Source organism: Mycobacterium sp. Soil_C_30 (assembly GCF_057656995.1).
In genome coordinates, this window is record NZ_JBDGJH010000004.1 from 115,344 (window position 1) to 170,383 (window position 55,040).

Genomic DNA, 55,040 nt, shown 5'->3' on the forward strand with positions numbered 1-55,040 from the left:
GGCATCGCGGTGGGCCGCAACAACGGCCAGCCGGTGACCAGCGCGTACAAGGCGCCGTTCACGTTCAGCGGCGGCAGCATCGCCAAAGTGGTCGTCGACATCTCGGGTAGTCCTTATGTCGACACCGAGCGTGCGCTGGCGGCAGCGTTCGCCAAGGACTGAGCCGTCCTACCCTGAAGGGATGCTCAGCCCACTGATCGAGGTGCCCGGCGGCACGTTCCGGATGGGATCGACGAACTTCTATCCCGAGGAGGCGCCGATCCACACCGTGACGGTCGGCCCGTTCGCGATCGAGCAACACCCCGTGACCAACGCCCAGTTCGCCGAGTTCGTCGATGCCACCGGATACGTCACCGTCGCTGAACGCCCCCTGGATCCCGCGTTGTACCCCGGGGCGTCGCCGTCGGACCTGGTGCCCGGCGGGTTGGTGTTCCGGCCGACGCCGGGGCCGGTCGACCTGCGGGACTGGCAGCAGTGGTGGGCCTGGTCGCCGGGGGCCTCCTGGCGTCACCCGCACGGGCCGGACAGTTCGATCGAGGACCGGATGGATCACCCGGTGGTGCAGGTGGCCTATCCCGACGCCGGGGCATACGCCGGGTGGGCCGGCCGTCGGCTGCCCTCGGAAGCCGAATGGGAGTACGCGGCCCGCGCCGGGGCGACCACCACCTACGCATGGGGTGACGACGCGCGCCTCGACGGCCGGCTGATGGCCAACACCTGGCAGGGCCGCTTCCCGTACCGCAACGACGGCGCCGCCGGCTGGGTGGGCACCTCACCGGTGGGTACGTTCCCTTCCAACGGTTTCGGGCTGGCGGACATGATCGGCAATGTCTGGGAATGGACCACCACCCGCTTCACCGGCCACCACCGGATCGACGCAAGCGGGGGATGCTGCCCGCCGCCGAAGGACCCGGATCCGGCGGTCAATCAGGCCCTCAAGGGCGGGTCGCATCTGTGCGCGCCGGAGTACTGCCATCGGTACCGTCCGGCCGCACGTTCGCCGCAATCCCAGGACAGCGCCACCACCCACATCGGATTCCGCTGCGTGGTCTGAGCCTCACGCAGCGGCGGTGTCCAGCGCCCTGGGAGAGAGCCGCCGATGCCCCAGCCATGCCACCGTGGCGGTCAGGACCGTCGCGAGCCCGAAGGGCACCGCAAGATGGACTTTCAGGAGCAGGGCGCCCGCCAGCGCGCCGGCGAAGATCACCACGATGGCCCCCAACCTGCGATTGAACAGCACTCCGCGACCCCCGCGGGTCCACGTCTCGCCGGCCAGCGAGGCCAGTGTCGAGGTCACCACCACGGTGGTCATGTCCGCCACCGCCACCGCACGGGCCACGACCGCTTGCGACCCCATCACCGCGGCGGTGGCGGCCGCCATGCCGATCTCCACGGCGGTGGCGGGCTCGTCGCCCGCCCAGATCGCCACCATGGTCAGCACCGCCAGGGCCAGGGCGCCCAGGGCGAGCAGCAGTGTCACCCGGTCATGCCAGCCGGGTGGGTGGGTGGCGCGTGGTTTGCGCAGCGCGAGCCCGGCGAACCAGGCCGCCACCGTGAACGCGGCCAGGGCGATCGCCGGCCCCAGCACCGGCAGATCGTCGGCCCCGGCGACACCCATCCCCAGGATCACGATGTTGCCCGTCATGTTGCCCGTGAACACCCGGTCGAGGGCGAGGAAGCCGACCGCATCGACGATTCCGGTGACGAAGGTCAGGGCGATCGTGAGCGTCAGCGCGGTCTGCGCGCGGTTGGTGTCCGTCATCGGCAGCTCAGAAGACCAGGATGGCGAACACGGTGGACAGCACCAACCCCGCCATCACCGGCAGAAAACACTTGCGCGCCAACGTCAGAACGGGAACCCGGGCGAAACCGGCCACCGCCACCAGCGACGACCACGCCACCAGAGTGCCGCCGCCGGACCAGATGTTGCCCATCTGACCGATGGCAGCCAGCGTCGACGGATCCATGCCGGCTGCGGTGCCCAGCGCACCGGACAGCGAACCGGTCAGCGGCAGGCCGCTGAACCCGGAACCTTCCAGGCCGGCGATGAGACCGACGAACAGCACGGTGAACCCGACCACGAACGGGTGGGGGGCCACGTGGGACAGACCGGCGTTGATCAGGTCGAACAGCAGCGCGGGACCGGTGGCATCCTCGCCCAGGCTCAGGATGCGCGCGGAGAAGTCGCCGTTGCCGATGAAGAAGAAACCGGCGATGGGCAACACGATTCCCATGGCCTTGAAGGCGAACACCAGCCCGTCGATGATGTGCCGTGACGAGCTCTCCAGGAAGTCGCGTTTGTCGTTGGTCAGACACGCGGCGAAGAGCAGCATCGCCGCGATGCCACCGACGATTCCCGCGGCGTCCCCACCCTGCAGCGGCGGCACCAGGGAAGTGAACTTGCCCAGCAGCAGGTAGACGATGAACACCAGGTAGGCGGTCGGGACCAACGCCGCAAAGAGCCTGGCGGACAGGGTTTTCGGTGGATCGGCCACGGGCGCGGTCCGCACCATCGTGGCGGTCGCGACCGGGCCGTCGGAGCCGGCCGGAACGGGGGTACCGGAAGGCACGTCATCGTGTTGGGGTGCCGGGCCGCCGGCGGACGGGCCTTCGGCAGAGGCGCCACCGTCGGTGAGACCCAATTTGTCCGCGCGGTTCTCCCACGCGGTGAGCAGATCCGGCGAGGGGGTCTTCCAGGTGCGGCGCTGTGTGAGGTAGGTGATCACCAGCGCCGTGGCGCCCACGATCAACGACAGGACCAACGCCTTGTCCGCCACGCTGTCGGCGTCGACGCCCGCTGCCTTGGCCGAGATGCCCGGTGCCACCTTGATGATGTAGTCGGACGACAGCGCCATACCCTGCCCGGCGATCGCGATGACCATGCCCACCGACAGCGGGCTCAGCCCCGCCCGGATGGCGACGGGAATCAGTACCGCCCCGACCAGGGGAACGGCGGGAGTGGGCCAGAAGAACAGCGAGATCACATACGTCACCACCGCCAGGACGAGGAAACTGCTTGTCCCAGCGCGCATCACCCGCCGAAACGGCGTGACCATCAAGCGGTCGGCACCCATTTCCCGCAGCGCGCCCAGCATCGCGGTGACCAGGGCGATGATCAGGAAGATGTTGAACAACTCCTGGGCGGCCACCAGGCTGGCGTTGAAGATCGACGACAGTCCGGTGATGATGCTGCCCGAGAACACCCACGCCGTGAGCAGCGTGGCGGTCACGGCCGGTACCACGATGTTCTTGCGCAGCGCCATCGTGATCAGGATGACGACGATGCCTGCGAGATAGATCCAATGTGCGGCGCTGAGCTGAGTGTCCATCGTCCACGTCTTTCGTCTCAACTGCTCGTGGGCTGTGCAGTTTGATGGTGGAATGCTCGGCTCGTTGACTCCCATGGTCAACGAACACAGTGCACACCGTTGTGATGTCCCTCATGTGCAATATGCGCTGGGCTTGTCGGTCATGTGTCGGGGCGTTTCATGCAGGTAAATATGCCGATCTCACAGCGGGTTCACCCGCGAATCGATCGTTGTGACAATCCCGGGGACCGGTCATCGTGACCCGGATCGTGGTGGTGCACTGGGCATGTTGTCCCACTCGGGCGCTGCCATCGACCAATAGTGGATGAGACAGTTGCTAGGACATGACTGACACCGACAACCGCTCCCGTGATGCGGGCACCACCGGCGACGGCACTCCGCTGGGGCTGGCTGCGCTGCTGTCCGGGACGCTGGTCGGAACGTTGAGCAACAACATCGTCAATGTGCCGATGCCGGCGATGCTCGCCGATTTCGACGCCCCGCTCAGCAGCGGTGTGTTCGTCGTCGTCGGATTCCTGCTCACCTTCACCGCCACCATGCCGTTGGTCGGTTGGATCGGTGACCGCTTCGGCCGCCGCCGGGTGTACTGCGTGGCCCTGGTGGGCACGGCGATCTGCGCCATCGGTGCTGCCACCGCGCCGACGCTGCCGGTGCTGATCGCCTGGCGGTGTCTCGGCGGTGCCGTGGCCGCGGCGTTCGGGCCCGCCGTGATGGGACTGTTGACGTGGATGTTCTCCGGTGACCGCCGCGGCCGTGCGGTGGGACTGTGGGCATCGGTCAACGGCATCGGCCAGGCCGTCGGTCCGGCGACGGGTGGGTTCATCGCCGACGCCTGGGGCTGGCGGTGGGTGTTCGTCCCCCTGGTGCCCGTGGCGCTGGCCGGCCTGATCGGCACGCTTCGGCACGTTCCCGCCTATCCGGGCACCCGGATGCGGTTCGACCTGCCGGGGGCGGCCGGGCTGACCATCGGCTCGGGCCTGCTGATCCTGGGCATCGCGTCCATTCCGTGGCCGGGCGCGTGGGCGGTGCTGATCGCCGCGGTGGTGGTGCTGGCGGTGTTCGTCTGGCACAGCCTGCGCACCGAGGAACCGTTCGTCGAGGTGCGTCTGGTGCTCGAAGCCCGGTTCGTGCGCAGTTCGCTGGCGGCGTTCGCGATGATGTTCAGCCTCGGCGCGATACTGCTGGCGGTGCCGCTGTACCTGGTGGGCGACGGAAGCCGGTCCGCGTCCGTCGCCGGGCTGGTGCTGCTGGTGGTGCCGGCCACCATGGTGGTGCTCGGACCGCTGGTCGGGCGCTATATGGACCCCCTGGGACCGCGGCACGTACTGCGCACCGGGCTGGTGTTGCTGGCGGCGGGTCAAGTGGGGTTGGCGCTGGTGGTGGGCGACGGACGTCCACTGGCGCTGCTGGTGGCAGTCCTGGTGCTCGCCGGTGTCGGGATCGCCTTCGTCCAGACCCCGGCCGCCACCGGCGCCACCCGATCGCCCGCCGGCGCGCAGGGCACCGGTCTGGGGCTCTACAACCTGATCCGGTTCAGCGGGTCCGCGATGGGCGCGGCCTGGGTGGCGATCGCACTCGGTGCCGCGGGGTATCCGCTGGTGTTCGGCGCGGCAGCGGTGGTGGTGGCATTCGGCCTGCTCGGATCGTTCTTCGGTCCGGATCCGGCGCCGGTGCAGCAGGGGTGACGCCGCCACTGCTGCGGTTCCGACGGGTCAGCGGAAACTGGCTTCCCGGTCGACGGCCGCGCGCACGTCCGACAGCATGTCCAGCCGGATGGCCAGCCAGACGGTGAACTGGTGCTCCGGCTGCCGGATGTCGAGACCGATCGACCGCGACACCCGGTCCAGTTTGGTGAGCATGGTGTTGCGGTGGACGTTGAGTACGCGTGCGGTCGCATTCACGTTGCCGCCGTTAGCCAGGTAGCCGGTCAGCGTCTCCAGCAGGTCCGGCGACTTCCGCAGTGGCCCCAGGACGTCGCGCACCAGCGCCCGGCTCTGTTCGGTGTCCGCCGCCTCGGCCAGCACGGTGAAACTGCGCAGTTGTTGATACGAGGTGGCGCCGGTCTGGCCGAGGCGGCGGGCGATGCCCAGTGCCACCCGCGACTCCCGGTAGCTGTCGGAGACCTCACTGGCGCCGTGGGCCGGCCGGCCGTAGGCCACGGCCACCGGGGATCCCCGCCGTTTCCGTAGCTCGGCGGACATCGCCTCCGCGTAATCGGTCATCTCGGCCCGCATGCGGGTGTCGTCGTCGTTGCGCAGGGAGCGGACCACCACCAGCACGTCACCGATCACCGTCACATACGACTGCACCAAGGGGTCGGGAGCCACCCCGGCCGCATACCGGGCCAGCCGCACCATGCTGGCCGCGGGATCGTCGACGCCCTGCGGTAGTGCACCCGGTGCCACGTAGACGCCGAACCGGGTGTCGATGTCGATCTCGTGGTACTCGGCCCGCGCCCGCATATCGTGCTCGCTGGAGAAGCTGCCGTGCACCAGGGCCTGCACGAAATCGCCCCGGGCCCGCTCCTCGGCCTCGTCGACGCTGTGTTGTCGCAGCATCTCCGAACCGATGATCGCCGTCGCCTGTTCGGTGACCACGACGTGGCGCGCCATATCGTGGGTGCCCGGGGCTGCCCCAGGCACCAGCACGATCACCCAGCCTTCGAAGGCCTTGCCCAGCCTGATCGCGCTGGCGATCGCCGTCCACGGGCAGTTGTTCGGTCCCGCAACACTTTCCACGCGGGTGTCGTGCCCGATGCTGCGCCGCGCTGCGGGCAGCGGCGCAGCCAGCATGGGGCCGATCTCCTCGCTGAGTGACACCGCGGCGTCATCGCCGAGCCCGCAGTGGGCGACCACGTTGCCGCGCGCGTCGAGGGCCATCGCCGGGTTGCGCGCCAGGTTGGACACCTCCCGGATCAGCATCTCCAGTCCTGCCCCCCGATGGAAGAGCCCGGCCAGCGACGCGTGCACGTGCGTGGAGTACCGCATCACGTGCACTTCCTGATTGAGCGCACGCTCGGCCAGCAGCCGGTTGAGCGCGGCGAAGCCGACCGGGAAGCTCATTTCGACGACCACGAGACCGGCCGGTAACGACGGCTGCAGCAGCTCCGCCGGGACCGCGCCGTCCACCAGCAAAGTGGTGGCGCCGCGGGCCGCCAGCGCGGTCAGGGCCCCGTGATTGCCCAGGAGCGCCTCCGGCCTTGTGTAGACGGCGATGCCGTCGAGCGGATCGGTCCGCGACAGCACCTCGGCCAACGGCAGCACCCAGTGCAACTCCGCCTGCACGCGGTCGGCTCCCACGATGACGCGGGCGCCGGCCATCAGTGACTCGTCGAGCAGTCCGGCGACCGTCAATCGACCGTTGTCGGTTTCCTGTTCGGACATTCTCTTCATCACCTGCGCTGTTCGTCGCACTGCGGGGGACATGAACACCGACGTTCACTGGTCCTTAACGGAATATCGTGAAACCCAGCACTCAGCCTATGTGCACTTTGACCTTCTCCGCCGCACAAATCAGGACATCTTGGCCCTGCCGTCGCGACTTCGGGGTTGATAGAAATCTCGGCAAGGCACCTAGCCGAGCCGAACGCCCCCACAGTCCCCGACACCGAGAACGAGGCACGAGGTATGCACCAGATTCACCGGATCACTCTCGACGACGCACTGCCGCTGCTGGCCGCCGGCCGCGCCAAAGCTGAGGAGATCGGCGTCAAGCAGACGCTGTGCATCTGCGACGACGGCGGCAATGTGCTTGCGCTGCACCGCCTTCCGGGCGCCAGGTTGACCGGTGTGGACATCGCGATCGCCAAAGCCTTCACCGCGGCGGGCCACGAGCGCGCCACTCACCTGTTCAACGAGGCGCCTGACGGGCCCGCCCTGCCCGGCAACGAAGCCTTCGGCATCAGCCACATGCTGCCGGGCAAGTTCGCCATCTTCGTCGGCGGATTCCCGCTCGTCTTCGACGGCCAGATCGTCGGTGGCGTGGGCATCAGCGGGGGCAACGGAGCTCAGGACAAGGCCGTCGGCGCGGCGGTGCTCGCCGAGTTCGAGGCGCTGACCGCTTCCGTCGCACGCCGCTGACCCCTGTGCAATATCACCGATCAAGCCGGTTCCGGCGGGTGATTGTGTACGTGGTCGACGCGACAACCCGACACTAACGTCGCTGGTGCAGGTTCTCCGCAGTGACGCGGAATGCAGCTCAGTACACCAGTTTTCGCCAGAACGATATAACCCGGAAGGACACAACGATGACCGAACTGCTGGGGCGTGACGAGTTCCGCGCCGAACTGGAGAACGCCATCAAGGGCCGCGAGGCCAAGAACGCCTCGTTCTCCAAGGCCTGGGCCGAGGGTCGGCTCGAGCGCCACCACTTCGCCCGGTGGGCCGAGAACCACTACCACTACGTCGGCCCGTTCGCCGACTACCTGGCCAACATCTACGCCAACACTCCCGATGAGTTCACCGGTGCCAAGGACTTCACGCTGCAGAACATGTACGAGGAGGAACTGGCCGACATCCGCCACACCGATCTGCTGATCAAGTTCGGCGAGGCATGCGGTACCACCAAGGAGCGCATCGAAGACCCGAACAACATGAACGCGATCACCCGGGGGCTCCAGTCCTGGTGCTACGCGGTCTCACAGCGTGAGCACTTCGTGGTCGCCACCGCCGCCCTGGTGGTGGGTCTGGAGTCGCAGGTGCCCAGCATCTACATGAAGCAGATCGTGCCGCTGCGTGAGGTGTACAAGTTCACCGAGGACGAGATCGAATTCTTCGATCTGCACATCACTTCCGATGTGGTGCACGGTGAGCGTGGTTACCAGATCGTGCTCGACCACGCCGACACCCCGGCACTGCAGCAGCGTTGCCTGCAGATGGTGCGCTGGGGCGCCGAGATGCGCTTCTCCTACACCAAGGGCCTCTACGACACCTACGTGGCCTCCGAGCTCGAACCCGTCGCCGTTTAGGGATTTCGGCGCGCTCGTAACCGCGTAGCGGTTACGAGCGCGCCGAAATCGCAGGAAGGGGAACCTCATGTCTGAGGGTTGGGTGGCGGTGGCCACCACCAAGGAGCTCGGCCGTCGACGCAAGCTCCGGGTCGAGGTCGACGGCTCCGCCATCGCGTTGTTCCAGGCCGAGGGCAAGGTGTACGCATTCGCCGATCTCTGTGTGCACCAAGACCGTTCACTGTTCAAAGGCACGCTGCTGCACGGCAAGGTGATCTGCCCCGGCCATCAGTGGCAGTTCGAACTGGAAACGGGCTACGAGGCCGACCAGGACCTCTGCCAGCCCACCTACCCGGTGCGCGTCGACGACGACGGCACCGTCTACATCTGCATGACCGCCAATCAGGAGGCGCGCGCATGACCCGCCCTACCTACGTCACCATCGGTGCCGGCCAGACCGCCGCGGTCGCCGCGCGCAACCTGCGCCGCCGCGGGTTCGACGGGCGGATCGTGCTGGTGGGCGACGAGCCGTATGCGCCGTATCAGCGTCCGCCGCTGTCCAAGGAGTTTCTCGCCGGGGCCGAAACCGACGACTCGTTGCAGATCCTGCGGCCCAGCTGGATTGCCGACAATGACGTCGAGATCATCACCGGCACCACCGTCACGCGAGTCGATACCGCCTCCGGCGCAGTGGAATTCGACTCCGGCGCGTCGCTGACGGCGGATGCCGTGCTGTTCGCCACCGGCGGCAGCCCCCGCACCCTCCCGGTACCGGGTCCACGCCCGGACCTGGTGCACTACCTGCGCACACTCGACGACGCCAAGCGGCTGGCGCCGCTGCTGACGCCGGGTCGCCGGCTGGCGATCATCGGCGCCGGTTTCATCGGCCTGGAGATCGCGGCGACCGCCACGACCGCCGGCGTCACGGTGACGGTGCTGGAAACCGCACAGGTGCCGCTGGCCCGGGTGATCGGCGCCGACATGGGCGCCTTGATGACCCAGCTGCACCGCGACAACGGCGTCGACATGCGCACCGGCACCGCGGTGGCCTCGGTGCGCACCACCGCCGACGCCGTACTGATCGGCGCCGAGGAGTTCGACGCCGTGGTCATCGGTATCGGGATCACACCCAATGTGGCCGCAGCCGTGGCGTCGGGCCTCGCGGTCGACGACGGCATCGTCGTCGACGCGGTGGGCCGCACCGCCGTCCCGAACATCTACGCCGCCGGCGACGCCGCCCGGCGCTACTCGCCACGGGCGGGCCGCCACATCCGCGTCGAGCACTTCGACAACGCCAGCCGCCAAGGCGTCGCGGTGGCCAACGCCATGCTCGGCTTCGATGCGATCTCCGATGATCCCCATTGGTTCTGGTCGGATCAGTTCGACCGGAACCTGCAGTTCGTCGGCACCGCAACGGGGGAGCCGACGATTCGGGGCGACCGCGACGGGATGGATTTCACCGGGTTCTACTTCGACGGTGGCGTGCTGTGCGGAGCCTTCACCGTCGACAGGGGCGAGGACATCTCGGCGGCCAGGGAGCTGCTGGGCCGCGAACTCGACGCCCTCGCACTGTGCGACGAGGACACCGACCTGTTCGATCTCGTATACGCCGACGACGACGAAGTGGAAGCGCAGGTACACGCATGATCGACGGTTCGAACTTCCTCGAGGGCAACTGGGTGCCCGCGCAGTCGGGTGCGACGTTCACCCGGCGCAATCCGGCCGACCCGACCGATGTCATCGGCACTTTCCCGGCGTCGGGGCCCGACGATGTGCGTACCGCCGTGGACATGCTGGAGAAGGCTGCCCCCGAATGGGCGGCGACCTCACCGGAACGCCGCGCCGCCATTCTGGAAGCGGCTGCCGCACAGCTGGAGTCGCGCAGCGAGCAGCTGATCGGGGAACTGGTCCGCGAAGAGGGCAAGACCGTCGCCGAGGCCACCATGGAGGTCAGCCGGACACCGATGAACCTGCGGTACTACGCCGCAGAAGCAACCCGGGCCGTCGGCGCCACCTACCCGGTGGCGGGAGAGACGCTGCTGTACACGATGCGCGAACCGGTGGGTATCGTCGGTGCGATCACCCCGTGGAACTTCCCGCTGAACATCCCGTCACGCAAGCTCGGTCCTGCTCTGGCGGTGGGAAACACGGTGCTGTTCAAGCCTTCTGAGCTCACCCCGCTGATGGGGCAGCGGCTCGTCGAGGCACTGTTGGCCGGCGGGCTGCCACCGAATGTGATCGCGTTGGTACAGGGTGGCGGCGAGGCCGGGGCAGCGGTGGCCGCCGACGACCGGGTGGCGGCGGTGACCTTCACCGGATCCACCCGGGTCGGGCGCCTGATCCACAGTCAGGTGGGCCCGCACCGGCGCGTCCAGCTGGAAATGGGCGGCAAGAACCCCGTGGTGGTGGCCCCGGACGCCGACCCCGGCAGGGCGGCGGCCCTGATCGTCAAGGGCGCGTTCGGGTTGTCCGGGCAGGCGTGCACCGGGACCAGCCGGGTGATCGTCACCGACGAGAATCACGACGCGCTTGTCGAGGCCATCGTGGCCCGCGCCGAGGCGCTGACAGTGGGCCCGGGTGACAGGTCCGGCGTCGACATGGGTGCCCTGGCCAGTGCCGACCAGTTCGACAAGTTCACCAGCTACGTGCAGGCCGGTGTCGATGACGGGGCCACCCTGCGCTGCGGCGGTACGGCGGTGCAGCTCGCCGACGGACCCAACGGATTCTTCGTGCGTCCCGCCGTGTTCACCGACGCACAGCCCGGCATGCGGATCGTCGACGAAGAGGTGTTCGGGCCGCTGATCGCCGTTCAGCGCGCCGCCTCGCTCGACGATGCCGTCGACCTCGCGAACAACACCGAATTCGGACTGTCGGCCGCGATCGTCACCAATGACCTCGCCGTCGCGCAGATGTTCTCGCGCCGCTCCAAGACCGGCCTGGTCAAGATCAACCAGCCCACCACGGGCATGGCGATGAACGCCCCGTTCGGCGGCTACAAGGCGTCGTCCACCGCGACCTTCAAAGAGCAGGCAGGCGCGTCGATGATCGAGTTCTACCTCAATGAGAAAACCGTCTACCTCAACCCCACCGGCTAGGAACCACCGACATGACTGAGCAGATCCAGAAGGCCACAACAGAATTCGTTCGGGTCGCCAGATCCGGGCAGGTCCCGGAGGGGATCGTGCGCCGGTTCCACGCCGGTGAACACGAGTTCGCGGTGGCCAGATTGCGTGGCAAGGCGTACGCGACGTCCAACTACTGCACCCATCTCGATTGCCTGCTGTCGTCGGGCAAGCTCCGCGACGACGGAATCGGATGTTCTTGTCATGGAAGTGCTTTCGACCTGGAAACCGGGGAGCCCATCAGCCCGCCGGCCACCGAGCCGATCAAGACCTTCCCCGTGGAGGAACGCGACGGTGAGATATTCGTGGGGTTGGAGCCCGGGGAAGCGCCCGCCGGGCCCACCCGACGCCTGCGCCGCCAAGCATGACCGCCGCAGCAGTGCGACCCCCGGCTCTCTCGGCAGCCGGCATGGTCAGCAGCAGCCACCCCGCTGCCAGCTTCGCCGGCGCACGGGTGCTGGCCGAGGGCGGTAACGCCATCGACGCCACCCTGGCGATGGCGGCCATGACATGGCTGACGTTACCCGGCCAGTGCGGTATCGGCGGCGACGCGTTCGCCGTCGTCCGTGAGCCCGACGGCCGGGTGTGGACCATCAACGGCTCGGGGTTCGGGCCGGACGGCGGTACCACCGATTTCTATCGCGCACAGGGGTTTTCGGTCATTCCGATGGACGGCCCGCTGGCGGTCTCGGTGCCCGGTGCGCCGGCCGCCTTGGCCGCGCTGCACGCCCACGGTGCATCACGTGCGCTGGGGGAACTCTGGGAACCGGCGGCCCGCGTCGCCGAGGGCGGACTGCCCTGTTCGGCGCGCACCGCAGGCGACGTGGCCCTGGCACTGAGCGCGGTGTGCGCCGACGCGGGCCTGGCCTCGGTCTACACCCGCGGCGGGGCACCCTTGCACACCGGGGCCAGGACCCCTCAGCCCGAGCTGGCCGCCACGATCCGCCGGCTGGCCGCCGACCCCCGCTGGTTCTTCCACGGTGAGTTCGCCGAACGCGCGGTGTCAGCGCTGCACAACGGCGGCGCGCCGTTCACCGGTGACGAGTGGGCCGCCACCGCGGCAATCGCCCCGGAACCCGCGTTGGCGGGGAACTACGCCGGGGCCGTCATCCACCAGACCCCGCTGCCGACACCGGGCTGGATGGTGTTGCAGCAGGCGGGGTTGTGCGATGGGGTGATCGGATTCGACGGGTGGCTGTCCGCGCCGGCAGTCGACCGGATGGCCCGCGCCGCGCGCCTGACCTTCGCCGACCGGTTCGAACTGTGCGGCAGCCAGAACGACGGAGCGCGCTACGTACTGGAACCGGGCCGGCTCGACGCCCAGCGCCGCGATCTCGACGAACGCACCGAACTGCGCGGCCCCGTCGACGTCCGTGCCGGTGACACCACCTCGACGGTCGCCGTCGACGCCGACGGCCGCGCGGTCAGCTTCATCCATTCACTGGCCTTCACCTTCGGCGCGAAGTTCACCGTCCCCGGCACCGGGGTGGTGCTCAACAACCGCCTGGCGCGTGGCGCGTACCTGATACCAGGCCACCCGAATGAGGTTGCGCCACGGCGTAAACCGCTGCACACGCTCAATGCGTGGATCGTCACCGACCACAGTGGTGCCCTGCTGCACGTCGGCAACACCCCCGGGGGTGACGGGCAGGTGCAGTGGAACATGCAGCTGCTGTCCCACCTCCTCGATCACGGTCTGGACCCGGCAGAGGCGGTATCCGCGCCGCGGTTCACCGTGTTCCCCGGATCCGACGCCGACGTCCTCGGTGCCGATCCCGAGCTGCGTGTCGAGGAGCCCCTGGCCGCACCGGTCCGGGACGAGTTGGCCGCCACCGGTCACCACGTCGTGGTCCAGCCGGCGTTCAGCGGCGGGGGGAGTGCCCAGATCATTTCGCGCGACGACCGCGGCATCCTCAGCGGTGCGGCCGATCCACGGCAGGAAGGAATCGCCCTAGGTGTCGACTGAGCCCGCCGAACCGCCTGCGCCGCAGGGTGATTACGTGCCCGCGGTGCTTCACGCGGGGTTGGTCTTCAGCGCCGGTATGACACCGCGCCGCAACGGGGTGCTCACGGTGACCGGTGCCGTCGGGGCCGGGGTTGACGTGCCCACCGCAAGAGCCGCCGCCGCCCTGGCGGCCACCAACGCGTTGGCGGCGGTGCGCTCGGTGCTGCCCGCCGATTCGCCGGGGATCCGGTGCCTGCAGATGACCGTCTACGTGGCCTGCACTCCGGATTTCACCGCCGCATCGGCGGTCGCCGACGGTGCCTCCGAGGCCATCACCGCCACCCTCGGCGCCGGTGCGCTGCCGGCGCGCAGTGCCATCGGCGTCGCGGCGCTACCGTCCGGCGCGCCGGTCGAGGTGCAGTTGATCGCCGCGGCGCTGTGACCGTCACGGTGTTGGGCAGGATGCACAGTCGGCAACCGCGGCACCTGTGCGCTGTGAGCATTGCCGAACGTTCGCCGGTTGGAAAGACTTTCGACACCGGCGTGTCATGTCGGCCAGCTCACACCCGAACCGCTGCACTGCTCATGTGAATCTCCCGTGCCGGTCGCACCCCATCTCGACGGCAGCACCCGGCGACCGCAGTCTTTCGAATGGATGGTGATGTCGTGTCGATTGCCCACTGGACATACCTGCTCGGCCTGGCGGTGCTCATCGCCACGGTGATCGCGAAGAAGAACGTCATCGCGCCGGCAATCGTCGCCACCTTCCTGACCGGGCTGGCGTTCTCGGGCAGCGTCACCGCCGGATTGGGGGCCGTGTTCAACGCGGCCATCATCGGCACCCGCGAGCTCTTGCCCATCTTCATCATCATCGCGCTGGTGACAGCGATGTTGGGGGCGGTGCGCCAGGCCGGCGCGGACACCGTGATGATCCGGCCGCTGCGGGGTCTGTTCCGCAACGGCCACATCTCCTACGTGGTGCTGGCGGTGGTGACGTTCCTGCTGTCGCTGTCGTTCTGGCCCACTCCGGTACTGCCCTTGATCGCCGCGATCCTGCTCCCGGCGGCCATCCGCGTCGGACTTCCGCCGTTCGGTGCCGCGCTGGCGATCGCCATCGCCGGCCAGGGGATGGCGCTCAGCTCCGATCTCGTCATGGGCGTCGCGCCGTCGTTGTCCGCCGAGGGTGCAGACGTGTCCGCCGGCCTGATCGCCGGGCGCGCCACGATCATCGCGCTGATCGCCGGCGTGGTGGCCCTGACCCTTGCCTACTTCCGCGACGTGCGCACCAAGATGCTCGACCCGGTGGCCGCGGCCGCCGTCGCCCTCCCTGTCGCCGATGCGTCCGCCGATTCGCCGCGGCCCACCGCCACCGCCCAGGCAGGCGGTGGCGATCCCGTCCCCACGCGGGCACACTCCACCATCGTGCGCACCACCGGCGCCGGGGGAGAGGCCGCGAACTCGGCAGAAGAGCAGCCACCGTCGACCAAGGCGCGAATCATCGCGGTCGGGGTGCCCACCTTGTTCGCGGCCCTGTTGGCCTTCATGCTGCTGGGTCGCTTCACCACGCTGGTCCCCGATATCGACGAAGGGCTGGGGGCGCCGCTGGTCGGGGGCGCCGCCGCTCTGGCGTTGGTGGTCATCGCCGTGCTCGTGAGCCGCAAGAACTGGCTGGGCGACGTCGGTCAGCATTTCACCGACGGAATCACCTTCTCGTTCCGCTCGATGGGGATGGTGATACCGGTCGCGGGCTTCGTCTACATCGGGTTGTCGGACTACTCCGGCGCCATCCTGGGCCTCGCACCGGACGCACCCGCACCGGCGTTCCTGCTGGATGCTGTCGCCACGGTCGAGCCCTACATTCCGCAGGTGCCGATGTTCGCCGCGTTCGCCATGCTGCTGATCGGCATGGTGATCGGACTGGACGGCAGCGGCTGGCCGGGTTTGCCGTTCACCGGGTCGCTGGCTGCCTCGCTGGGCGAGGGCTCGGGCGCCGACGTCGCCACCCTGGCGGCGATCGCGCAGAACGGGGCCAGCTGGACCGGCGGCGGCACGCTGGTGATCTGGTCCTCACTCATCGTGGTCGCCGGTCTCACCGGTGTCTCGGTGATGGACCTGGCCCGGCGGTTGTTCATCCCTGTGGTGTGCGGTCTCCTGGTGGCCACCACGGTGGCATCGGTGCTGCTGCTGTGAACGGCGCGGTGGGCCTGGGCAGCGCCGCGACCCTGATCGAGACCGCGGAACGAGTCCGCTCGGGCGAGACGAGTGCGCACGAGACGGTCGAACACGCCCTGGCGCTCGTCGAGGCGGGCAATCCCGAGCTCAACGCATTCGTACACGTCGACGGTGACCGGGCACTCGAATGGGCCGCCGAGGTGGACCGCGCCGTGGCCCGCGGGGACGACCCCGGTCCGTTGGCCGGGGTGCCCATGGGGGTCAAGGAACTGCAGCCAGTCACGGGCTGGCCGTTCGCGATGGGCAGCACGCTGTACGCCGAGAGGATCGCCGATCACACATGCACCCTGGTGTCGCGCGCGATCGCGGCCGGCGCGGTGCCGATCGGAGTCACCGCCTCCCCGGAGTTCGGCCGAGCCTCCTACACCGCCTCGACGCTGCACGGCGTCACCCGCAATCCGTGGAACACCGACCTCACCCCCGGCGGCTCCAGCGGCGGATCGGCGGCCGCCGTGGCCGCCGGCATGGTGCCGGTGGCCACCGGCACCGACGGTGCCGGGTCGCTGCGCATCCCGGCGTCCTACTGCGGGCTGGTGGGTTTCAAGGCCACCTACGGCCTGGTTCCACGCGGACCGCAGCACCGCGGCACCGGCGACAACGACCACTACGGTGTGCTGACCCGCACCGTCGCCGACACCGCCCGGTTCCTGGACTGTGTGTGCGGGGTCGACGATCATGACCGGGCATCTCTGCCCGCGCCGCCGCACGGTTTCGAAAAGCGGTTGCTGACAACGGATCTCACTTCCCTGCGGGTGGCCTTCACGTCGACGCTCGGGCCGTGCGATCCGGAGGTGGCGAGGGTCGCCGAATCGGCCGCGGAGAGGTTCTTCGACGCCACGGGAGCCGTCCGCGTCGACGCCGACGTCCCCATCGATCCGGCCTGCGGCGGCGCGTTCCGCACCTTGACGGCACCGGACGCCTACGTGCAGGTCGGTTCGCAGGCCGACGATCGCGACGTCCATCCGGCCGTGCGGCGTTACGTCGAGGCCGCGGCGGCGTTGGACATCGAAGCGCTGGTGCAGGCGCATGAGGCGCGTGCCCGGCTCGTCGCCGACCTGGCCGCGGCGTTCGAGACCGTCGATCTCCTGCTCACTCCCGCGACGACGGTGCCGGCGTTCGCGGCCGACGGGCCCATGCCCACCGAGATCGCCGGCCGAGTGGTGGACCACTGGGGTGCGCTGGCGGCCACCTTCCCGTTCAATCTGACCGGTCAGCCGGCCGTCTCCGTTCCGGCCGGTATGGCGGGTGGGGCGCCGGTGGGCCTGCAGATCGTCGGGCGGCGTCACGCAGATGTGACAGTGTTGGCGGCGGCCGCGGCCCTGGAGGCGCACGGTATGAGGGAGTTCGAGCGCCGCTGAGGCTCCGCAGATCCCTCGAAAAGGCCGGGATTTGGTGCAAAGCTGCCTGTCACCTAGACTCTAGGGGTTGCCGTGGGCAGACCTCGGCTGTCTCCTGTGCTCTGGGAGGTGGCCCTGCGTGCCTTTCGACAGCTCAAGAAGTAGAAGACCGCGCACGACAGGTTATTCGCCTGCCCGGAAACGGGCGGGTCGGTGTTCTGGCGTGCACACGCAAAAATCAGGTCTGAGGAGATCTAGTGATTCAGCAGGAATCGCGGCTCAAGGTCGCCGACAACACGGGCGCCAAGGAGATCTTGTGCATCCGTGTGCTCGGTGGCTCGTCGCGGCGCTACGCCGGCATCGGTGATGTCATCGTGGCGACCGTCAAGGACGCCATCCCCGGCGGCAACGTCAAGCGTGGCGATGTCGTCAAGGCCGTCGTGGTGCGCACCGTGAAGGAACGTCGCCGCGCCGACGGCAGCTACATCAAGTTCGACGAGAACGCCGCCGTCATCATCAAGGCCGACAACGATCCGCGCGGCACCCGCATCTTCGGCCCGGTCGGGCGCGAGCTGCGTGAGAAGCGCTTCATGAAGATCGTCTCGCTGGCTCCGGAGGTTTTGTAAATGAAGGTCCGTAAAGGCGACACCGTGCTCGTCATCTCGGGCAAGGACAAGGGCGCCAAGGGCAAGGTCCTGGTGGCGTACCCCGAGCGTGAACGCGTCCTCGTCGAGGGCGTCAACCGCATCAAGAAGCACACGGCGGTCTCGGCCAACGAGCGGGGAGCGTCCTCGGGCGGCATCGTCACCCAGGAAGCCCCGATCCACGTGTCGAACGTGATGGTCATCGACTCCGACGGCAAGCCGACCCGCGTCGGTGTCCGTCGCGACGACGAGACCGGCAAGAACGTCCGCATCGCCAAGAGCAACGGCAAGGACCTCTGAGAGATATGACCACGGTAGAGAACACCGAGAAGGTGCAGCCTCGGCTGAAGCAGCGTTACCGCGAGGAAATCAAGGACGCGCTGAACAACGAGTTCAAGTACGCCAACGTCATGCAGATCCCCGGCGTGGTGAAGGTCGTCGTCAACATGGGTGTCGGTGACGCCGCGCGCGACGCCAAGCTGATCAACGGCGCGGTCAACGACCTGGCTCTGATCACCGGCCAGAAGCCCGAGATCCGCAAGGCCCGCAAGTCCATCGCCCAGTTCAAGCTGCGCGAGGGCATGCCGATCGGCGCGCGCGTCACGCTGCGTGGCGACCGGATGTGGGAGTTCCTGGACCGGCTCATCTCGATCGCGCTGCCGCGTATCCGCGACTTCCGCGGCCTGAGCGCCAAGCAGTTCGACGGCACCGGCAACTACACGTTCGGGCTCAACGAGCAGTCGATGTTCCACGAGATCGACGTGGACTCCATCGACCGCCCCCGCGGTATGGACATCACCGTCGTCACCTCGGCGACCAACGACGACGAGGGGCGTGCTCTGCTGCGGGCCCTCGGTTTCCCGTTCAAGGAGAACTGAGCAGATGGCAAAGAAAGCTCTGGTCAACAAGGCCAACAAGAAGCCCAAGTTCGCGGTGCGCGCCTACACGCGGTGCAACAGGTGCGGTCGCCCGCACGCGGTTTTCCGCAAGTTCGGACTGTGCCGGATCTGCCTGCGTGAGATGGCTCATGCGGGCGAACTGCCCGGCGTGCAGAAGTCCAGCTGGTAACCGAAGAGACATTCAAACTCCTAACACAGGTGCGCGGCAGGCCTCCAAGGGATTTCCGCCCAGGGGAACCGCCGCGAGGAAGGTGACACCGCTGTCATGACAATGACGGATCCGATCGCAGACTTCTTGACGCGTCTGCGCAACGCCAACTCGGCGTATCACGACGAAGTGACTCTGCCCCACTCGAAGATCAAGGCCAACATCGCCGAGATCCTCAAGTCCGAGGGCTACATCAGCGACTACCGCACCGAGGATGCCCGTGTGGGCAAGTCTCTGGTGGTCCAGCTCAAGTACGGCCCCAGCCGTGAGCGCAGCATCGCCGGCCTGCGACGGGTGTCCAAGCCCGGTCTGCGGGTCTACGCGAAATCGACCAACCTGCCGAAGGTGCTCGGCGGCCTGGGCGTGGCGATCATCTCCACGTCCTCGGGCCTGCTGACCGATCGTCAGGCATCACGACAGGGCGTGGGCGGCGAAGTCCTCGCGTACGTCTGGTAGCGGGACAGGAGTTCAGAACCATGTCGCGTATTGGAAAGCAACCGGTCGTCATCCCCAGCGGTGTCGACGTGACCATCAACGGGCAGAACGTTGCGGTCAAGGGCCCCAAGGGCACCCTGACGCTCGACGTCAAGGAGCCGATCAACGTCTCCCGTAACGATGACGGCGCTGTCGTCGTCACCCGTCCGAACGACGAGCGGGAGAACCGCTCGCTGCACGGGCTGTCCCGCACGCTGATCGCCAACCTGGTGACCGGTGTGACCGAGGGCTACACCACCAAGATGGAGATCTTCGGCGTCGGCTACCGCGTCGTGCTCAAGGGCACCAACCTGGAGTTCGCGCTCGGCTACAGCCACCCCGTCGTGATCACCGCCCCCGAGGGCGTCACGTTCGCGGTGGAGACCCCCACCAAGTTCTCGATCACCGGCATCGACAAGCAGAAGGTCGGCCAGATCGCGGCGAACATCCGCCGGCTGCGGAAGAGCGACCCCTACAAGGGCAAGGGCATCCGCTACGAGGGTGAGCAGATCCGCCGCAAGGTCGGAAAGACAGGTAAGTAACCATGGCTCAGACAGCTACACAGGCCGCCGCCCGTAAGCCGGTGGGCCAGAACATCTCCGCTACCCGTCGCGTGGCCCGCATCCGTCGCCACGCCCGGCTGCGCAAGAAGGTGCACGGTACCGCCGAGCGGCCGCGCCTGGTGGTCAACCGCTCCTCGCGGCACATCCACGTGCAGCTGGTGGACGACCTGACCGGCACCACCGTGGCCGCCGCGTCGTCCATCGAGGCCGACGTCCGTGCCGTCGAAGGTGACAAGAAGGCCCAGAGCGTGCGCGTCGGTCAGCTGATCGCCGAGCGCGCCAAGGCCGCAGGTGTCGACGCCATCGTGTTCGACCGTGGTGGCTACAGCTACGGCGGCCGCATCGCGGCACTGGCCGACGCCGCCCGCGAGAACGGACTCGAGTTCTAAATGACTGACAACGGAAGGACCGCATGATGGCGGAGCAGACTTCAGGTGCCGAGGCGAGTGCCTCGAACACCGGCGCCCCCACCGCCGGCACCCGTACCGATTTCCAGCGTGGCGGACGCGATGACCGCGGCGGCCGCGGGCGTGGCAACCGCGATGACCGTGGTGGCCGTGGCGGCCGCGACGATCGCGAGAAGAGCAACTACATCGAGCGCGTCGTCACCATCAACCGCGTCTCCAAGGTCGTCAAGGGTGGTCGGCGCTTCAGCTTCACCGCCCTGGTGATCGTCGGTGACGGCAAGGGCATGGTCGGCGTCGGCTACGGCAAGGCCAAGGAAGTTCCCGCGGCCATCGCCAAGGGTGTCGAGGAAGCTCGCAAGAACTTCTTCCGCGTCCCGCTGATCGGCAGCACCATCACCCACCCGGTGCAGGGCGAAGCCGCTGCCGGTGTCGTGATGCTGCGTCCGGCCAGCGCCGGTACCGGTGTCATCGCCGGTGGCGCCGCGCGCGCCGTGCTGGAGTGCGCGGGCGTGCACGACATCCTGGCCAAGTCGCTGGGCAGCGACAACGCGATCAACGTGGTTCATGCCACCGTTGCCGCACTCAAGCTGCTGCAGCGTCCCGAAGAGGTGGCGGCCCGTCGTGGCCTGCCCATCGAGGACGTCGCGCCGGCAGGCATGCTGCGCGCCCGTCGCGAGAGCGAAGCGCTGGCCGCTGCGGCTGCGCGTGAAGGAAGCGCATAACCATGGCTGAACTCAAGATCACCCAGGTGCGGGGCATCATCGGTGCCCGCTGGAAGCAGCGCGAGAGCCTGCGGACCCTGGGTCTGCGCAAGATTCGTCAGTCGGTCGTACGTGAGGACAACGCTCAGACGCGTGGCCTCATCAAGGCCGTTCATCACCTGGTAGAGGTGGAGGAGGTCAAGTGAGTGTCATCAAGCTGCACGATCTGAAGCCGGCTCCGGGCTCGAAGACCGCCAAGACCCGCGTCGGTCGCGGTGAAGGCTCCAAGGGCAAGACTGCGGGCCGCGGAACCAAGGGCACCAAGGCACGTAAGAACGTGCCCGTGACCTTCGAGGGTGGGCAGATGCCCATCCACATGCGGCTGCCGAAGCTCAAGGGCTTCCGTAACCGGTTCCGTACCGAGTACGCCGTGGTCAACGTCGGTGACATCGCCAAGGCGTTCCCCGAGGGCGGCACCGTCGGTGTCAACGAGCTCGTGGCCAAGGGCCTGGTCCGCAAGAACGTGCTGGTGAAGGTTCTGGGCGACGGCAAGCTGTCCGCCAAGGTCGACGTCACCGCCAACAAGTTCTCCGGCAGCGCCCGCGAGGCGATCACCGCCGCCGGTGGTTCCGCCACCGAGCTGTAAGAGCTGCACACAAGAGCCCCGCACGCTTCGGCGTGCGGGGCTTTTTGCTCTCCGGCGTCAGGGTTGGTCGCGACGGCCCACGTCGTCGAGTGCCTCGCGAAGTTCGCTGGCGCGCTCGTCGCTGATCTGGCAGGCCGTCTGGATCTGCGTCGGAACCGCCCAGATGTCGTCACGCAGCGCCTCACCGGCGGGCGCCAACTCCACCAGGACGCGCCGTTCGTCCCGGGTGTCGCGTCGCCGGGTGATCAGACCGGCCTGCTCCAGCCGTTTCACCAGTGGGGTGATGGTCCCGGTGTCCATACCGAGAGTGGTGCCCAATTCGCCGACCGACGGCCTCGTGCCGCCGAGCAGTTCGAGCATCACCAGATACTGCGGGAAGGTGAGACCGAGTGGCTCGAGGAACTGTTTGTGCATCCGGATGAGCCGGTTGGCCGCACCGTAGAGCGCGAACGACAGCTGCTTGTTCACCGAATGGCGTGAATCAGGGGACGTCATCACCACGTTCTCTCGTACGCTAGAGTCTAGTGCGCTAGATAATTCCGTGACGCAAAGGGGAGGCCATCGTGCCGGTAACCAAGACGTTCCACGACGTCGTCCGTGATCGCCGGTCCATCCGAAGCTTCCTTCCGACCCCGGTGCCCGACACCGTGATTCACAGTGTTGTCGACGACGCGCGGCACGCTCCCTCGAACGCCAACATACAACCGTGGGACGTGCACATCGTCTCCGGCGCAACGCGCGACGCGCTGAGCACAGCCCTGTTGGCGGCCGCGGGGCAGGAGAGGATGACCCCGGACTTCCCCTGGGCCTATGACGAGTTGTACGGCGTCTACCGCGACCGGCAGGTGGCGCAGGCGTCCGCCTACTACCAGGCGCTCGGCATCACGCGCGATGCCGAGGATGACCGCAGGGTGGCGCTGCTGCGCAACCTCGAGTTCTTCGGCGCGCCACACGCCTGCCTGCTGTTCATGCCGGATCTCTACGACGGGGTGCGGGTCGCCGGTGACGTCGGTATGTACGCCCAGACTTTCCTGCTCTCGCTCACCGCCCACGGGCTCAGCGGCGTGCCCCAGACCCTGCTGGGTTTCTTCGCCGACACCGTGCGCGAGGTGCTGGGCATCGACGGGTCGATGAAGATGCTGTTCGGGATCTCTTTCGGGCATCCCGACCTGGCCTCACCGGCCGGCGGTCATCGCATGGGCAAGGCGCCGGCCGGGGAGACGGTCACGTTCCACTGCTGAGGGTCAGCCGGCCGAGGGGACAACGATGACGGGACGGCACGAGCCGTGCAGCACCGAACTGGCCACGCTACCCAGCAGCACCCGCTTGAGCGCCGATCGACCCCGTGAACCGACGACGATGGCAGCGGCGTTGTGTTCGTCGGCCGCGGCGATGAGTGTGTCGGCGGTGGCGCCCGAACCGCGGCCGCGACGCGGTGCAGCACTGAGCACCTTCACCCCCTGCGGCGGGGCGGCCGAGGCTTGAGCGGTGTCATCGGAGGCCACCGAGACGGCCAGCACGTCGCGGGTGGGGAACAGGCTCTGCGCGGTGGCCACTGCCGCGGCGGCACCGGCGGACTGGTCGAAGCCGACGACGACGGGGCCACCGGCCAGCGCCTCGTACTCAGCGGCGAGCAGCGTCTGCCTGACGACCAGGACCGGCACCGGCGAATGCGCCACCAGCAGCTCGGAGACACTGCCCAGCACGGCCTCCGAGCCGGTCAGCCCACGCGAGCCGACCACCACCGCCGCCGGCGAATGGCTCTCGGCGAGTTGCGCCAGGCCGATCCCCTCACCGCCCCAGGCCTGCTTCACCAGCGGCTCGGCCTGCCAGCCTCCGTTGCGAGCCAGCGCGACCCCGGTCTCGACCAGCAACTCGGCCTCGAACTTGCCCTCGCGTTCCACCGATTCGGAGAGCTCGGCGACATTGTGGGCGCTCAGCCGCAGCCGACGGCGCAGCTCGCGCCCGGCGAACGGCGGAGTCTGGACATAGGCGATGAGGGCCTGCGCGGAGGGGAACAACCTCGTTCCGACTCTGATCGCGGTATTGGCAGCCGGTGATCCGTCGTAGCCGACCAGCAGATCCATCAGGTTCGGTGTCCCTTCTACTCGTGGGGCAATCAGGTGAGCGCCCGCTTCCAGCCTAGTTCCGCACCTGCGCGCGGTCGGTACGCTCGAAGAATGTTCGCTCTCTCCGGCATCCCCGGACGCATTCCCGGTCTCGACGAAGTGCGCGCAGTCGCCCGCAAGGTCGACACGGCACGTCACCACGGTGTGCCGGGTGGTGTGATCCTCGAACTCAATCTCGACGTCGTGCCCCCGGAGACCGTCGGCTTCGATCCACTGGTGGTGCTGACCCGTGGCGGCCGTCCCATGACACTGCGGCAAGCCGTGGCGGCCATCCATCGAGCCGCCGAGGATTCCCGTGTGGCGGGACTCATTGCCCGCGTTCAGATTCCGGCCGCTCCCGCCGGACCGGTGCAGGAACTGCGGGAGGCGATCGCCGCCTTCACCGCCGAGAAACCGTCGCTGGCGTGGGCGGAGACCTATCCCGGCACGCTGTCCTACTACCTGGCTTCGGCGTTCGGTGAGGTGTGGATGCAGCCGTCGGGCACCGTCGGCCTGGTGGGCTTCGCCACCAACGCGCTGTTCCTGCGCGACGCGCTCGACAAGGCCGGCATCGAGGCGCAGTTCGTGGCCCGGGGCGAATACAAGTCCGCGGCAAATCTTTTCACCCAGGACCGCTACACCGACGCTCATCGTGAGGCGGACACGCGGATGGTGGAGAGCCTGCATGCCCAGGTGTGGAAGGCTGTCGCCGAGTCCCGCCGCATTGCCCTAGCCGAGGTGGACGCGCTGGCTGACCGGGCCCCGTTGCTGCGCGACGACGCGGTGGCCGGCGGCCTGGTGGACCGGATCGGGTTCCGGGACGAAGCCTACGCCCGGATCGCGGAACTCGTTGGTGCCGAGGGTATTTCACCCGAGACCGGTGACGCCGACGGTGCCGGTGCGCCGCCGCGGCTGTTCCTGTCCCGTTATGCCAGGGCCGTCGCGCAGAACAATGCCCCCAAGGGCCTGCCGGCGCTGAGCCGCAAGAAAACGCCCAAGGTGGCCGTGGTGACCCTGGCCGGCCCGATCGTCAGCGGACGTGGTGGTCCGGGGCTGTCGCCCTTCGGTAACTCCAGCGCGGGTGGGGACACCATTGCCGCCGCACTGCGCGAGGCCGCCGCCGACAAGGACGTCGACGCCATCGTGTTGCGGGTGGAAAGCCCCGGCGGCTCGGTCACCGGGTCGGAGACCATCTGGCGTGAGGTGGTCCGCGCCAGAAAGGCCGGTACCCCGGTGGTCGCGTCCATGGGTGCCGTCGCCGCCTCGGGCGGCTACTACGTCTCGATGGCGGCCGACAAGATCGTCGCCAACCCCGGCACCATCACCGGATCGATCGGCGTGGTCACCGGCAAGCTCATCGCCCGGGATCTGAAGAACCGGCTCGGTGTCGGCTCGGACGGTGTGCGCACCAACGCCAATGCCGACGCGTGGTCGGTCAACGCTCCCTTCACCGAGGCGCAGCAACAGCAGGTCGAAGCCGAGGCCGACCTGTTCTACACCGACTTCATCCAGCGGGTGGCCGCCGGCCGCAACCTCGAGGTCGATGCCGTGGACGCGGTGGCCCGCGGCCGCGTGTGGACCGGTGCCGACGCACTCGAGCACGGCCTGGTCGACGAACTCGGCGGCCTGCGCACCGCCGTCCGCCGAGCCGCTGTGCTCGCCGGCTTCGACGCCGACGCCAAGGTCACCATCGCCAGCTACCCGGGCTCGTCGCTGCTGGACGCACTGCGACCCAAGCCGTCGTCGCAGCCGGCCGCCGCGTCACTGCCGCAGGCGGTGGCCTCGGTGCTCGGCCAGTCGGTACTGAGTGCGGTCAGCCAGGCCGAGCAGTCGCTCACCGGGGCGAACGTGTTGTGGTGGGGCAGCACCCGGCTCTAGAGCGGGGCTCACCGGGTATCGCCGGTGTCGGACTTCGTGCTCAGGTAACGCGAGACCGCCCGGATTCTCAACGAAAAAACTTGTCCGGCAAGAGCTTGGCGTGACGCGGCTGCGGTCCGGGGTGCTACACGGCCGATCCAACGGCATCCATTGGTCCGAGCATGGCCGAAAGATGATGCGCCCGAGGTGAATCCGACTGCTTCCCATGTGGTCGTCGGGGTTTCTGGACCAGCTTTCGGCGATCCGCTGCGGTTCGGCCCGTGTGGGCGCCGGCGGTCGTACGCGGGGCTCGGAAGGTGAGCTCCTGCGGTAGGACACGCCGCGATCACGCGGGTCGAGCGAGTGGACGAACGCGGCGCCGGCTGCGGACCCGTGCTCCCACCGGCGGGGTCCGTAGCGCTCGTGCACCTTCTTGAACCAACGACTTCACCGATCTCGATGCAACGTGCTCGCGGCGTGCAGCGAGAAGTTCCGATTGACCACCTGTCAGACATATGGAACGCTGTTTCAAAATCTGAATGGCGAATGGTGGATGCGATGATCGCGACGTACGGGGAGCCCCTGCTGCGACTGAGCTCGGGTGCCGGGCGGCAGATCAAGAACGGTGCCGCGCTCGGTGTCGCAGTTGGCGGGGCCGAGCTCAACGTGGCCGTCGCACTGGCGGCTCTGGGCAGGACGACCCGCTTCATCAGCGCGATCCCGGATTCCTTTGTCGGAGACAAGGTTCTCACCGAGCTGCGGGCCCACGGTGTGCTCACCGACAGCATCAGCCGCGTGTCCGGCGCGCGCATCGGGTTGTACTTCGTCGAGCAGGCCTGCGCGCCTCGCGGGCACCGCGTGGTTTATGACCGCGCGGGCAGCGCCTTCGCCGTCTCGGATACAGCGCCCGGCGCCTTGGCCGGTGCTGACACTCTGGTTGTCAGTGGGATCACCGCCGCTCTCGGCGAGGGCCCCGCTACGCGCCTCGGGCACCTAGTTGCCGAGGCGCGTCAGCGGGGAATTCGAATTGCCGTTGATGTCAACTACCGAGCCCTTCTGTGGTCACCCGCTGCGGCTGCGGCAGCGCTGCCGCCTTTGCTGAGAGCGGCTGACGTCCTGGTTTGCGCTGCGAGGGACGCCCGCACTCTGTTCGGCCTCGCCGGTCCTGCGCAGCAGTGTGCCGGGGCCCTGCGTGAGCGCTATGCGCCGGACGCGGAGCTGGTGGTGGTCACCGACTCGTCGGACGGCGCTGCCGCGGCGTCCGGCCACGGCCAGTGGCGGGTGCCGGCGTTGAGAACCGACGTGGTGGACCGATTCGGGGCAGGGGATGCGTTCATGGCGGGACTGCTGTGGAGCATCACCGCGGGAGAGAGCCCCGATGACGCGTTGTCCGCCGGAGTGGCGCTGGCCGCAATGGCCTGCACCGTCGACGGTGACACCGCGGCGTTCTCGGAGCCTGAGCTGCGCGCCGTCCTCGACGATCCGCGGGCGGTGATGGTGCGATGAGCGCCGCTGAGACGCTGGGCCGCATCCGAGCCGAGCGGGCGCTGGTGCTGCTGCGCGCCGAGCGCATTGCCGACGCGGTACTGGACGCCTTCGTCTCCGGGGGGCTGCGCGTCATCGAAGTGAGCCTGGTGGCAACCGATGCCTATGCGACGATCGCGCGACTGCGGGCGCGGCACCCCGAACTCCTGGTGGGCGCCGGCACGGTTCGTCGTGCCTCCCAGGCCGAAGATGCCGTCGCAGCGGGCGCGCAGTACCTCATCTCGCCGAGCGCATCGCCCGAGGTCGCCGATTCGGCCCGGCGACAAGGGATTCTGCATGTACCTGCGGTGCTGACGCCCTCGGAGGTGGATGCCGCGCTCGGCAGCGGCGCGCCGCTGCTCAAGCTGTTCCCGGCTGCCCGGATGGGGCCGTCCTACATTCGCGACCTCCGGGCGCCTTATCCCGAAGCGGACTTCCTCGTCTCCGGTGGCGTGTCGATCGCCACGGCGCCCGACTATCTACGCGCGGGAGCCAGCGTCGTCGGCATGGGAGGGGAGCTCGCGGCCTCGCGTGACCCCGACCGGGTGCGGGTCCTGACCGAAGCTCTGATGAAGGCGGTAAGGCTGTGAATCTGTCTCTGGCAGTTCTGGATACGTCCTATGGCGACATCCACGTCGAGCGCGACGCGGCGGCCGAGTCCGGGGTCTCGGTATTCGATGTGCGTGCCGGCGACCGAGACGCCGGAGACGCCGATGGAGTCCTGGTGCAATTTGCGACCATCGGTCCCGACGAGATGGACCGACACCCCAGCTGGCGGGTGATCGGGCGGTACGGGGTCGGCATCGACACCATTGATGTGGAGGCAGCCACCGGGCGTGGCATCCGGGTGGTCAATGTTCCCGACTACTGCGAAGAAGAGGTGGCAACGCATGCGGCCGCCCTGGCTCTGGCGTCCGTTCGTCGGGTTCCGCAAGCGGATCGGCTCATCCGCCAGGGCGGGTGGGCGCGTTGGCGCGATCTCACCCCGATCCCCGCGCTGTCGGAGTCGACGCTCGGAGTGGTGGGTCTCGGGCGCATCGGACGCGAGACCATTCGTTTGCTGAAACCCTTCTTCGGGCGCGTGGTGGCGTATGACCCGTTTGTCGATACATCCGATGCGGCGGAGTTGCTTCCCCTCGAGGGCGTGCTCGCCCAAGCGGATGTCGTGACCCTGCACCTGCCGCTCAGCGCCGTCACTCACCACCTCATCGACGCCGCGGCGCTGGCATTGATGAAGCCCACGGCCCACCTGGTCAACGTCTCACGCGGTGGCCTGATCGATACGCGCGCGCTGGCGGAGGCGCTGGCGGCGGGCGCTCTGAGCGGCGCGGCCCTCGACGTGCTCGAAGCCGAACCGCCTGCGCCGGACGATCCGGCGCTGTCCGCGCCGAACCTCGTGGTGACCAGCCATGTCGCCTGGTACTCGGAGCGCTCGGAACCCCGCCTTCGCGGACTGCTGGCATCCCGCTGCGCCGCCGTCCTCACCGGCGGTGTGGTGCCGTCGGTGGTGAATGCCGCCGCTCTTGCCGAACACTCCCGAAAGGCATTGTGATGACTGCTGATAACTCCTTGTGCTCCTCGCTCGACGTCGCGGAGGTGGCCCTCGCGCCGTCGGATCCGCCGTCGCGGATCGTCGCCGGAGCGCCACGGTGCTCGGAGCGTGTGCTCGTCGACACCGCCGGTATGGAGATCGGCGTCTGGGAGGTCACCCCGGGCCGCTTCCTGTCGGTGAAGCCCACCAGCGGGGAAGTCATGCACTTCGTCTCCGGCCGCGGCACACTGACGCACCCCGACGGTTCGACCACCGATATCCGTGCCGGGGTGACGGTCTCGCTGAAGCCGGGTTGGAGCGGCGAGTGGGACGTCACCGAGACCGTTCGCAAGGTCTACGTCATCTACTCGACGGCGGCGACGAGTTAACCCGGTTCTTCCAAAGGACACATCTCCGAAACAAAGAATTGGTACGTTGTTTCAAAATTCAGGAGATGAAGTCATGTCTGGACAAACTACTATGTTGGAGGCGCCGGTGCCGACGCAGACGGAGACGCAGGCGCCACCGGCGTCCGCGCGGCGCTCCCGTCGCGGGTCGCGCGGTGTTCGTGTCGCCCTCATGCTTCCCGTCGCGGTGATCTACGGCCTGTTCTTCCTCTGGCCGATCCTGACGGTGTTCTTGCGCAGTGTCAGCGAGCAGGGCCGGTTCGACGCGGCGGCGCCGAAGTGGACCCTGGACGCCTACCTCCAGTTGTTCCAGGACGATTTCCTACTGCTCGTCGAGTGGCGCACCGTCGTCCTCGCGGTCAACTCGACCGTGCTCACCATCTTGTTGGCATTTCCGACCGCGTACTTCATCTCGCGCCTCAAGAGGCGCACCGCCACGCTGGTGCTCCTGCTGGTGCTGGTGCCGTTCTGGATCTCGATCGTGGTGCGGCTCTTCTCCGTCACCTCGATCCTCAGCCCCAACGGGCCTCTCGGTTCGCTCGAGCTGCTGTACACGCCCGCGGGAACGCTGGTGGGCACGGTCATGTACCTGCTGCCGTACATGATCCTGGTGCTCTACGCCGGCATGGTCGCCGTGGACACCAACGTCCTGCTGGCCGCCCGCACCATGGGCGCCTCCGCCGCTCGCACCTTCTTCACGGTGTATGTCCCGTTGATCCGGTCGTCTCTCATCAGCGGCGGGCTGCTGATCTTCATCCTGGCCTTGGGGTTCTTCCTCGTCCCCGCAATCCTCGGCGGTCCGTCCGAGCAGACCATCTCGGTCTACATCCAGCAGCAGATCGACGTCTACCGCTGGGCTGTCGCCAGCGCGATGGGCATCCTGCTGCTGGTGGCCACCGTGATCTGTTACATCGGGGTGGTTCGCCTCACCGGCGAGTTCAAGGTGGGCGTCGGCTCGGTCCAGGTCAAGGGAGTCAGCGCCGAACAACCCTTCCGCTGGTCGGCACCCATGGTGGTGTCCGCCGTGGTATCAGCCCTGACCATCGCGATGCTGGTTGTCCCGGTGCTGTTCGTCTTTCCTCTGTCGGTCGGAGAAACCGGGACCGTGGTCTTCCCGCCGCGTGGCTTCACCCTGCAGTGGTACGCCGAGGTGTTCACCACGTCGACGTGGATGGGACCCATCGGGCAGAGTCTGGTGGTCGGCATCGGCACCGGGGTGCTGTCCATCGCCATCGGTTTGATCCTGGCCCGTCAGATGCGGGCGATGAAATCCACAGCAGGAAAGGCGATTCTGTCCGGGTTGGCGTTCGCGCCCATCATCACCCCGGCGATCCTGCTCGCCATCGGCATGTACGACGTCCAGCTGCAACTGGGGCTGACGGGCACGATATGGGGTCTCATCCTGGCGCACACCGTCATCGCCGCGCCGCTGTCCTTCGCCTTGATCGCGGCCGCCATGAGCGGCGCAGATCAGGGACTGGAGGAAGCGGCCTGGACGCTGGGAGCCTCACGCACCCGCGCCTTCTGGGCGGTGGTGGTCAAGGCGATCCTGCCCAGCGTCGCAGGCGCGTTCGTCATCGCCTTCGTGACCTCCTGGGACGAGGTGGTTCTCGCGCTCTTCCTCCAGACCGGACCCACCAAGACGCTCCCTGTGACCATCTACAAGTACCTCGAAAGTGGGATCGTCCCCACCGTTCCTGCCGTGGCCTCGCTGTTGGTCACCTCCGTCCTGGTCGTCCTCGCGATTCGCGGCATCGTGACGGCGCTGAAGAACAACCGTGCACTCAAGGTTCAGGAGTCATAGATGAGCAATTCAGCACACTCCCGGGGCTCGCGCGGTGAGGTCACCGCGACGGCGGTCGGGCTGGACTACGACGGCAAGCCCGCACTCGATGACGCGAACCTCCACGTCGACGCAGGTGAGTTCTTCACCCTTCTCGGCCCGAGCGGCTCGGGCAAGACCACCCTTCTGAGGATCATCGCCGGACTCCTCGACGCCACCCGGGGGCGCGTCGACATCGACGGCGACGACGTCACCCACATCCCCACCCAGCGGCGCGACATCGGATTCGTCTTCCAGAACTACGCGTTGTTCCCGCATCTCACCGTCGCCCAGAACATCGAATTCGGGCTCAAGGTACGACGTTTGGATGCTGCCGCGAGACATCGGCGGGTGCAGGAGATGCTGGAACTCGTCGCCCTGGAGGGGCTCGGCGACCGCTCGCCGGGCCAACTCAGCGGCGGACAGCAACAGCGTGTCGCACTGGCCCGCGCGCTCGCCCAGGCCCCCCGTGTGCTCCTGCTCGATGAGCCGCTCGGGGCGCTGGACCGGGCCCTGCGACAAGACCTCGGTGCCGAGGTGCGCCGTATCCAGCGGCAATCGAACACCACGGCGATCTACGTAACCCATGATCAGGACGAAGCGTTCATCCTGTCCGACCGGATGGGAGTCATGCGGGACGGCAAGATCTGTCAGATAGGCCGACCGGAAGACATCTACCGTTCTCCCGCAGACCTTTTTGTTGCCCGGTTCCTGGGTCAGGCGAACCTGCTCGACGTCGCCATACTGGACCGGTCCCACGACGTCTTCACTGTCTCGCGGGGCGAATTCCGGGTTCGCGCACGAGCATCCGAACGGATCACCGATGGTGCGGCCACGTGTGTGGTCCGCCCGGAGCAGATCGCCTTGTGCGCGGAGGTTCCGCACGAGGGATATGACCTGATCGGCCGCGGGGAAGTGACGGTGTCGCGCTTCCTGGGTCAGCGTCACAGCGTGCACATCTCCATGGGCGACACCGAGATCACCGCCGATCTCGACCCCTACGGCCCCGTTCCCAAGCCCGGCGACATGGTCGGTGCCTGCGTACGCGCCGGCCACGCCGCCCTGATCCCCGCTGCGGTGAACCCCTCAGCCGCGGCGCTCTGACCACTCAACTCCTCTCACGACACCTCAACCACGAAGGCAGGCATCGACATGAAGTCCACCACACGTCGCCTCGGAGCGGCCCTCGCAGTCACCGCGCTGGCGGTCAGCGCCTGCGGATCGAGTGAATCCCCTGAAACATCCTCCACTCCTGGCGAATTGAGCGGGGACATCCTCTTCTACGACACCAGCGGTGGGGATGTCTGGACGGAGCTCAGTCAGACACTGTTCGCCGATTTCACGGCAGACACCGGGGTGACGGTGACCGACGATTACAACGAGGCCGCGACAAAATTCTTCGGTGCCGCGGAGGCCGGCCAGGTGCCGTGGAGTCTGGTGTTCTTCCCGACGGTCAACGATGCGCGGACCGCCGCCGAGGCCGGCTTCCTGGCCGATATCGACACCTCGATCGTCCCACTGGACAAGCTGACCGAGGGTACCTATGACCAGCACGGCATCGAAGTGGGCACCTTCGGTATGGTGCTGGCCTGGGACGGTGACGCCTACGAGACCGCGCCGTCCTCGATGAGCGATCTGTGGGATGTGCAGCGCTTCCCAGGTAAGCGCTGCTTCTTCAACAACCCCCAGTACGGGTGGACACTCGAAGCCGCTCTGCTCGCCGACGGCGTGGCTCCCGATGCGCTCTACCCCCTCGATGTCGACCGTGCCCTGGGCAAACTCGACGAGATCAAATCCGACATCACCTGGTGGACCAGCGGCGCGCAGTCCATCGAATCGTTCGAGAACGGCTCCTGCGACATCGGCATCCTGTGGGCCAACCGTGCCACAACTGCCAAGACCGAGAACGGTTTTCCGATGGAGATCACCTGGAATCAGGCCGGCTACTCCAACAGTGTGTGGGCAATTCCCGCTGACGCGCCCAACCCAGCGGCGGCCCAAGAGTTGCTTGCCAATGTCATCAACAACACCGCAGGGCAGGTCGCGTTCGCCTCGAAGATCCCGACCCCGATTCCGGCCTCGGTGATCGGGGTGGGACCTCAGGACTTCCCCGCCGAAGTGCAGCCGTTCCTGCCCCTGGGCGACAACGTCAAGAACTCCATCCGGCAGGACGCCGACTACTACGCCGACAATCTCGATCCGGTGATGGACGCCTTCAACCGCTGGGTCGGCCAGTAGTGAGCGCCGCTTCGACAACGACACATGAAGGAACACAACAGTGAAAACCGTCTGCATCGACGGCGAGGCCCAGTACCGCGACATCGTCCTGCGGGATGTCGCCGCACCGCTCGAGGCTGCAGGGCATGAATTCGATTGGTTCGAAGAATCATTCGCAGATGTCGAGGCCACCATCGCGCGGGCGGCCGGGTATGACGCGCTGTACGTCGTAGGGGACCAGGGACCTGTCCCGCCCGGGCTCCTGCGGGCCAATCCCACACTGAAGCTGGTCAGCTTCGTGGGTACGGGGGCTCGGCGCTTCGTGGCGATGGACGAGGCCGACGAGTGCGGTGTCACCGTCACCAACGTTCCAGACTTTGCCAGCCAGAGTGTTGCCGAACACGCCGTGGCGCTCATGTTCGCAGTCGCGCGCCGGATTCCCGAGGGTGACAACCTGGTTCGCGAAGGGCGGTGGGAGAAGAACCAGGGCCTCAAGCTCGCCGGCCGTCGACTCGGTGTCGTGGGCGCCGGGGCGATCGGCGCCAGGATGATCAGCCTGGGACAAGGCATCGGCATGGATGTCGCCTATTGGTCGCGCACCGCTGATGCAGCGCGTGATCAGCGGCTGGGTGCGCGACGGCTCGAGCTCGACGAGCTGTTCGCCACCTCGGACGTGGTGTCGCTGCACTTGACGCACAACACCGACACCGACGGCATCATCTCGCGTCCGCTGTTGGAGAGCATGCGGGACAAGGCGATACTGGTGAACACGGCGCGGGCCGAAATCGTCGACCAGGCCGCTCTGGCGGAGATCCTGCAGAAGGGCACGATCTTCGGCGCGGGCCTCGATGTCTTCGTCGACGAACCGCCGCGCACCGATGCGCTTCCGCCCGCCGGTGCGAACGTCGTGCTGTCAGCCCATGTGGGCTTCCACACCGACGAAGCTGACGACGTCTTCCGTCTGGCCGGCGAGAACATCCTGGCCTTCGCCGCCGGCACGCCCACCAACGTCATCGAATAACGAACAGAGAGAAGATCCGTGAAGATCCGACATGCCACCCACCCGGACGACCTCGCCGCGCTCAGCGGTCAGGAACTGCGACAGCGTTTCCTCGACAAGGATCTGTTCGCCGCCGGTGAAGTGCGACTGTCCTACACCCACCACGACCGGATGGTGCTCGGCGGGGTGATTCCCCAGGTGGGACAGTGGCTGGCTCTCACCGCACCGGATGAGCTTCGATCTGACTACTTCTGCGAGCGAAGGGAACTCGCGGTCGTCGCCGTCGCAGGATCGGCGCGGGTCCGCGCCGACGACCAGGAATGGGAGCTCACCAAAGGCGACGTCCTCTATCTCGGCCGCGGTGCACGAGATGTCGCGTTCTCGTCCGACCAAGAGGACAGTGCGCTGTTCCTCGCGTCAGCGTTGGCGCACGTGGCGCACCCGCACACCTTGGTGACCCTCGCCGACGCGGATGCCACTGCGGCAGGAGAGACCGAGACGGCGAATCGCCGCACCATCTACAAGCATCTGCAGCCGGGGGGCGTACCCACGGCGCAACTGGTCCTGGGCATCACCGCACTCGAACCGGGCAGCGTGTGGAACAGCATGCCGCCCCACGTGCACGACCGGCGCACGGAGGCGTACCTGTACTTCGACCTGCCGGACGCGCACCGGATCCAGCACTTCATGGGGCGCCCCGACGATCTGCGCACGCTGACGATGAGCAATCTGGACCTGGTGGTTTCACCCAGCTGGTCGGTGCATTTCGGTGCCGGTACATCGAATTACGCGTTCGTGTGGGTCATGGCCGGGGAGAATCAGGCGTTCACCGATATGGATCAGGTCGCGATCACCGACCTGGGTTGTTGCTGACACCGCTATCGTGACGGAAATCGAGCGGACCTGTTCGGGTCAACGGAGTCTCACGACAGGGTTGGAGGTGGCATGACTCGAAACGACGCAGAACCCATCGCGGGCACCCAAAGCCTGGATCGGGCGCTTCAGGTCCTGCTCAAGATCGCAGACGAGCCCCCGCCGGGGCTGAGTCTGGCGGCGTGCAGCAGCATCCTCGGTTACAGCAAAGCCACAACCCAGCGGATGTTGCGGACATTGGTGGCACGTAATTTCCTCAGCTACAACGAGGAACTCGGCGTGTACGCCCTGGGGGTTGCCAACGCCCAGCTCGGATCGGAGTACCTGCACCGGCTCGACCTGCGTCGGGTGGCGCTTCCCGAAATGCGGGCGCTGGTGGACGATACCGGCGAAACGGCGCATCTGGGCATCGTCACCGGAGAGGACGTCGTCTACATCGAACTCGTCGACTCGCCCCACCCGGTACGCATCTTCAGCCGGGTCGGAGCGGCGGTCCCCGCGTACGCCACGGCGATCGGCAAGGCGATCCTGGCGTGGATGGGGCCCGACGTGGCAGCGCGCCACCTACCCGCCGTGCTCACACCGCGTACCGCGAACACCTTGACGGAGCGGGCAGCGCTCGACGACGACCTCGCCCTGACCCGCGAGCGGGGGTACGCGATCGACGACCAGGAGAACCGAACCGGCATCCGCGGTTACGCGGCCCCGATCTTCGACCACACCGGATCCATCGTTGCCGCAGTGAGTATCGGCGGCCCGGCCGACCGCGTGAACGCCAGCATGGACGTCGAACTGGGGACGGCGGTGATCGGGTGCGCACGCACCATCTCGCATCTACTCGGCTCGCGCGTACACGGCCGGGATGGCCGACCATGAGCGTGCGCGGCCGCACCGCGGTGGTCACGGGGGCGAGCCGGGGGATAGGCCTGGCCATCGCGGAGCGCCTCGCCCGTGAGGGCGCCGACGTCATCGGTGTCGCGAGATCTGTTGCGGCCATGGGTGAATGCGCGGACCGCGTGGCCGCACACGGCCGGCGGTTTCTGCCCGTCGCGGCCGCTCTCGAGAAGCGGGCGGAGGTCTACGCGGCCATCGAGCAGATCCGCCCGTGGCAGCCAGGCATCCTCGTTCACGCCGCCGGGATCAACCGCCGGGCGCCGGCGCAGACCCACGGCGACGAGCTGTGGGACGAGGTCATCGCGGTGAACCTGACGGCACCGTTCATCCTGACCCGCGAGCTGGGCGGCGACATGGTCACCGCGGGGTCGGGGAAGATCGTCTTCATGGCGTCACTGCTCAGTTATCAAGGGGGCGTGACGGTGCCGGGCTACGCCGCGAGCAAGGGCGGGTTGGCGCAGCTCACCAAGGCCTTCGCCAACGAGTGGGCCGGTCGAGGTGTGAACGTCAACGCGATCGCGCCCGGGTACGTCATCACCGACATGAATGACGCGCTGATCGCCGATCCAGAGCGCAATGAACAGATCTCGGCGCGTATTCCGGCCGGACGGTGGGGATCAGCGGAGGAAATCGCCGACGCAGCAGCGTTCCTCGTTTCCCACGATGCGCGTTACATGCACGGCGCAGTGATGAATGTCGACGGCGGATGGCTCGGGCGCTGACCCGTCGGCAGTTTGGGGTTCGCCGGAGGCGCCTACGCCGCTACCGTAACGTCGCGCTGACGTACACGATCTCGCCCAGCGGATCTTGTTCGTTCGGCTCAGGTGCACGAAGTCCGTTGCGGGAGAACAACTCCGAGGTGGTCACCGCAGTGACCTGCCAGCCGCGCTCGCCGAGGTAATCCATCGCGCTGTGCCGCTGGCCGGTGTACACCAGCGACGCCATGTCCAGTTCGAGACCCTGGGTGGCGAACGTGGCCGACGCCGCTTGCGCGCGCTCGGCATCCAGGTCGACGATGCCGGGAGCGTACTCGGTGGCCAGAGTGCTGCCGGGTGCGCTCAAGCCGATGATGGTGTCGAACAGGCGATCCTGTGCCTCCGGAGGCAGATAGACCAGCAATCCCTCGGCGCACCACGCCGTCGGCTGGTCGGTCGTCCAGCCGGCCTCGCGCAAGGCGGCCGGCCAGTCGTCACGCAGGTCGACGCCGATGGCACGCCGTTGTGCGGTCGGCTGCGCGCCGAGGCGGCTCAGGGTGTCGGTCTTGAACTCGATCACCTGCGGCTGGTCGAGTTCGTACACGACAGTGCCGCCGGGCCAGGGCAGCCGGTAGGCGCGGGAGTCCAACCCCGAGGCCAGGATCACGGCCTGCCGGATTCCGGTGTCGCCGGCCGCGATGAAGTAGTCGTCGAAGAACTTGGTGCGCAACGCCATCCCGTCGACCATCGCCTCCACGCGCTCCGGTGTGAAATCCGGAAACTGCGTGATGTCGAGGTCACCGTCGACCATCCTGGTGAAGAAGTCGAGGCCGACAGCGCGGACCAGGGGAGCGGCGAACGGGTCGTCGATGATCCCGCGCCCGCTGGCGGTGGCCACCGCGCGGGCAGCGGCCACCATGGTGGCGGTGGTGCCGACGCTCGACGCCGGATCCCAGGAGTCGCCTTCGCTGCGCGCCATGCCCCTACTGTAGGACCGCGGTCAGGTAACCGGAATCCCCACCGATGAATGCCGTCAGCTCGTCATTCGGCAGCGCGAACCCGTTGGCCGCGAACGCTTCTGCGGCCGGCAGGGTCGTCACCTGCCAGCCCTTGCCGTGCAGGTAGGCCCCCGCGGAGTTGCGCTCCCCGGTGTAGAACAGCTCAGCGAGCTTGATGTCCGAGCCGGTTCGGCGCGTCCGCTCGTCGAGTTTCTCGGCCCAGTCGGCCGGCAGGGAATGCACATCCATGTGCTCGGTGGCCAGTCGGCTGCCCGGTGCCGACAGCGCGGTGATGTGGTCGAAGAGCCGGTCCTGGGCGTCCGGTGGCAGATACACCAGCAGCCCCTCGGCGATCCACGCGGTCGGTTGCCGGCTGTCGAAGCCGACCTCGCGCAGCGCGGTGGGCCAGTCGTCGCGCAGGTCGATCCCCACGGTGCGGCGCTGCGCTTCCGGTTCGGCACCGAGACCGGCCAGTGTCCGGCTCTTGAACTCGATGACCTCGGGTTGGTCCACCTCGTAGACCACGGTTCCGGCCGGCCAGTTCAACCGGTATGCCCGGGTGTCCAGACCGGCGGCCAGAATGACCGCCTGGGTGAGGCCCGACTCCAGGAAGAAGTCGTCGAAGAACCGGGTACGCACGGCCATCTGCTCATTGAGGGCGCGACGGTTCAGCACGGGGTCGTCGTCGAGGGCGAGCTCACCGTCGACCATCTTGATGAAGTGCTCGACCCCGACCGCGCGCACCAGCGGCTCCGCCAGGGGGTCGTCGAGCAGCGCGTCCGGGCCCTGCGACGCCAGCGCGCGCCCGGCGGCGACGGCGGTCGCGGTGGCTCCGACGCTGGACGCCAGATCCCAGGTGTCGGCTTCAGAACGTGGCATGTGAATGTCCTTTCAGACGCGGGTGGCCAGCACCGACAGCGAATTGCGCAGAGGTGCGAGCGTTTCGGAGGTGGGGAAGGTGCGGCCCACGTCGGCGAACACCTCCGGGCGCGGCCGTGCGCTCACCTCCCAGCCGCGTGCACCCAGGTAGTCGACGACGGGGTTGCGCTGACCGCTGTAGGAGAGGTCGGCGAAGTCGAGGTCGAAAGGCCGGGAACCCCGGCCGTTTTGATCAAAGAGCCGGCGAATCTCCGCGGCGCGCTGCCCGATGGCCGCTCCCGCGTCGGGGTGGTACTCGGTGGCCAACCGGGAGCCGGGAGCACTGAGTGCGGTGATGTTGTCGAACAGCCGGTCCTGCGCTTCCGGCGGCAGGTAGATCAGCAGCCCCTCGGCGCTCCAGGCCGTCGGCGCGTGGGCATCGAACCCGGCGGCGCGCAGTGCCGCGGGCCAATCCTCGCGCAGATCGATCGGCACCGTCCGGAGCTCAGCGGTGGGCACGGCACCGAGATCAGTCAGTGTCCGGGTCTTGAACTCGATGACCTCGGGCTGATCGAGCTCGTAGACCACGGTGCCGGTGGGCCAGGGCAGGCGGTACGAACGGGAGTCCAGGCCGGAGGCCAGGATGACCGCCTGGGTGAGGCCCGTCTGCAGGAAGAAGTCGTCGAAGAACCGGGTGCGTACCTCCATGACCGTCGTCATGGCCGCCGCCGCCTCCTGGGCCTCGGCCGGTACCTCGAGCTCACCGTCGACCATCTTGGTGAAGAACTCCACGCCGACCGCACGCACCAGCGGCGCGGCGAACGGATCGTCGATCAACGCGCCGGGCTCGGTGCTCGCCAGCGCGCGTGCGGCGGCGACCATGGTGGCCGTCGCGCCGACGCTGGAGGCCAGATCCCAGCTGTCGGAGTCGGTGCGTCCGGCAGGCGAGCTCATCGGACGGCGGTGATGTAGAGGACGTCTGCGAAACCGACCTCGTCCTTCTCGATGGGTGCCAGGCCGGCCCGGGTCAGCAGCTCGTTGGTGGTGAGCGTGGTGGTGCCCCAGGCGCGCTCCTGCAGATAGGTCGGCACGTCGGCGCGGTCACCGAGATAGGTCAACTCGGAGAAGTCGAGATCGAATCCGTGGTCCTGCCACCGGTCGGTCACCGACTGCATCCGCTCGCGGGCGGCTTCCTGATCCTCGGCGCTGATGCTGGGAACGCCTTCGACGGCCAGCCGGCTCCCGACAGGGCTCAGTTCGGTGATGGTGTCGAGCAGCCGGTCCTGCGCTTCGGGTGGCAGGTAACCCAGCAGACCTTCGGCGATCCACGCGACGGGCTCGGCGGTGTTGAGCCCGGCTTCGCGGAGTGCGGCCGGCCAGTCGTCACGAAGGTCGATGGCCACCGCACGGCGCTCGGCGGTGGGTTCGGCGCCGAGGTCGGCCAGCGCCTGGGTCTTGAACGCGATCACCTCGGGCTGGTCGATCTCGTACACGACGGTGCCGGGCTGCCAGTCCAGCCGGTAGGCGCGGGCGTCCAGGCCGGCGGCCAGGATGACGGCCTGTTTGATGCCGGCCTTACCCGCCTGGAGGAAGAAGTCGTCGAAGAACCGGGTGCGCGCGGCCATCCCGTCGGCGAACCGCATGGCACCTCGCGCCGACGATTCGGCCGGACTCTCGTCGAGGTCCTCGGGCTTGAGCTCGCCGCTGGCCAGCTTGGTGAAGAAATCCACACCCACCGCGCGGACCAACGGCTCGGCGAAAGGATCGTTGATCACCGGGTTGGGCGCCTTGGTGGCCATGGCGCGGGCGGCGGCCACCATGGTCGCGGTCGCCCCCACGCTCGAGGCCAGATCCCACGTGTCATTGTCGGTGCGCGCCATCGGTGTACAGGTCCTCTCCGGAGTTGCTTAGCTGACTTAACGAGATGTAATCCACGGTACGCCGGAAATACTGACAGCCGCCTGAGAGGAAACTGCGGCTGCGCTGATGCGGGCGGTGAGGGCCCCAGCTGTTACTCTCGTACACTGATTTGACGCGCAAGACCGCTGGCTGTGGTTACCCACTCTGGCCTGCCGGTTCTCGGCGTATGACACAGGATTACCCGACGCTGGTTCGGCCAGCCCCATCGGCACGCCGCGATAGAGCCCGGCTGCCCAGGAGGAAGAGTGCTCTCGGCTTTCATCTCATCGCTGCGGACAGCCGACCTGAGGCGGAAGATCCTGTTCACGCTGGCGATGGTGATCCTCTATCGCGTCGGTGCAACACTGCCGTCGCCCGGGGTCAACTACGGCAACGTGCAGCAGTGCATCGAGCAGGTCAGCGGTGGCGAATCAGGTCAGATCTATTCGCTGATCAACCTGTTCTCCGGCGGCGCGCTGCTACAGCTGTCGGTGTTCGCCGTCGGCGTGATGCCCTACATCACCGCCAGCATCATCGTGCAGCTGCTGACCGTCGTGATCCCACGCTTCGAACAGCTCCGTAAAGAAGGCCAGTCCGGCCAGGCCAAGATGACGCAGTACACGCGGTATCTGGCCATCGCGCTGGCGGTTCTGCAGGCCACCTCGATCGTGGCGCTGGCGGCCAACGGCGGCCTGCTGCAGGGCTGCGCGCTCGACATCATCAACGACCAGAGCATCTTCACCCTGGTGGTCATCGTCATCGTGATGACCGCAGGCGCGGCGCTGGTGATGTGGATGGGCGAGCTGGTCACCGAGCGCGGTATCGGCAACGGCATGTCGCTGCTGATCTTCGCCGGCATCGCCGCCGCCATCCCGGGCGAGGGCAAGGCCATCCTGGACAGCCGCGGCAACATGGTCTTCGCGCTGGTGTGCGTCGCGGCGCTGATCATCATCATCGGCGTGGTGTTCGTCGAGCAGGGCCAGCGCCGCATCCCGGTGCAGTACGCCAAGCGCATGGTGGGCCGCAAGATGTATGGCGGCACCTCGACCTACCTGCCGCTGAAGGTCAACCAGGCGGGCGTCATCCCGGTCATCTTCGCCTCGTCGTTGATCTACATCCCGCAGCTGATCACGCAGTTGATCCAGAGCGGCAGCTCCAACCCCGGCACCGGCTGGTGGGACAAGTTCGTCGCCGACTACCTGTCCAACCCGTCCGACCCCATCTACATCGCCGTGTACTTCGGCCTGATCGTGTTCTTCACCTACTTCTACGTGTCGATCACCTTCAACCCCGACGAACGCGCTGATGAGATGAAGAAATTCGGTGGCTTCATCCCCGGCATCCGCCCGGGTAAGCCCACCGCGGACTATCTGCGTTACGTACTGAGCAGGATCACGCTGCCCGGCTCGGTCTACCTCGGCATCATCGCAGTGCTGCCCAACGTGTTCCTCGACATCGGGAACAGCGGCGGCGGTGTGCAGAACCTGCCCTTCGGCGGCACCGCGGTGCTGATCATGATCGGCGTCGGCCTGGACACCGTGAAGCAGATCGAGAGCCAGCTCATGCAGCGCAACTACGAGGGCTTCCTCAAGTGACAGAAGGGTTCGGCAAGTTGAGAATCGTTTTGCTCGGACCGCCGGGCGCCGGCAAGGGCACACAAGCCGTGAAGCTGGCCGAGAAGCTCGGAGTCCCGCAGATCTCCACGGGTGACCTGTTCCGCCACAACATCAGCACCGGCACCGAACTCGGGGTCGAGGCCAAGAAATACCTCGACGCCGGCGACCTGGTACCCGCGACGCTCACCAATGCGCTGGTCGACGACCGGCTCGACGACGAGGACGCCGCCGCAGGCTTCATTCTCGACGGCTTCCCCCGCTCGGTCGAGCAGGCCGAGGCACTCGAAGAGATGCTCGCCAAGCGCGGGCTGAAGCTCGACGCCGTGGTGGAGTTCCGCGTTCCCGAGGAGGAACTGGTGCAGCGCCTCAAGGGCCGCGGCCGCGCCGACGACACCGAAGACGTCATCCGCAACCGGTTCAAGGTCTACCGCGACGAGACCGCCCCGCTGCTGGACCACTACAGCGCCGAACTCAAGACCGTCGACGCCGTCGGCTCGCTCGACGAGGTGTTCGCCCGGGCGCTGCAGGCACTCGGCAAGTAATGGTCTCCATCCCCGGACTGCGCGGCCGCAAAGTGGTGCCGCAGCGCAGCCCTGGCGAGCTCGACGCCATGGCGCTGGCCGGAGGGCTGGTCGCCAAGGCGCTACGAGCGGTCCGCGACGCCGCCGCACCCGGGGTTTCGACACTGGATCTGGACCGCATCGCCGAGGCCGTCATCCGTGACGGCGGCGGGGTGCCCTCCTTCCTGGGTTACCACGGCTACCCGGCGAGCATCTGCTCCTCGGTCAACGACCGGGTGGTGCACGGCATCCCGTCGTCCGCTGATGTACTGGCCTCCGGTGACCTGGTCTCGATCGATTGCGGTGCCATCGTCGACGGCTGGCACGGCGACTCCGCCGTCACCTTCGGTGTCGGCCCGCTGATCCCGGCGGACGAGAACCTCTCGGCGGCGACGCGGGAATCCATGGAGGCCGGTATCGCGGCGATGGTCCCGGGAAACAAGCTGGGCGACATCTCGCACGCCATCGAGAGCGGTACGAAGGCCGCCGAGGCCAAATACGGTCGCAAGTTCGGCATCGTGGCCGGGTACGGCGGCCACGGCATCGGACGGCAGATGCACATGGACCCGTTCCTGCCCAACGAAGGGCCGCCCGGGCGGGGCCCGTTCCTGGCACCCGGATCGGTGCTGGCCATCGAACCGATGCTGACCCTCGGTTCCACCCGCACGAAAGTCCTGGAAGACGAGTGGACGGTCATCACCGCCGACGGCTCGCGCGCCGCCCACTGGGAGCACACCGTCGCGGTCACCGATGACGGCCCCCGCATCCTGACGCTCTGACCCCCGCCGCCCACTCTCACGATTGGGCGTTCTCGGTGTGTTCGCCCGCGGCTGCGCGCACACTTGAACCAGTTGGCCACCCGTTTCGTGGAACGATCGGGAGGTTGCCTGATGGACGACCCGGAGACCGTACTGCTGCGCTCGCTGTACGACGAGCACGCCGCTGCGTTGTGGCGATATGCCATGCGCCTGACCGGGGACCGCACCCGCGCCGAAGACGTGGTGCAGGAAACCCTGCTGCGGGCCTGGGAGCACCCCGAGGCCGTCGGCCACACCGAACGACCCGCGCGGGCCTGGCTGTTCACCGTCGCCCGGAACATGATCATCGACGAGCGCCGCAGCGCACGCTTTCGGCACGAATCACCCGATGCCGGCGCCGAGCACGAAGACCCAGGGCCCGACGAGGTGAACGCCGCCCTGGACCGGCTGCTGATCGGTGACGCGATGGCCCAACTGTCCGCCGATCACCGCGCGGTGATCCGGCGGTCCTACTACCTCGGCTGGACGACCGCGCAAATCGCTGTGGACCTGCAGATCGCCGAAGGCACGGTGAAATCGCGCCTGCACTACGCGGTACGCGCGCTGCGGCTGACCCTGCAGGAAATGGGAGTGACGAGATGACGCCGGGGGATCCGTACGCACTGTGGGACGCCGCGTACGTGTTGGGTTCGTTGGCCAGTGACGAGCGCCGCGAGTACGAAGCGCATCTGCACCGGTGTATGGCATGCCGGTCGGCGGTGACCGACCTCAGCGGCATGCCGGCGCTGCTCGCGCTGCTGGACCGTGACTCGGTGGCCGATGAGCCGCCGGCGCCCGAGATGCCGCCGGAGATGCTCGGCGCTGTGCTGGCCAAGGTGGCCCAGCGGCGGCGCCGGTCGAGGTGGGCCGTGTCGATGGTCTCGGCGGCCGCAGTGCTCCTGGCCATCGCTCTGGTGGTCGCGGTGTGGCCGAGTTCGCCTGCGCCCGCCTCGAACGCCGCATCCGTGGAACTCGTGGCGGTCGAGCCGTCGGAGTTCACCGCGACGATGACGCTCACCGACCACGATTGGGGTACGCATATCGCCATGGCGTGCACGTACACCCACACGCCCGGCGAACCCGAAGAAGAGGACGACGGCGACCGGTTGGCGATGGTGACCGTGGGTCGGGACGGCAGGGAGACCCGGTTGGCGACGTGGACGGCGGTGACAGGCGCGACGGCCCTGCCGCAGGCCAGCACTTCGCTGAGCAGAAACGAGATCGCTGCCGTGCAGGTGGTGTCGGCGGATTCCGGCGAGGTCCTCTTGGAGAAGACGTTTGACTGAGCACCGTGCCCGAGGGTGACACCGTCTACGTGCTGGCCCGCCGGCTCGATACCGCGCTGGGTGGGCGCACCCTGACCCACGGCGAGTTGCGGGTGCCCGCGCATGCGACCGCCGACCTCGCGGGGCGGACGGTGCTGGCCCAGGTGACACATGGCAAGCACCTGTTGACCCGGCTCTCGGGCGATCTGACGCTGCACACCCATCTGCGCATGTCGGGTTCCTGGACCGTGTCGTCGGCCGGGCGGTGGCTGCCCCGTGCGGTGATGCCCGACGTGCGTGTGATCCTGCGGACCGACGGCCCGGCCGCCTACGGCGTGCGGCTGCCCGTCGTGGACCTGTTGCGCACCCGCGACGAGGCCGACGTCATCGGTCATCTGGGCCCGGATCCGTTGCGCGAGGACTGGGACGCCGCCGAGGCCGCGCGCCGGATCACCGCCGAACCCGATCGCCCACTCGTGGCCGCCCTGCTCGACCAGCGCTGTGTGGCAGGCTTCGGCAACCTCTGGGCCAACGAGCTGTGCTTCCTGCGGGGGCACAGCCCGTGGACTCCGGTACGCGAGGTCGACGTGCCCGCACTGCTGGATCTCGGTGCACGCGCACTGCAGCATTCGGCCACCGTGCCGGGCGCCATGCAGGTGACCACGGGTAGGCGGCACAAGCGTGAGCAGCACTGGGTGGCGGGCCGGGCCGGGCGACCCTGCCTACGGTGTGCGACCACCGTGCGGGTGCGCGCCGAAGTGGCAGGAGATCCTGAGCGGCGGCGCACCTGGTGGTGTCCGTCGTGCCAGCCGGGACCCGAATTTGCTTGAATGGTCGGATGTCCGAGTCCGGCGACAAGCGCGATCCGATTGCCCAGGCGCGCGCCAACTGGGAGCGCGCCGGCTGGGGTGACGTCGCCGACGGCATGGTGGCGGTGACGTCGGTGATGCGCGCCCACCAGATCCTGCTGGCCAGGGTCGAGAATGCGCTGCGGCCATACGATCTGAGCTTTTCGCGTTTCGAACTGCTCCGGCTACTGGCGTTCAGCCGGGCCGGCGCGCTCCCCATCACGAAGGCGTCCGACCGCCTACAGGTTCACGTGACCAGCGTGACGCACGCGATCCGGCGGCTGGAGGCCAGCGGACTGGTGCGCCGGCTGCCACATCCCACCGACGGCCGCACCACGTTGGTGGAGATCACCGACCTGGGCCGCTCGACCGTCGAGGACGCCACCATGACCCTGAACGAGAAGGTGTTCGCCGATATCGGTATGTCGGACGAACAGTCGCGTGGGTTGGTGGCGTCCATCGAGACGTTGCGGCACAGCGCCGGAGACTTCTAGCGCGCCTCGGGGGCCTGGCGAGAGTCAGCGCAGCAGATTGATGACGGCGCTGAAGTCCTCGGCGGCGTGCTCCTCGTTGAACTTCTGGTAGATCTCGGCGGCGTGGGTGCCCAGCGGCGCGTTGGAACCGGTGGAGGACACCGCATCCATCGCGAGCCCGAGGTCCTTGTTCATCAGCGCGGTGGCGAAGCCGGGTTTGAAATCGTTGTTGGCCGGCGACGTCGGAACCGGGCCCGGCACCGGGCAATTCGTGTGCACCGACCAGCAGTTGCCGGTGGCGCCGGTGATCACGTCGAACAGCGCCTGATCCGACAGGCCGAGCTTTTCGGCCAGCACGAACGCTTCACCGATGGCGATCTGTTGCACGGCCAGCACCATGTTGTTGCACAGCTTGGCGGCCTGGCCGGTGCCGGAGTCGCCGCAGTGAATGATCTTGCCTGCCATGGGATCGAGCACCGGCCGGGCCCGTTCGACGGCTTCGTCGCTGCCACCGACCATGAACGCCAGCGTGCCCGCCGTGGCCCCTTTGACACCGCCGGAGACGGGCGCGTCGATCTGAAGAAAGCCCCCCTCTACTGCCTGGGCGTTGATGTCACGGGCATCGGCCACCGAGATGGTGGAGGTGTCGATGAACAGCGTGCCGGGCTTGGCGGCGGGCAGCGCCTCGGCGTAGCACGCCTTGACGATGGCCCCGTTGGGCAGCGAGGTGATCACCACCTCGGCCTCGGCGACGGCCTCGGCGCCACTGTCGAATGCGGTGGCACCCTTGGCTTCCACTGCCTCGCGCAGCGCGGGCACCAGGTCGAAGGCGCGCACGGTGTGCCCGGCTGCCACCAGGTTGGCAGCCATCGGACCGCCCATGTTGCCCAGGCCGAGGAATGCGATTGTCGTCATTGTTGTCCCTTCAGACGGCGGCGCGGGCGCGGGCGGCTTCGGCGCGGCCGATCACCACACGCATGATTTCATTGGTGCCTTCGAGGATGCGATGCACTCGCAGATCGCGGACGATCTTCTCCAGCCCGTATTCCTTCAAGTAGCCGTAACCGCCGTGCAGCTGCAAGGCCTTGTCGGCGACGTCGTAGCAGGTGTCGGTGACGTAGCGTTTGGCCATCGCACACAGCTCCACTTTGTCGGGCGCGCCGGCATCGAGTGCAGAAGCCGCCTGCCACAACAGGATTCGTGATGTCTGCAACGCGGTGGCCATATCCGCGAGCGTGAAGCGAATGGTGGGCTCATCGAGCAGCGACCCACCGAAGGCCTCGCGGTCGCGGACGTAGGCGGCCGCCTTCTCATAGGCGGTCTGCGCACCACCGAGTGAGCAGGCTGCGATGTTGATCCGGCCGCCGTTGAGACCGTTCATCGCGATACCGAACCCGGCACCCTCACCTTCGGGACCACCGAGCAGCGCGTCGGCCGGAACCCGCACACCTTCGAAGATCACCTGGGCGGTGGGTTGGGCGTTCCAGCCCATCTTGATCTCGTCGGGCCCGAAACTGAGTCCGGGAGTGTCCTTTTCGACGACAAACGCCGAGATGCCCCGTGGTCCCTCGTTGCCGGTACGGGCCATCACCACGTACACATCCGAGCTGCCTGCCCCGGAGATGAACTGCTTCACCCCGTCGAGGACGTAATGGTCACCAGTCGCATCAGAACAGCGCACCGCGCGGGTGCGCAGTGCGGCGGCGTCGGACCCGGCACCCGGTTCGGTGAGGCAGTAGGACGCGATGGCCTCCATGGACGCGAGCTTGGGCACCCAGTTCTTGCGCTGTTCCCGGGTGCCGTAGGTGTCGATCATCCAGGCGCACATGTTGTGGATCGACAGGAACGCCGCCACGGTGGGATCAGCGGCAGCGAGCTGCTCGAAGATCCGCACCGCGTCCAATCGGCGCAGCCCGCTCCCGCCGACGTCCTCGCTGCAGTACACCGCCGCCATTCCCAACTCGGCGGCGGCCCGCAGCTCCTCGACCGGAAAGTGTTTGGCCGCATCCCAGTCCAGGGCGTGCGGAGCCAGCCGTTTGGCCGCGAACGCCGCCGCCGTCTCGGTGATGACGCGCTCGTCGTCGTCGAGGCCGAATAACTGCATGGCCCTGCCTATTTCATCGTCGGGATGACGAACTCGGCGCCATCTTTGATGCCGGACGGCCACCGCTCGGTGACGGTCTTGACCTTGGTGTAGAACTGGATCGACGCCGGGCCGTGCTGGTTGAGATCACCGAAGCCGGACCGCTTCCAGCCGCCGAAGGTGTGATAGGCCACCGGAACCGGGATCGGCACGTTGACACCCACCATGCCCACCTGGACCTTCGACACGAAGTCGCGGGCGGCATCACCGTCGCGCGTGAAGATCGCCACGCCGTTGCCGTACTCGTGCTTGGAGGGCAGGCTCAAGGCCTCGTCGTAGTCGGCGGCGCGCACGATGCACAGCACCGGGCCGAAGATCTCGTCGGTGTAGATCGACATGTCGGGGGTGACGTGATCGAACAGGGTGGGGCCGATGAAGAAGCCCTTCGACAGGTCCTGATCGTCGAACGTCAGCTCGTCGGTGGCACGTTCGCGGCCGTCGACCACCAGATCGGCGCCGGCCTCGACGCCCTGGCCGATGTAGTTGCGCACCCGTTCCAGTGCGGCGCCGGTGACCAGCGGCCCGTAGTCGGCCTTGGGATCCAGGCTGTGGCCCACCCGCAGCTGGTTGATGCGCTCAACCAGCCTGCCGCGCAACCGGTTTGCGGTTTCCTCGCCCACCGGGACGGCGACGCTGATCGCCATGCACCGCTCACCGGCGCTGCCGTAACCGGCGCCGATCAACGCGTCGACGGCCTGGTCCAGATCGGCGTCGGGCATGATGATCATGTGGTTCTTCGCACCGCCGAAGCACTGCGAACGCTTGCCGTGGGCCGCGGCGGTCGAGTAGATGTACTGCGCGATATCCGAGCTGCCGACGAACCCGACGGCCTGGATGTCGGGGTGGGTGAGGATGGCGTCGACCGCTTCCTTGTCCCCCTGGACCACCTGGAAAACCCCGGCGGGCAGGCCGGCTTCCAGGAACAGCTCGGCCAGTCGGACCGGGACCGAGGGGTCGCGCTCAGAAGGCTTGAGAATGAACGCGTTTCCGCAGGCCAACGCCGGACCGGCCTTCCACAGCGGGATCATCGCCGGGAAGTTGAACGGGGTGATCCCGGCGACCACACCCAGCGGCTGACGGATCGAGTAGACGTCGATACCCGAGCCCGCGCCCTCGGTGAACTCACCCTTGAGCAGGTGGGGGATGCCGATGGCGAACTCGATGACCTCGACGCCGCGCTGGATGTCGCCCTTGGAATCGGCGACGGTCTTGCCGTGCTCGATGGAGAGCAGTTCCGCTAATTCTTCTATGTGCTCGTTGACGAGTTGAATGAACTTCATCATCACCCGCGCGCGCCGCTGCGGGTTCCACGCGGCCCATTCCTTCTGCGCTTCGACCGCGGACGCCACTGCCGTGTCGACGTCGGCTTTCGAGGCCAGCAGCACCTGTGCCTGCACCTGGCCGGTGCTCGGGTTGAGGACATCGGCGGTGCGCGAAGAGTTCAACGTGGAGCGCTTGCCGTCGATGAAGTGCGGAATTTGTGTCGTCATCAGTAGTCCCAAGATCGAGAAGTGGCGCGGGTATCCGCCCGCGATGCGGATCCAGAAGATACTTGCATATCCTAGTAATCGCTGACGCCAGGCGCAAGAGGCTCCAGCTTCCACGCCGACACCCAGCCCGAATGGCCTTCCCGGCCACTGCGCGGAGTTACTGTCAGCACAGACCGGGAAGGGAGTTTCGGCGATGACCGCAAACCCAGAGTCGTCTGAGCCGCTGCGCGGTGGCTACCCACTGCCCGACACCGTCCAGCTCGCCTACGAGGCAGTCGACCTCAACCGGGCCGTCCAGATGTACCGGTACTTCTACCGCTCGGTGTCCGGTGCGGCCATCTTCGACGGCACCGCGGCCGCGGGGGTGCAGCCCAACAAGACCTTCGGCTACCTCGACACCCAGCCACGCCACGTCGGCTTCACACTGAACTCGGACACCCCGTACGGCGCACTGCTGCTGGACCTGCATGCCGGCCCGCTGGTGGTCGAGGTGCCCGAAGGGTCCTTCGTCGGCGCCGTCATCGACATCCATCAACGCTGGATCCTCGACTTCGGGCTGCCCGGACCCGACGGCGGCGCCGGCGGCAAGCACCTGATCTTGCCGCCCGGCTACGACGGGGACGTGCCGGAGGGCTACCACGTGGGAAGGTCCGAAGCCTTCCGGGTGGTGGCCGCGGTGCGTTCCATTCCGGTCGACGGTGACGCCAGAGCCGCATTGGAGCGGGTCACGACGGTCAAGGTCCACCCCCTGGAGCGCCCGGACGATTGGGAGGAGCCGACGTGGGTGGACATGTCCGAAGGTGGGCAGGACACCACGCCGTTGGCCATCGAGACCAGCATCGAGTTCTGGAAATCAGTGCACCGCATCGTCGATGAGGAACCCGTGCTCGAGGACAGCCGGGCCCAATACGGCGAGCTGGCCGCGCTCGGCATCGTCAAGGGCCAGCCGTTCGAACCCGACGAGCGGCTGACCCGCATCCTGGAGCTGGCCGCACAGACGGCGAATCTGCAGATGCGGGTGGAGTCCTTCGCTGATCGCACCCCGGCGCGGCTGGTGTGGGCCGACCGGCAATGGGAATGGGTGGCGCTGCGGTCGGAGAACGGTACCTTCGACACCGCCGGCTACCGCGACACCTATGCGCTGGACAAGTGGTTCTTCCAGGCGATCGCCACCTCTCCGGCGATGTTCCGCCGCGACGCCGGTGCCGGATCGCTGTACTGGTTGGCGTTGTCCGACCGCACCGGCGCCTACCTCGACGGCGGCAATACCTACACCTTGACCGTGCCGCTGCCGGTGCCGGCGAAGCTGTTCTGGTCGGTGACCGTCTACGACGCCACCACGCGCAGTCAGATCCAGACCGATCAGGGCAAGGCGGCGCTGCGGTCGTTGTTCGAGCTGTCCGGGCTCGAGGGGGATTCGGTGGTGCTGCACTTCGGTCCCGAGCCGCCCGCGGAGGCCGAGGGCCGCTGGATCAAGACGATTCCCGGGTCCGGCTGGTTCGCCTACTTCCGCATCTACGGTCCCGACGGCCCGGCATTCGACGGGTCCTGGAAGCCGGACGATCTGGAGCTGGTCCCGTCCCCCTGAGCGCGAGCGCGCGTGTTTGTACGCCCACGCTGCGCGTGTCGCGTACAAACACGCGCGCTCGCGCGGTCAGTCAAGCCTGGAGTCGGGCGCGCAGTTCGTCGACGAACTCCCGGGCCGCATCCCAGGTCGGGAGGGTCCCGGCTTCGAGGGCCTGCTCCAACGTGGGGGCATCGCGGTCGCGGTCGGAAAGCACCACCTCCGGGCCGAACACCGTCGCGGGCCACTCGATGCCCAACGACTCGTCGGTGGGGGAGATCGTGTGTTCCCGATCCGGGGCGTACTCCGCGGAGCACAGGTACATCACGGTCGAATCATCGTGCAACGCAAGGAAACCGTGCGCCAAGCCCTCCGAGATGTACACCGAGCGATGCTCGCGGTCGTCGAGGATCACGGCGTCCCACAGTCCGAACGTGGGGGAGCCCACCCGGATGTCGACCACCACGTCGAACACCGCACCGCGCACACAGGTCACGTACTTCGCCTGGCTCGGTGGCAGTGCCGCGAAGTGCAACCCACGCAGCACGCCGGCCGACGACGTCGAGCAGTTGGCCTGCCTAAGGTCGAACCGGTGCCCGGTGGCCTCGATGAACTCCCGATCGGTGAACCACTCGAAGAACGAGCCGCGCTCGTCGTGAAACAGCCGGGGGACGATCTCCCAGGCGCCGGGCACCCGAAGTTCATGAAAGCTCATGTCACTGACCACGTTTCAGATAGCCGGCTTCGACGCCCTCCTTGAGGGGACCCCACCAGTCTTCGTTGGTGCGGTACCACTCGATGGTCGCGCGCAGGGCGTCACGGAAGTCGGCGTGCCGGGGCTTCCAGCCGAGCTCGCGCACCGACGCCGGATCGATGGCATAACGCAGATCGTGGCCGGCGCGGTCGGTGACGTGATCGAAGTCGTCGGCGTCGCGGCCCATCAGCGTCAGGATCTCCCGCATCACCACCAGATTGGAACGCTCACAGTCCGCGCCGATCAGGTAGGTCCGGCCAGGGGAACCGGACTCCAGGATCCGGCGCACCGCGTCGTTGTGGTCGCCGACGTGAATCCAGTCCCGCACATTCGCCCCGGCGCCGTACAACTTGGGCCGGCGACCGGTGAGGATGTTGGTGATCTGCCGGGGAATGAACTTCTCCACATGCTGGTAGGGCCCGAAGTTGTTGGAGCAGTTCGAAATCGTGGCGCGTATCCCGTAGGACCGCACCCAGGCGCGGACCAGCATGTCCGAAGCCGCTTTGGTCGACGAGTACGGACTCGACGGGTTGTACGGCGTGTGCTCGGTGAACCGCTGCGGACTGTCGAGCGCGAGATCGCCGTACACCTCGTCGGTCGAGACGTGATGTAACCGCACCCCATGCCGCCGCACTGCCTCCAGAAGGGTGAACGTCCCGATCACGTTCGCCCGCAAAAACGGCTCCGGATCGGCCAGCGAGTTGTCGACATGGGTCTCGGCGGCGAAATGCACCACGGCGTCGGACTCGGCGACCAACCCGTTCACCAGGGCGGCGTCGGCGATGTCACCTTCCACCAGTCGCACGTCGCCCGCCACCGGGCGCAGCGATTCGCGCGTCCCGGCGTAGGTGAGGGCGTCGAGCACCGTCACCGTGTCGCCGGGGTAGTCGCGCACCGCCGCGTGAACGAAGTTGGCGCCGATGAAGCCGGCGCCACCGGTGACGAGCAACCGCATGCCGTTGACGCTACCCGCTGAGCCCCAGGGGTCCGGCGAGCTCGGTCAGCGCGGGCACCAGCTCGTCCTTGCTGCCCAGCACCTGAATGGCCACATGATCGGCGCCGGCGTCCAGGTGCTCCTTCAGGCGCGCGGCGATGGCCTCCGGGGAGCCGTAGGCGACCACCGCGTCGATCAGCTTGTCACTGCCCGGCTGTTCCACATCGTCAGAGGTGAAACCCAGCCGACGCCAGTTGTTGACGTAGTTGCTCAGATCGAGATAGAACCCGACCGTCTTGCGGCCGAGCTCGCGGGCCTTGTCGGCATCGGTGGTCAGCACCACCTTGTGCTCCGGGGCGATGAACACGCTGTTGCCCACCTGCTCGCGGGCCTGCGCGGTGTGCTCCGGCGTGGTCAGGTACGGATGCGCACCGGCGCTGCGGTTCTTGGCCAGCTCCAACACCTTCGGCCCCAACGCGGCAATCACCCGCCTGCTGGTGGGCACCGTCTTGGCGTCCAGCGCATCCAGGTATTCGACCAGCGCGGTATACGGCTTGGTGTACTCCTGGGTGTGCTCGGGGTGCCCGACGCCGACGCCGAGCAGGAACCGGCCCGGGAAGGCCTTCTCGATGCGGTGATACGACTCGGCGACCGTCTCGGCGTCGGCATTCCAGATGTTGACGATGCCGGTGGCGATCTGCAGCGTGGACGTCGCCTCGAGGATGGGTTCGACGAAAGCGAGATCCGCGGGCGGGGACGCCCCGACCCACACGGCGCCGTACCCCAGCTTCTCGATCTCTTGCGCCTGCTCCGGGGTGACCGGTCCGCCGGTCCACACCCCGAACCGGCCGAGGTCGGGCTTCAGCGAAACAGCGTCAGTCATGTATGGGCTCCCAGTTCGGCTCGGTAACAGGTATTCAGTTCAGGCCCAGCGGGCCGGCCAGCTCAGCCAGTGCTGGTATCAGCTTGTCAGGTGAGGTCAGCACCTGGACGGGCACATGGTCGGCGCCGGCGTCCAGATGCGCTTTCAGCCTGGCCGCGATGGCGTCGACCTCGCCGTAGGCGATCACGGCGTCGACCAAAGAGTCACTACCCGGTTTCGCCACATCCGCATCACTGAATCCGAGTCGTTTCCAGTTGTTCAGGTAGTTCGCGAGATTGAGGTAGACCTCCAGCGCCTTGCGCCCGACGGCACGCGCCTGTTCCGCATCGGTGGTCAGCACCACCTTGTGCTCGGGAGCCAGCAACGCGTCCGGCCCGATCAATTCACGCGCCTGCGCGCTGTGTTCCGGGGTGGTCAGGTAGGGGTGGGCACCGGCGCTGCGGCGCGCCGACAACTTCAGCACCTGCGGTCCCAGGGCGGCCACCACCCGGCGATCCTTCGGGACGCCGTGCTGGTCGAGCGTGTCGAGATACTCGGTGAGCGCGTCGTAGGGCTTCTTGTACTCGGACTGCGCTTCGGGGTGACCGACGCCGATGCCGAGCAGGAACCGGCCCGGGTAGGCCGCCTCGATGCGGTGGAAGGACTCGGCGGTGCGACCGGGATCTGCCGTCCAGATGTTGACGATGCCTGTCGCGACCTGCAGCTTCTCCGTGGCACCCAGAATCGGGTCGACCCACTCCAACTCAGCGGCCGGGGAACCGCCGGCCCAGAGGGCGCCGTAGCCCAGGCTCTCGATCTCCCGGAGCTGCTCCGGACTGAACTGCTGCCACAGCGAATGGTGGCCGAAAACGCCGTACGTGCCGAGATCAGGTTTGGTCATGGCACGGACAACCTGTGTGACGTCGGTGACTATTCCGTTTCGCTCACGGTGAGTTCAGCGGGCGTCGACGACTCCGGCGCCGGGGCCTGCAACGGCAGGCACACGATGAACCGGGTGTCACCGGGCTTGGACTGCACCGACAGGTTGCCGCGATGCTTCTCGACCACGACGCGCCACGCCAGATCCAGTCCCAGGCCGGTGCCCTGGCCCACCGGTTTGGTGGTGAAGAACGGGGTGAAGATCCGCTCGATGATGTCCTCGGGGATACCGGGGCCGTCATCGCAGATCTCGATGCGCACCAGACCGTCACTCTCGCGGCTGGTCCGCACGGTCAACGTGCCGTGGCCGTCCATCGCCTGGATGGCGTTGTCGATGATGTTGGTCCACACCTGATTGAGATCGCCCGGATAGCAGAGGATCTCCGGCAGGCTGGCGTCCCACTCCTTGACCAGAGTGATGGGCTTGCCTTTGCCCGCCATCCCGATCTTGTCGCCGAACATCATCATGGTGCTGCGCAGCAGCTCGTGGATGTCGGCGCTCTGGTAGGCGCCGCGGTCCATCTGCGAGTACTGCTTGGCTCCGGCCAGCAGCGCCGAGATGCGCTTGCTCGCCTCGGCGATCTCGTTCATCCGCAGCTCGTTGTCGATGGTGTACTTCAGCCACCCGATCGCGCTCTGCAGCGACGCCGAGGCGTCGGC

61 protein-coding genes (2 of these 61 cut by a window edge) are annotated in these 55,040 nt (G+C 67.5%); 44 read left to right on the forward strand and 17 right to left on the reverse strand.

Annotated features, from left to right (window positions below):
- Both AC3A6P_RS08715 and AC3A6P_RS08720 read left to right on the forward strand, forming a co-directional pair.
- Positions 1–162, forward strand: the 3' portion of a protein-coding gene (locus AC3A6P_RS08715) for an arylsulfatase (RefSeq protein ID WP_487690804.1). Its footprint begins 2,190 nt before the window's first position; only the last 162 of its 2,352 coding nucleotides appear in the window; its start codon lies off the left edge, out of view; it ends in the stop codon at positions 160–162.
- A 19-nt stretch (positions 163–181) separates the two neighbouring features.
- On the forward strand, positions 182–1,054 hold the full coding sequence (locus tag AC3A6P_RS08720; RefSeq protein WP_487690806.1) for a formylglycine-generating enzyme family protein: 873 nt from the start codon (positions 182–184) through the stop codon (positions 1,052–1,054).
- Between the two features lie 3 nt (positions 1,055–1,057).
- On the opposite strand, the gene AC3A6P_RS08725 is transcribed toward AC3A6P_RS08720, so the two are convergent.
- Both AC3A6P_RS08725 and AC3A6P_RS08730 read right to left on the reverse strand, forming a co-directional pair.
- Positions 1,058–1,762, reverse strand: coding sequence for a YoaK family protein (locus tag AC3A6P_RS08725; RefSeq protein ID WP_487690807.1), 705 nt, complete (start codon positions 1,760–1,762; stop codon positions 1,058–1,060).
- A gap of 7 nt (positions 1,763–1,769) precedes the next feature.
- A complete protein-coding gene (locus AC3A6P_RS08730; protein WP_487690809.1) occupies positions 1,770–3,329 on the reverse strand; it encodes a hypothetical protein in 1,560 nt (519 codons plus the stop codon).
- Between the two features lie 323 nt (positions 3,330–3,652).
- On the opposite strand from AC3A6P_RS08730, the gene AC3A6P_RS08735 reads away from it, so the two are divergent.
- A complete protein-coding gene (locus tag AC3A6P_RS08735) occupies positions 3,653–5,014 on the forward strand; it encodes an MFS transporter (protein WP_487690810.1) in 1,362 nt (453 codons plus the stop codon).
- Between the two features lie 27 nt (positions 5,015–5,041).
- Here the strand turns inward: AC3A6P_RS08735 and AC3A6P_RS08740 are convergent, their stop codons facing one another.
- On the reverse strand, positions 5,042–6,712 hold the full coding sequence (locus AC3A6P_RS08740) for a PucR family transcriptional regulator (protein WP_487690811.1): 1,671 nt from the start codon (positions 6,710–6,712) through the stop codon (positions 5,042–5,044).
- A gap of 243 nt (positions 6,713–6,955) precedes the next feature.
- Between AC3A6P_RS08740 and AC3A6P_RS08745 the strand changes: the two genes are divergently transcribed.
- From AC3A6P_RS08745 to rplO, 20 genes are all read left to right on the forward strand, one after another.
- Positions 6,956–7,408, forward strand: coding sequence for a GlcG/HbpS family heme-binding protein (locus tag AC3A6P_RS08745; protein WP_487690813.1), 453 nt, complete (start codon positions 6,956–6,958; stop codon positions 7,406–7,408).
- A 167-nt stretch (positions 7,409–7,575) separates the two neighbouring features.
- Positions 7,576–8,295, forward strand: coding sequence for an iron-containing redox enzyme family protein (locus tag AC3A6P_RS08750; protein WP_487690815.1), 720 nt, complete (start codon positions 7,576–7,578; stop codon positions 8,293–8,295).
- A 67-nt stretch (positions 8,296–8,362) separates the two neighbouring features.
- On the forward strand, positions 8,363–8,695 hold the full coding sequence (locus AC3A6P_RS08755) for a Rieske (2Fe-2S) protein (RefSeq protein ID WP_487690817.1): 333 nt from the start codon (positions 8,363–8,365) through the stop codon (positions 8,693–8,695).
- Positions 8,692–9,921 (forward strand): NAD(P)/FAD-dependent oxidoreductase, encoded by a 1,230-nt coding sequence (locus AC3A6P_RS08760; RefSeq protein WP_487690819.1) that lies wholly within the window; start codon positions 8,692–8,694, stop codon positions 9,919–9,921. The genes AC3A6P_RS08755 and AC3A6P_RS08760 overlap by 4 nt, the downstream gene beginning before the upstream one ends.
- The gene (locus tag AC3A6P_RS08765) at positions 9,918–11,369 is read left to right on the forward strand and encodes an aldehyde dehydrogenase family protein (protein WP_487690821.1); all 1,452 of its coding nucleotides are present in this window, start codon (positions 9,918–9,920) and stop codon (positions 11,367–11,369) included. Before AC3A6P_RS08760 ends, AC3A6P_RS08765 begins: the two co-directional genes overlap by 4 nt.
- A gap of 11 nt (positions 11,370–11,380) precedes the next feature.
- Positions 11,381–11,764, forward strand: coding sequence for a Rieske (2Fe-2S) protein (locus tag AC3A6P_RS08770; protein WP_487690822.1), 384 nt, complete (start codon positions 11,381–11,383; stop codon positions 11,762–11,764).
- On the forward strand, positions 11,761–13,362 hold the full coding sequence (locus AC3A6P_RS08775) for a gamma-glutamyltransferase family protein (RefSeq protein ID WP_487690823.1): 1,602 nt from the start codon (positions 11,761–11,763) through the stop codon (positions 13,360–13,362). The genes AC3A6P_RS08770 and AC3A6P_RS08775 overlap by 4 nt, the downstream gene beginning before the upstream one ends.
- Positions 13,352–13,783, forward strand: coding sequence for a RidA family protein (locus tag AC3A6P_RS08780; RefSeq protein WP_487690825.1), 432 nt, complete (start codon positions 13,352–13,354; stop codon positions 13,781–13,783). Before AC3A6P_RS08775 ends, AC3A6P_RS08780 begins: the two co-directional genes overlap by 11 nt.
- Before the next feature lie 224 nt (positions 13,784–14,007).
- On the forward strand, positions 14,008–15,531 hold the full coding sequence (locus AC3A6P_RS08785) for a permease (RefSeq protein WP_487690827.1): 1,524 nt from the start codon (positions 14,008–14,010) through the stop codon (positions 15,529–15,531).
- Positions 15,528–16,931 carry an amidase gene (locus tag AC3A6P_RS08790; RefSeq protein ID WP_487690829.1) on the forward strand — a complete coding sequence of 468 codons (1,404 nt, stop codon included), beginning with the start codon at positions 15,528–15,530 and terminating at the stop codon, positions 16,929–16,931. Before AC3A6P_RS08785 ends, AC3A6P_RS08790 begins: the two co-directional genes overlap by 4 nt.
- A gap of 236 nt (positions 16,932–17,167) precedes the next feature.
- Entirely contained in the window at positions 17,168–17,536 is a 369-nt protein-coding gene (gene rplN, locus AC3A6P_RS08795; RefSeq protein WP_003883432.1) for a 50S ribosomal protein L14, read from the forward strand.
- Positions 17,537–17,854, forward strand: coding sequence for a 50S ribosomal protein L24 (gene rplX, locus AC3A6P_RS08800; protein ID WP_487690831.1), 318 nt, complete (start codon positions 17,537–17,539; stop codon positions 17,852–17,854).
- Between the two features lie 5 nt (positions 17,855–17,859).
- The gene (gene rplE / locus AC3A6P_RS08805) at positions 17,860–18,432 is read left to right on the forward strand and encodes a 50S ribosomal protein L5 (protein ID WP_487690833.1); all 573 of its coding nucleotides are present in this window, start codon (positions 17,860–17,862) and stop codon (positions 18,430–18,432) included.
- A gap of 4 nt (positions 18,433–18,436) precedes the next feature.
- Positions 18,437–18,622 carry a type Z 30S ribosomal protein S14 gene (locus AC3A6P_RS08810; protein WP_019510998.1) on the forward strand — a complete coding sequence of 62 codons (186 nt, stop codon included), beginning with the start codon at positions 18,437–18,439 and terminating at the stop codon, positions 18,620–18,622.
- Positions 18,623–18,718: 96 nt separating this feature from the next.
- Positions 18,719–19,117: a 30S ribosomal protein S8 gene (gene rpsH / locus AC3A6P_RS08815; RefSeq protein ID WP_487690835.1), complete on the forward strand. Its 399-nt coding sequence runs from the start codon at positions 18,719–18,721 to the stop codon at positions 19,115–19,117.
- Positions 19,118–19,137: 20 nt separating this feature from the next.
- On the forward strand, positions 19,138–19,677 hold the full coding sequence (gene rplF / locus AC3A6P_RS08820; RefSeq protein WP_487690837.1) for a 50S ribosomal protein L6: 540 nt from the start codon (positions 19,138–19,140) through the stop codon (positions 19,675–19,677).
- A gap of 41 nt (positions 19,678–19,718) precedes the next feature.
- Complete coding sequence (gene rplR, locus AC3A6P_RS08825) at positions 19,719–20,087, forward strand: 50S ribosomal protein L18 (protein ID WP_487691443.1); 369 nt, start codon at positions 19,719–19,721, stop codon at positions 20,085–20,087.
- A 26-nt stretch (positions 20,088–20,113) separates the two neighbouring features.
- Entirely contained in the window at positions 20,114–20,827 is a 714-nt protein-coding gene (rpsE, locus tag AC3A6P_RS08830; protein WP_487690839.1) for a 30S ribosomal protein S5, read from the forward strand.
- 2 nt (positions 20,828–20,829) lie between these two features.
- Positions 20,830–21,012 carry a 50S ribosomal protein L30 gene (gene rpmD, locus AC3A6P_RS08835; RefSeq protein WP_487690841.1) on the forward strand — a complete coding sequence of 61 codons (183 nt, stop codon included), beginning with the start codon at positions 20,830–20,832 and terminating at the stop codon, positions 21,010–21,012.
- A complete protein-coding gene (gene rplO / locus AC3A6P_RS08840) occupies positions 21,009–21,452 on the forward strand; it encodes a 50S ribosomal protein L15 (RefSeq protein ID WP_487690843.1) in 444 nt (147 codons plus the stop codon). The genes rpmD and rplO overlap by 4 nt, the downstream gene beginning before the upstream one ends.
- 57 nt (positions 21,453–21,509) lie before the next feature.
- On the opposite strand, the gene AC3A6P_RS08845 is transcribed toward rplO, so the two are convergent.
- Entirely contained in the window at positions 21,510–21,947 is a 438-nt protein-coding gene (locus AC3A6P_RS08845; protein WP_487690845.1) for a MarR family winged helix-turn-helix transcriptional regulator, read from the reverse strand.
- 68 nt (positions 21,948–22,015) lie between these two features.
- On the opposite strand from AC3A6P_RS08845, the gene AC3A6P_RS08850 reads away from it, so the two are divergent.
- Positions 22,016–22,693 carry a nitroreductase gene (locus AC3A6P_RS08850; RefSeq protein ID WP_487690847.1) on the forward strand — a complete coding sequence of 226 codons (678 nt, stop codon included), beginning with the start codon at positions 22,016–22,018 and terminating at the stop codon, positions 22,691–22,693.
- Positions 22,694–22,696: 3 nt separating this feature from the next.
- Here the strand turns inward: AC3A6P_RS08850 and AC3A6P_RS08855 are convergent, their stop codons facing one another.
- Positions 22,697–23,539, reverse strand: a complete 843-nt coding sequence (locus AC3A6P_RS08855; protein ID WP_487690849.1) for a universal stress protein — start codon at positions 23,537–23,539, stop codon at positions 22,697–22,699.
- Between the two features lie 93 nt (positions 23,540–23,632).
- Here AC3A6P_RS08855 and sppA point away from each other — a divergent pair, with 93 nt between their 5' ends.
- The 12 genes from sppA to AC3A6P_RS08915 all read left to right on the forward strand — a co-directional run bounded on the left by sppA (position 23,633) and on the right by AC3A6P_RS08915 (position 36,407).
- Positions 23,633–25,438 carry a signal peptide peptidase SppA gene (gene sppA, locus AC3A6P_RS08860; protein ID WP_487690851.1) on the forward strand — a complete coding sequence of 602 codons (1,806 nt, stop codon included), beginning with the start codon at positions 23,633–23,635 and terminating at the stop codon, positions 25,436–25,438.
- Between the two features lie 537 nt (positions 25,439–25,975).
- Positions 25,976–26,923, forward strand: a complete 948-nt coding sequence (locus AC3A6P_RS08865; protein ID WP_487690853.1) for a sugar kinase — start codon at positions 25,976–25,978, stop codon at positions 26,921–26,923.
- A complete protein-coding gene (locus AC3A6P_RS08870; RefSeq protein ID WP_487690855.1) occupies positions 26,920–27,531 on the forward strand; it encodes a bifunctional 4-hydroxy-2-oxoglutarate aldolase/2-dehydro-3-deoxy-phosphogluconate aldolase in 612 nt (203 codons plus the stop codon). The genes AC3A6P_RS08865 and AC3A6P_RS08870 overlap by 4 nt, the downstream gene beginning before the upstream one ends.
- Positions 27,528–28,493 carry a C-terminal binding protein gene (locus AC3A6P_RS08875; RefSeq protein ID WP_487690857.1) on the forward strand — a complete coding sequence of 322 codons (966 nt, stop codon included), beginning with the start codon at positions 27,528–27,530 and terminating at the stop codon, positions 28,491–28,493. Before AC3A6P_RS08870 ends, AC3A6P_RS08875 begins: the two co-directional genes overlap by 4 nt.
- A complete protein-coding gene (locus AC3A6P_RS08880; protein ID WP_487690859.1) occupies positions 28,493–28,861 on the forward strand; it encodes a cupin domain-containing protein in 369 nt (122 codons plus the stop codon). Before AC3A6P_RS08875 ends, AC3A6P_RS08880 begins: the two co-directional genes overlap by 1 nt.
- A 106-nt stretch (positions 28,862–28,967) precedes the next feature.
- The gene (locus AC3A6P_RS08885; protein ID WP_487690861.1) at positions 28,968–30,683 is read left to right on the forward strand and encodes an ABC transporter permease subunit; all 1,716 of its coding nucleotides are present in this window, start codon (positions 28,968–28,970) and stop codon (positions 30,681–30,683) included.
- Positions 30,684–31,805 (forward strand): ABC transporter ATP-binding protein, encoded by a 1,122-nt coding sequence (locus AC3A6P_RS08890; protein WP_487690863.1) that lies wholly within the window; start codon positions 30,684–30,686, stop codon positions 31,803–31,805.
- Between the two features lie 48 nt (positions 31,806–31,853).
- Positions 31,854–32,939, forward strand: coding sequence for an extracellular solute-binding protein (locus AC3A6P_RS08895; protein WP_487690864.1), 1,086 nt, complete (start codon positions 31,854–31,856; stop codon positions 32,937–32,939).
- 40 nt (positions 32,940–32,979) lie between these two features.
- Positions 32,980–33,939: a 2-hydroxyacid dehydrogenase gene (locus tag AC3A6P_RS08900; RefSeq protein ID WP_487690865.1), complete on the forward strand. Its 960-nt coding sequence runs from the start codon at positions 32,980–32,982 to the stop codon at positions 33,937–33,939.
- 18 nt (positions 33,940–33,957) lie between these two features.
- A complete protein-coding gene (gene kduI / locus AC3A6P_RS08905; protein ID WP_487690866.1) occupies positions 33,958–34,791 on the forward strand; it encodes a 5-dehydro-4-deoxy-D-glucuronate isomerase in 834 nt (277 codons plus the stop codon).
- 72 nt (positions 34,792–34,863) lie between these two features.
- Positions 34,864–35,667 (forward strand): IclR family transcriptional regulator, encoded by an 804-nt coding sequence (locus AC3A6P_RS08910; protein WP_487690868.1) that lies wholly within the window; start codon positions 34,864–34,866, stop codon positions 35,665–35,667.
- Positions 35,664–36,407, forward strand: coding sequence for an SDR family NAD(P)-dependent oxidoreductase (locus AC3A6P_RS08915; RefSeq protein ID WP_487690870.1), 744 nt, complete (start codon positions 35,664–35,666; stop codon positions 36,405–36,407). The genes AC3A6P_RS08910 and AC3A6P_RS08915 overlap by 4 nt, the downstream gene beginning before the upstream one ends.
- Before the next feature lie 40 nt (positions 36,408–36,447).
- Here AC3A6P_RS08915 and AC3A6P_RS08920 read toward each other — a convergent pair whose 3' ends face one another.
- The 4 genes from AC3A6P_RS08920 to AC3A6P_RS08935 are packed head-to-tail and all read right to left on the reverse strand — an operon-like array spanning position 36,448 to position 40,116.
- Complete coding sequence (locus tag AC3A6P_RS08920; protein WP_487690872.1) at positions 36,448–37,359, reverse strand: class I SAM-dependent methyltransferase; 912 nt, start codon at positions 37,357–37,359, stop codon at positions 36,448–36,450.
- A 4-nt stretch (positions 37,360–37,363) separates the two neighbouring features.
- Complete coding sequence (locus AC3A6P_RS08925) at positions 37,364–38,257, reverse strand: SAM-dependent methyltransferase (protein ID WP_487690874.1); 894 nt, start codon at positions 38,255–38,257, stop codon at positions 37,364–37,366.
- Positions 38,258–38,269: 12 nt separating this feature from the next.
- Positions 38,270–39,190 (reverse strand): class I SAM-dependent methyltransferase, encoded by a 921-nt coding sequence (locus tag AC3A6P_RS08930; protein WP_487690875.1) that lies wholly within the window; start codon positions 39,188–39,190, stop codon positions 38,270–38,272.
- Positions 39,187–40,116 (reverse strand): SAM-dependent methyltransferase, encoded by a 930-nt coding sequence (locus tag AC3A6P_RS08935; protein ID WP_487690877.1) that lies wholly within the window; start codon positions 40,114–40,116, stop codon positions 39,187–39,189. The genes AC3A6P_RS08930 and AC3A6P_RS08935 overlap by 4 nt, the downstream gene beginning before the upstream one ends.
- Positions 40,117–40,401: 285 nt before the next feature.
- Here AC3A6P_RS08935 and secY point away from each other — a divergent pair, with 285 nt between their 5' ends.
- From secY to AC3A6P_RS08970, 7 genes are all read left to right on the forward strand, one after another.
- Positions 40,402–41,730 carry a preprotein translocase subunit SecY gene (secY, locus tag AC3A6P_RS08940; protein ID WP_487690879.1) on the forward strand — a complete coding sequence of 443 codons (1,329 nt, stop codon included), beginning with the start codon at positions 40,402–40,404 and terminating at the stop codon, positions 41,728–41,730.
- A gap of 17 nt (positions 41,731–41,747) precedes the next feature.
- A complete protein-coding gene (locus tag AC3A6P_RS08945) occupies positions 41,748–42,293 on the forward strand; it encodes an adenylate kinase (protein ID WP_487690881.1) in 546 nt (181 codons plus the stop codon).
- Positions 42,293–43,090 (forward strand): type I methionyl aminopeptidase, encoded by a 798-nt coding sequence (gene map / locus AC3A6P_RS08950; protein WP_487690883.1) that lies wholly within the window; start codon positions 42,293–42,295, stop codon positions 43,088–43,090. Before AC3A6P_RS08945 ends, map begins: the two co-directional genes overlap by 1 nt.
- Positions 43,091–43,201: 111 nt before the next feature.
- Positions 43,202–43,711, forward strand: a complete 510-nt coding sequence (locus AC3A6P_RS08955) for a sigma-70 family RNA polymerase sigma factor (protein ID WP_487690885.1) — start codon at positions 43,202–43,204, stop codon at positions 43,709–43,711.
- The gene (locus AC3A6P_RS08960; RefSeq protein ID WP_487690887.1) at positions 43,708–44,394 is read left to right on the forward strand and encodes an anti-sigma factor family protein; all 687 of its coding nucleotides are present in this window, start codon (positions 43,708–43,710) and stop codon (positions 44,392–44,394) included. Before AC3A6P_RS08955 ends, AC3A6P_RS08960 begins: the two co-directional genes overlap by 4 nt.
- A gap of 5 nt (positions 44,395–44,399) precedes the next feature.
- Positions 44,400–45,203 (forward strand): DNA-formamidopyrimidine glycosylase family protein, encoded by an 804-nt coding sequence (locus AC3A6P_RS08965; protein WP_487690889.1) that lies wholly within the window; start codon positions 44,400–44,402, stop codon positions 45,201–45,203.
- 8 nt (positions 45,204–45,211) lie between these two features.
- Positions 45,212–45,715 carry a MarR family transcriptional regulator gene (locus tag AC3A6P_RS08970; RefSeq protein WP_487690890.1) on the forward strand — a complete coding sequence of 168 codons (504 nt, stop codon included), beginning with the start codon at positions 45,212–45,214 and terminating at the stop codon, positions 45,713–45,715.
- Positions 45,716–45,739: 24 nt separating this feature from the next.
- Here AC3A6P_RS08970 and mmsB read toward each other — a convergent pair whose 3' ends face one another.
- The 3 genes from mmsB to AC3A6P_RS08985 are packed head-to-tail and all read right to left on the reverse strand — an operon-like array spanning position 45,740 to position 49,327.
- Positions 45,740–46,609 carry a 3-hydroxyisobutyrate dehydrogenase gene (gene mmsB, locus AC3A6P_RS08975; RefSeq protein ID WP_487690892.1) on the reverse strand — a complete coding sequence of 290 codons (870 nt, stop codon included), beginning with the start codon at positions 46,607–46,609 and terminating at the stop codon, positions 45,740–45,742.
- A 10-nt stretch (positions 46,610–46,619) separates the two neighbouring features.
- On the reverse strand, positions 46,620–47,798 hold the full coding sequence (locus tag AC3A6P_RS08980) for an acyl-CoA dehydrogenase family protein (protein WP_487690894.1): 1,179 nt from the start codon (positions 47,796–47,798) through the stop codon (positions 46,620–46,622).
- 8 nt (positions 47,799–47,806) lie between these two features.
- Entirely contained in the window at positions 47,807–49,327 is a 1,521-nt protein-coding gene (locus AC3A6P_RS08985) for a CoA-acylating methylmalonate-semialdehyde dehydrogenase (RefSeq protein WP_487690895.1), read from the reverse strand.
- A gap of 193 nt (positions 49,328–49,520) precedes the next feature.
- Here AC3A6P_RS08985 and AC3A6P_RS08990 point away from each other — a divergent pair, with 193 nt between their 5' ends.
- On the forward strand, positions 49,521–50,915 hold the full coding sequence (locus AC3A6P_RS08990) for a DUF1254 domain-containing protein (RefSeq protein WP_487690897.1): 1,395 nt from the start codon (positions 49,521–49,523) through the stop codon (positions 50,913–50,915).
- A gap of 70 nt (positions 50,916–50,985) precedes the next feature.
- On the opposite strand, the gene rfbC is transcribed toward AC3A6P_RS08990, so the two are convergent.
- The 5 genes in view from rfbC to AC3A6P_RS09015 are tightly spaced (at most 34 nt apart) and all read right to left on the reverse strand, a layout consistent with a single transcriptional unit that may run on beyond the window.
- The gene (gene rfbC / locus AC3A6P_RS08995; protein WP_487690898.1) at positions 50,986–51,606 is read right to left on the reverse strand and encodes a dTDP-4-dehydrorhamnose 3,5-epimerase; all 621 of its coding nucleotides are present in this window, start codon (positions 51,604–51,606) and stop codon (positions 50,986–50,988) included.
- A 1-nt stretch (position 51,607) separates the two neighbouring features.
- The gene (gene rfbB, locus AC3A6P_RS09000; RefSeq protein ID WP_487690899.1) at positions 51,608–52,600 is read right to left on the reverse strand and encodes a dTDP-glucose 4,6-dehydratase; all 993 of its coding nucleotides are present in this window, start codon (positions 52,598–52,600) and stop codon (positions 51,608–51,610) included.
- Positions 52,601–52,610: 10 nt separating this feature from the next.
- Positions 52,611–53,462, reverse strand: a complete 852-nt coding sequence (locus AC3A6P_RS09005; RefSeq protein ID WP_487690901.1) for an LLM class F420-dependent oxidoreductase — start codon at positions 53,460–53,462, stop codon at positions 52,611–52,613.
- A gap of 34 nt (positions 53,463–53,496) precedes the next feature.
- Entirely contained in the window at positions 53,497–54,342 is an 846-nt protein-coding gene (locus AC3A6P_RS09010) for an LLM class F420-dependent oxidoreductase (protein ID WP_487690903.1), read from the reverse strand.
- A gap of 29 nt (positions 54,343–54,371) precedes the next feature.
- A protein-coding gene (locus tag AC3A6P_RS09015; RefSeq protein ID WP_487690905.1) for an ATP-binding protein crosses the window boundary here: on the reverse strand, positions 54,372–55,040 show its end. 825 nt of this gene lie beyond the right edge of the window; only the last 669 of its 1,494 coding nucleotides appear in the window; its start codon lies off the right edge, out of view — the gene reads right to left on this strand; it ends in the stop codon at positions 54,372–54,374.

Bases quoted from the DNA above. Each gene is read 5' to 3' on its own strand.
- sppA (WP_487690851.1), top strand. From the start codon at position 23,633: ATGTTCGCTCTCTCCGGCATCCCCGGACGCATTCCCGGTCTCGACGAA.
- AC3A6P_RS08990 (WP_487690897.1), top strand. From the start codon at position 49,521: ATGACCGCAAACCCAGAGTCGTCTGAGCCGCTGCGCGGTGGCTACCCA.
- AC3A6P_RS08755 (WP_487690817.1), top strand. From the start codon at position 8,363: ATGTCTGAGGGTTGGGTGGCGGTGGCCACCACCAAGGAGCTCGGCCGT.
- rfbB (WP_487690899.1), bottom strand. From the start codon at position 52,600: ATGCGGTTGCTCGTCACCGGTGGCGCCGGCTTCATCGGCGCCAACTTC.
- map (WP_487690883.1), top strand. From the start codon at position 42,293: ATGGTCTCCATCCCCGGACTGCGCGGCCGCAAAGTGGTGCCGCAGCGC.
- rfbC (WP_487690898.1), bottom strand. From the start codon at position 51,606: ATGAGCTTTCATGAACTTCGGGTGCCCGGCGCCTGGGAGATCGTCCCC.
- rpmD (WP_487690841.1), top strand. From the start codon at position 20,830: ATGGCTGAACTCAAGATCACCCAGGTGCGGGGCATCATCGGTGCCCGC.
- AC3A6P_RS08960 (WP_487690887.1), top strand. From the start codon at position 43,708: ATGACGCCGGGGGATCCGTACGCACTGTGGGACGCCGCGTACGTGTTG.
- AC3A6P_RS08880 (WP_487690859.1), top strand. From the start codon at position 28,493: ATGACTGCTGATAACTCCTTGTGCTCCTCGCTCGACGTCGCGGAGGTG.
- AC3A6P_RS08985 (WP_487690895.1), bottom strand. From the start codon at position 49,327: ATGACGACACAAATTCCGCACTTCATCGACGGCAAGCGCTCCACGTTG.
- AC3A6P_RS08920 (WP_487690872.1), bottom strand. From the start codon at position 37,359: ATGGCGCGCAGCGAAGGCGACTCCTGGGATCCGGCGTCGAGCGTCGGC.
- AC3A6P_RS08935 (WP_487690877.1), bottom strand. From the start codon at position 40,116: ATGGCGCGCACCGACAATGACACGTGGGATCTGGCCTCGAGCGTGGGG.
- AC3A6P_RS08865 (WP_487690853.1), top strand. From the start codon at position 25,976: ATGATCGCGACGTACGGGGAGCCCCTGCTGCGACTGAGCTCGGGTGCC.
- AC3A6P_RS08725 (WP_487690807.1), bottom strand. From the start codon at position 1,762: ATGACGGACACCAACCGCGCGCAGACCGCGCTGACGCTCACGATCGCC.
- AC3A6P_RS08750 (WP_487690815.1), top strand. From the start codon at position 7,576: ATGACCGAACTGCTGGGGCGTGACGAGTTCCGCGCCGAACTGGAGAAC.
- AC3A6P_RS08930 (WP_487690875.1), bottom strand. From the start codon at position 39,190: ATGAGCTCGCCTGCCGGACGCACCGACTCCGACAGCTGGGATCTGGCC.
- AC3A6P_RS09005 (WP_487690901.1), bottom strand. From the start codon at position 53,462: ATGACTGACGCTGTTTCGCTGAAGCCCGACCTCGGCCGGTTCGGGGTG.
- AC3A6P_RS08735 (WP_487690810.1), top strand. From the start codon at position 3,653: ATGACTGACACCGACAACCGCTCCCGTGATGCGGGCACCACCGGCGAC.
- AC3A6P_RS08760 (WP_487690819.1), top strand. From the start codon at position 8,692: ATGACCCGCCCTACCTACGTCACCATCGGTGCCGGCCAGACCGCCGCG.
- AC3A6P_RS08765 (WP_487690821.1), top strand. From the start codon at position 9,918: ATGATCGACGGTTCGAACTTCCTCGAGGGCAACTGGGTGCCCGCGCAG.
- AC3A6P_RS08810 (WP_019510998.1), top strand. From the start codon at position 18,437: ATGGCAAAGAAAGCTCTGGTCAACAAGGCCAACAAGAAGCCCAAGTTC.
- rplX (WP_487690831.1), top strand. From the start codon at position 17,537: ATGAAGGTCCGTAAAGGCGACACCGTGCTCGTCATCTCGGGCAAGGAC.
- AC3A6P_RS08890 (WP_487690863.1), top strand. From the start codon at position 30,684: ATGAGCAATTCAGCACACTCCCGGGGCTCGCGCGGTGAGGTCACCGCG.
- AC3A6P_RS08910 (WP_487690868.1), top strand. From the start codon at position 34,864: ATGACTCGAAACGACGCAGAACCCATCGCGGGCACCCAAAGCCTGGAT.
- AC3A6P_RS08740 (WP_487690811.1), bottom strand. From the start codon at position 6,712: ATGTCCGAACAGGAAACCGACAACGGTCGATTGACGGTCGCCGGACTG.
- rplF (WP_487690837.1), top strand. From the start codon at position 19,138: ATGTCGCGTATTGGAAAGCAACCGGTCGTCATCCCCAGCGGTGTCGAC.
- AC3A6P_RS09010 (WP_487690903.1), bottom strand. From the start codon at position 54,342: ATGACCAAACCTGATCTCGGCACGTACGGCGTTTTCGGCCACCATTCG.
- AC3A6P_RS08970 (WP_487690890.1), top strand. From the start codon at position 45,212: ATGTCCGAGTCCGGCGACAAGCGCGATCCGATTGCCCAGGCGCGCGCC.
- AC3A6P_RS08730 (WP_487690809.1), bottom strand. From the start codon at position 3,329: ATGGACACTCAGCTCAGCGCCGCACATTGGATCTATCTCGCAGGCATC.
- AC3A6P_RS08845 (WP_487690845.1), bottom strand. From the start codon at position 21,947: ATGACGTCCCCTGATTCACGCCATTCGGTGAACAAGCAGCTGTCGTTC.
- rpsH (WP_487690835.1), top strand. From the start codon at position 18,719: ATGACAATGACGGATCCGATCGCAGACTTCTTGACGCGTCTGCGCAAC.
- AC3A6P_RS08870 (WP_487690855.1), top strand. From the start codon at position 26,920: ATGAGCGCCGCTGAGACGCTGGGCCGCATCCGAGCCGAGCGGGCGCTG.
- AC3A6P_RS08775 (WP_487690823.1), top strand. From the start codon at position 11,761: ATGACCGCCGCAGCAGTGCGACCCCCGGCTCTCTCGGCAGCCGGCATG.
- AC3A6P_RS08980 (WP_487690894.1), bottom strand. From the start codon at position 47,798: ATGCAGTTATTCGGCCTCGACGACGACGAGCGCGTCATCACCGAGACG.
- AC3A6P_RS08745 (WP_487690813.1), top strand. From the start codon at position 6,956: ATGCACCAGATTCACCGGATCACTCTCGACGACGCACTGCCGCTGCTG.
- mmsB (WP_487690892.1), bottom strand. From the start codon at position 46,609: ATGACGACAATCGCATTCCTCGGCCTGGGCAACATGGGCGGTCCGATG.
- rplE (WP_487690833.1), top strand. From the start codon at position 17,860: ATGACCACGGTAGAGAACACCGAGAAGGTGCAGCCTCGGCTGAAGCAG.
- AC3A6P_RS08925 (WP_487690874.1), bottom strand. From the start codon at position 38,257: ATGCCACGTTCTGAAGCCGACACCTGGGATCTGGCGTCCAGCGTCGGA.
- rpsE (WP_487690839.1), top strand. From the start codon at position 20,114: ATGGCGGAGCAGACTTCAGGTGCCGAGGCGAGTGCCTCGAACACCGGC.
- AC3A6P_RS08855 (WP_487690849.1), bottom strand. From the start codon at position 23,539: ATGGATCTGCTGGTCGGCTACGACGGATCACCGGCTGCCAATACCGCG.
- AC3A6P_RS08770 (WP_487690822.1), top strand. From the start codon at position 11,381: ATGACTGAGCAGATCCAGAAGGCCACAACAGAATTCGTTCGGGTCGCC.
- AC3A6P_RS08720 (WP_487690806.1), top strand. From the start codon at position 182: ATGCTCAGCCCACTGATCGAGGTGCCCGGCGGCACGTTCCGGATGGGA.
- AC3A6P_RS08895 (WP_487690864.1), top strand. From the start codon at position 31,854: ATGAAGTCCACCACACGTCGCCTCGGAGCGGCCCTCGCAGTCACCGCG.
- AC3A6P_RS08955 (WP_487690885.1), top strand. From the start codon at position 43,202: ATGGACGACCCGGAGACCGTACTGCTGCGCTCGCTGTACGACGAGCAC.
- AC3A6P_RS08915 (WP_487690870.1), top strand. From the start codon at position 35,664: ATGAGCGTGCGCGGCCGCACCGCGGTGGTCACGGGGGCGAGCCGGGGG.